Source organism: Intrasporangium sp. (genome assembly GCF_035280925.1).
Taxonomy (GTDB): domain Bacteria; phylum Actinomycetota; class Actinomycetes; order Actinomycetales; family Dermatophilaceae; genus Intrasporangium.
Map to the genome: position 1 here is coordinate 1 of NZ_DATEEY010000080.1, position 42,297 is coordinate 42,297.

Here is a 42,297-nt window from a genome sequence, read left to right on the forward strand (position 1 = left end):
GTCGTCACACTCGGGACGGGCACCCTGCTCATCGGGCTGGCTCAGATGGTGTCCGGGTCCAACATCGTGTCCGTCAACAGCCCGGCCCTGAGCAAGATCGCCACGCAGGAGGTGCTCGGCATGCCGGTCTCGTTCTACTACGGGATCCTGCTGGCCGTCGCCATCGCGTACATCCTTGGCTGGACGCCCCTCGGGCGCAGCATGATCTTCGTCGGAGCCAACCCGGAGGTCGCCCGCCTCGCCGGCATCCGCGTCCAGCGGATCCGGGCGGGCGCCTATCTCGCCGGGTCCCTCCTCGCGGGCCTGGCCGGAGTCATCATGGTCGCCACCGTCGGGGGCTTCGACTCCTCGACCTCCGCGACGTACTTGCTCCCCGCGCTCGCCGCCGTGTTCCTCGGAACCGCCGTGGTCCAGCCCGGCATGTTCAACCCGATCGGCACGATCATCGCCATCTACTTCCTGACGACCGGCATCTTCGGGCTGCAGCTGCTGGGCTTCTCCGGCTGGATCCAGAACGTCTTCTACGGGGCCGGTCTCGTCGTCGCCGTGACGCTCGCGAAGGTCGTCCGCGACCGGTCCAAGACCGACTGAGCACTCAACCACCAACCACGCACGAGAGGGGGCGACCTCACCATGCACGAGGCGACCCGATACGTCCTCGACCACGCCGACGAGCTGGGCGCCGAGGCGGCTCCCAGCGACGAGCTCGGCCGGATCACCGACCGCACCGTCGAGATCCTGCGTGCCTCGGGCGGCATGAAGCTGCTCCAGGCCAAGGACTCCGGCGGCCACGAGGCGCACCCCAACGACTTCATGGACTGGGTCATGGCCGTGGGCATGAACCACCCCTCCGCTGGGTGGATCGCCGGCGTCGTCGGGATCCACCCCTGGGAGATCGCGATCGCCGATCCACGCCTGCAGAAAGAGGTGTACGGCACCGATCCCGAGACGTGGATCGCCTCGCCCTACGCTCCGTTCGGTCGGGCCAAGCCGGTCGACGGCGGCGGTTACCTCTTCACCGGTCAGTGGCCGTACTCGACCGGGACGGACCACTCCGAGTGGGTCATCCTCGGCGGGATGGTGACGGACGCCGACGGCAAGCCCGTCATGCCGCCAGACGTGCGGCACTTCATCCTGCCCCGGGCGGACTACGAGATCGTCGGGGACAGCTGGAACGTCATGGGCCTGGCCGGCACCGGGTCCAAGGACGTGCGGATGACCGATGCCTTCGTCCCGGACTACCGGGTGCTCGACGGCATCCTCGTGCGCGACAACACCTACAGCGACCGGTGGCGTCCGGGGGCCCCGCTCTACGCGATGCGCTTCGGCGTGATGTTCCCGTTCGCCATCTCCGCCGGGACGTTCGGGATCGCGCGTGGCGCGGTCCGGGCAGCCAGGGACCACATCGAGGCCCGGGTCTCCTCACAGGGGAGCGTCTCTAAGGCGGACCCGTTCGTCCTCGCCGCACTGGCGCGCGCGGAGGCCGACGTGGAGGCGAGCATCACCCACGTCCAGTCGATCATCGCCCGCTTCTATGACACGGTCTCGGCCGGCGGTGACATCACGGTCAAGGACCGGCTGCGGTTCCGGGTCGACCAGGTGCGGGCCACGGACCGCGCCATCGAGGCGGTCAACGAGCTCTACCGCCTCATGGGATCCTCGTCCATCCAGAAGGGGTCGCCGCTCGAGCGGTACTGGCGGGACCTTCAAGTCGCCTCGACCCACGTCTGCAACAGCCGCGAGCCCGCCTACGTGGCCTGGGGGCAGGAGGCGTTCGGCGGCGAGATCCCGCCGACCGCCCAGTACTGATCAGCACCCGTCAGCCAGCGGCCCATCCTCTCGAGTGTGCGCTCCGCGCCGGACGCGAAGTGCACACTCGACGCGGACCCAGCCCAGCGGCATACGGCCTGGGGAGAAGTGACGGGACCACGCCGTTGTCCCCGACCGGGGGCCCGCACGCGACGGACGGCTCGTCCCGTCACTCGTCCCACCCGACCAGTCGAGTGGGCACTCCGCGCCGGACGCCAAGTGCACACTCGACGCAGACCCAGCACAGCGGCGCCCGGGCGCCAAGTGCACACTCGACGCGGACTCAGCCCAGCGGCTCTCGATGGCTCTGAATCCTGCGCTCCATGGAGCGTCCGGAACACAATCTGGGACGACCCCCTTGTGTGATTGCGCTCTGGCACGTACATTCTATGTAGCGATTACTACAGACAGCGGTTGAACCAACGAGGATCGATCGCCCGCTCAGGAGAGGCAGCAATGGCGCTGACGTTCGAGGAGACCAGCCGTACCGTCGACACGGGCACGTGGACGATCCACTACAACGAGGCGGGTGACCCCGCATCCCCGGCAGTCGTCCTGCTGCACGGGTCTGGCCCGGGCGCGGCCGGCTGGAGCAACTTCAAGACCAACATCGAGACCTTGGCGCAGCACTTCCGGGTCATCGCGCCGGACATGCCCGGTTGGGGCCGGTCGGACGCCGTCACACGGGGCGAGATGGACCACGCCAAGGCGGCCGTCCAGCTCCTGGACGCGCTCGGGATCGAGAAGGCTGCCTTCGTCGGCAACTCGATGGGCGGTATCACGACGTTGCGTCTGGCCACCGAGTACCCCGAACGGGTCAGCCACGTCATCACCATGGGGCCGGGGTCCGGCCCGCAGCCCAAGCTCTTCAGCCCGGCCGGAGGTCTTTCCGAAGGAATGAAGACGCTTGTGGCCGCCTACCGCGAGCCGTCGGTCGAGTCGATGACGCGACTGACCGAGGTGATGACCTACGACAGCACTCGCTTCGCCACACCGGAGCTCGCTGCCGAGCGGGCCGAGAACGCCAAGGCGCACCCGCAGCACCTCGCGAACTACCTCGACGGCTTCGCCAAGGGTGGACCGATCGCCAAGTGGTTCCGGCTCGAGGACCTGCCCAACGTGGAGATCCCCACGCTGCTCATCCACGGTCGTGACGACCGCGTCGTCCACTTCGAGAGCACGCTGCTGCTCCTCGCCCACATTCCCAACTCACGCGCCGTGTTGCTCAACCGCTGTGGTCACTGGGCCCAGGTCGAGCATGCCGACGAGTTCAACCGGCTCGTCATCGACTTCGTCTCGAACAACTGACACCCACCAAAAGACCTCGGCGGGAAAGGACCCACCATGACCGACGTGCTCGGAAACCTCAGGGACAACGTCTCCGTCCTCAAGGACGAGGCGAAGCCCAGCGACGACCTCGGGAAGCTCACGGAGCGCACCGTCCAGGTCATGCGGGACAGCGGAGTGATCCGTATGTACCAGCCGACGGAGTGGAGCGGCTTCGAGGCCCACCCCGTCGAGTTCATGGAGGCCGCCATGACCGTGGGGGCCGCCTCCCCGTCGGCGGGCTGGGTCACCGGCGTCGTCGGCGTGCACCCTTGGGAGATCGCCATGATGGACCCGCGGCTCCAGGAGGAGATCTGGGGCGAGGACCCGGACACCTGGACGGCGTCTCCGTACGCGCCGTTCGGTCGCGCGAAGCGGGTCGATGGAGGCTTCCTGTTCACCGGACAGTGGCCGTACTCGACCGGGACGGACCACTCCGACTGGGTCATCCTCGGCGGCATGGTCGTCGGCGACGACGGTCAGCCGACGATGCCGCCGGACGTCCGTCACTTCGTCATCCCGCGCAAGGACTACGAGATCGTCGAGGACTCATGGAACGTCCTCGGGCTCAAGGGAACCGGGTCAAAGGACGTCCGCATGACGGATGTGTTCGTGCCCGAGTACCGGGTCGTCGAGGCGATGCGGATGAGCAATGGCGGGTATGAGGACCGCCAGCCCGGCAAGGCGCTCTACCAGCTGAAGTTCCCGGTCGTGTTCTCGGCAGCGATCAACTCCGGCACCTTGGGCATCGCGCAGGGCGCCCTCGACACCTACCGCTCCTACATGGAGCAGCGGGTGTCGGCAGATGGTCGAGTGGCCAAGAACGACCCGATCCAGCTCAACGTCTACGCCGAGGCGGCCGCCGATGTGGCGGCCTCGCGGACGGTGCTGCTCAACGACATGAAGGAGCTCTACGACCACGTCGCCAAGGGTGGCGACGTGTCGTGGACGCAGCGGCTGACGAACCGCCGCAACGGCGTTCGCGCCGTGCACCGGGCGGTCGACGCGGTCGACCGGCTCTACAAGCTGAGCGGTGCCCAGGGCATCCACGAGCGGTACCCGAACGAGCGGTACTGGCGTGACATGCAGTCCGGCCTGAGCCACATCTGCAACGTCTCCGAGGCGATCGCCGTCGAGTGGGCCATCAACGACCTCGGTGGCGAGGCGTCCATTCCCCCCGTCTTCGCCTGAGTCCCCAGACCAACGACTCCACCATCAACGACAAGGAAGTTCAGCGATGATCACGTCACTTGCCTACCTCGGCATCACCTCCCCGAACAAGGACGAGTGGCCCGAGATGGCCACGAAGTTCTGGGGCGCCATGGTGACCGACCCCGGCCCGGACGGCTCGGTCCGGCTCAAGTTCGACGACGCCCAGTGGCGGCTCCAGGTCCATCCCGGGGAGCAGGACGAGACCGCCTACATCGGCTGGGGCGTCGACTACGAGGAGGACCTCGACCAGGTTGAGAAGGCGCTCGCGGACCTCGGGGTGAGCAGCGAGCGCGGCGACGCCGAGCTCGCGGAGGCGCGGGCCGTGAACCGGATCCTCGTCTTCACCGACCCCTGGGGCTTCCGCCACGAGGTGACGTGGGGCCAGAGCCACGTCCGATCCTCCTTCGTGCCGGGACGTGCCATCTCCGGTTTCGTCACCGGTCAGCAGGGACTGGGCCATGTGCTCCTGCTCATGCCGGACATCGAGGCGGGCCATGAGTTCTTCACCAAGCTCGGCTTCCGCCTCTCGGACAAGATCATCGTCCCGGGCCGGCTCAACGCTCGCTTCTACCACTGCAACGCGCGCCACCACACCTTGGCTCTCGGGCAGTGCCCGCCCGGAGTGGCGGGTCTGAACCATCTGATGATCCAGGTGAACTCGATCGATGACGTCGGGACCGGCTACGAGATCGCCCAGGAGCTGGGCGTGCCGATCACGCTGACCATCGGCCGGCACTCGAACGACCAGCAGTTCAGCTTCTACCACTCGACGCCCAGCTCGTTCCACGTGGAGTATGGCTACGGCGGCCTCGAGGTCGACGAGGAGACGTGGATCCCGCGGGTCTACGACCGGACGGCAGTCTGGGGTCATCAGCCGCACCCGGACGGACAGGGCCGCCCGCCCGGAATCATGCACCCGCTCGCGGACCCGACACTGCCCCCCGCCGAGGAGGCCTGAGCACATCGTGTCCGGTGTCCCGGCGCCCTTTGAGGCGGCCGAGGCGCTGGTGGGGGTCGGCCCGGGGCCGACCCCCACCGAGCGTCGCGAGCGCCTGCGATCCCTGCTCTCCGACGGCACCTTGGTCCTGCCGGGTGCCACGGACGCCCTCGGCCTGCGGCTCATCGAGAGCGCCGGATTCGACGCGGCCTACGCCACGGGCGCGGGACTGGCCAATGCCCAGTACGGCGTCCCCGACATCGGCCTGATCTCGCTCGGGGAGGTGTCCGACCACGTCGACCGGATGGCGTCGGCGACGACACTGCCACTCGTCGTCGATGCCGACACGGGCTTCGGCGGCCCCGTCATGGCGATGCGGACAGCGCGTCGTCTGGAGCGGTCGGGCGCCGCCGCCCTCCAGCTCGAGGACCAGGAGATGCCCAAGCGCTGCGGTCACTTCGACGAGCACGCGCTGATCCCCTGTGAGCACATGCAGGCGAAGCTCGTCGCGGTGCGGCAGGCACTGGAGGACCCGGCAACCGTCGTCATCGCGAGGACCGACGCTCGCAGCGTCCACGACATCGACGAGGCGATCCGTCGGGGCCACGCCTACGTCGAGGCCGGGGCGGATGTCATCTTCGTCGAGGCGCCACGCACGGTGGAGGAGCTCGAACGAGTCGGGCGGGAGCTGAGTGGCGTTCCGCTGGTGGTCAACGTCGTCGAGGGCGGCAAGACTCCCCAGCTCGGTCTCGAGGAGTACCGCGACCTCGGCTTCGGCGTCGTCCTCTTCGCCAACTTCCTCATGCGGGCCGTGATCCGAGCCGGGGCGGAGGCGCTGGGCCATCTCCGGGCCACCGGTGAGACGGCCTCCTACTCCGACCGCATCGCGACGTGGCACGAGCGTCAGTCACTGTTCAACCTGCCGGAGTTCTCCGCCGCCGAGGCCCATTTCGACGTCCCCGGAGAGCGGTCATGACGGAGGAGCCCGGCATCCCACCGGCTGGACTGCCGGTGGACGCCGACCTGCCGGATCGGGTCGGCGTCGTCGTTCTCGGTGGTGGACTCGCGGGCGCCGCCGCACTGCTCGCCGCCGCGGAAGCCGGCCAGTACGCGGTCCTCCTCGAGAAGACGGAGGCGTTCGGCGGGTCCACGGTGCGCTCTGCCGGGCTGTCGGCGTTCGTGGGCACCGATGAGCAGCACGAACAGGGCATCGCCGACTCCGTCGAGCTGCTGCGCAAGGACCTCATTGAGACGGGCGGCCACGTCAATGACGAGGCCCTGGTCGACCTCTACTGCGAGCGACAGCTGGACACCTATCGCTGGCTCAAGGGCCACGGGGTCCGCTACGGGCACATCCACGCGGCCTCGGGACAGTCCGCGCCGCGGTCGCACCCGACCGACACGACGGCGATGCTGCGCGCGCTCTTCGCGGCCGCAGGGCGCCTCGGCGCGCGCCTCGTCGTCGGCGCCGATGTCAGGCGGATCCTCCACGACGGCGCGCGCGTGACAGGCGTGCTCGTCGACCATGACGGCGAGACCAGAGAGGTGCTCGCGGATGCCGTGGTCCTCGCGACCGGCGGCTTCTCCCGGGACCGGGCGATGCTCGAGCGGTTCGCTCCTCAGATGGCCCAGGCCCTCCTGGCCGGTGGCGAGGGGAACCACGGCGATGGCCTGCTGATGGCGATGAAGCTCGGGGCCGGCCTGCGGGATCTGCCCTACGTCAAGGGCACCTACGGCATCTTCCACGAGCCGCATCCCGTCGAGGACGGCACCGGCATCCTCGCCGTCTACAAGGGTGCGATCGCGGTCAACCGGCACGGTCGCCGGTTCGTGGACGAGTCCATCCCCTACAAGGCGCTGGGCGACGCCAGCCTGGCGCAGCCGACCGCGCGCACGTGGCAGGTCTTCGACGCCCGGGTCATGGCGGCCTCGAACGACGAGGTCCCGATCTACGACTTCGGTGGCCGGGAGCGAGCCGGCATGCTCGAGAGGGCGGACAGCATCGAGGAGCTCGCCACACGGCTCGGCACGGACCCCGGTGTGCTCGAGGCCACCGTCACCCACTACAACGCCCGCATCGCCGCGGGTGAGCCGGACCCCTTGGGCCGCGTGCATCTCGTGGGCGCAGTCGGCGAGCGTGCGCCGATCGACTCGCCGCCCTTCTACGCCCAGCTCTCCGGGACCGTGGTCCTCGCGACGTACTGCGGCGTCACGGTCGACACGTCGATGCGCGTGCTCGACGTCTACGGCGACCCGATCCCGAGGCTGTACGCCGCGGGTGAGCTCGTAGGCGGGTTCCACGGCGTCGGCTACATGACCGGCACGTCGATCGGCAAGTCCGCCATCTTCGGACGCGTCGCAGGCACCCGGGCCGCAGCGGAGGAGAGTGAGCTCGAGTGGTGACCGGACTCTTCGATCTGACCGGCCGGGTGGCCGTGGTCATCGGGGCCGCCGCCGGCGGCCTCGGCGAGCGAGCCGCCACGGCCCTTGCCGCGCAGGGCGCCACCGTCGCGGTCGCGGACCTCGACTCCCAGGCGGACAAGGTCGCCGAGACCGCCGCCCGGTGTGGCGACCCGGCATCGACCCACGCCGTCGACGTGACGAGCGAGGACTCCGTTCGGGCCCTTGCCGACGGCGTTGTGGCTCGGCACGGCCGAGTCGACGTCGTGGTCAACGCGGCCGGGATCATGCTGCGGCGCGAGGTGGAGCAGACCTCGCTCGAGGAGTTCGAGCGCGTCATGCGCGTCAACGTGTCGGGGTGCTGGCTGGTCGGGCGCGAGTTCGGCCCGCGCCTCGCGGCGTCCGGCTGGGGCCGCATCGTCAACGTCACCACGGTCTACGCCGAACGGGTCGGCCCCATCCCGGAGAGCGCCTACTACGCGTCCAAGGCCGCCGTCGTCAATGTCACCCGGTCGCTCGCGAGCGAGCTCGGCCGCACCGGCGTCACGGTCAACGCATTGGCGCCCGCAGTGTTCTACCCGACCGCCATGACGGCACCGCTGGGCGACGACCCCGAGCGTCTGGAGTGGTTCGCCGACCGGACGATGCTCGGCCGCCTCGGCGACCCGGAGACCGATCTCGCCGGCCCGCTCATCCTGCTCGCCTCACCCGCCTCGTCCTACATGACCGGCCAGGTCGTCTACGTCGACGGCGGCTGGTCCGCCTGGTGAACCCCGCAAACCCGTTGTCTGTCAAGGAGATGAACCCGATGTCCACGAATACCGCGCTGCTCATGCTCGACTACCAGGTGGCCCTGGCCCAGGAGGGCGAGCTGTGCCTGGCCCCGCCGCTGGCGGCCCAGGTCCGGGAGCGCGACGTGCTCTCCACGGCCAAGCGGGTCCTCGAGGCGGCCCGCGCTGCCGGCGTCAAGGTCTTCCACGTCCGGCTCGCGTTCGACCCGACCTACGGCCTGCGCACGAACCGGCTCGCGCGGTTCGACGGCTACCCGGCGAACCAGAAGATGAAGCGGGGCAACCCGGAGGCCGAGTTCGTCGCGGACCTGGCACCGCTCGAGCACGAGCCGGTCATCGACAAGGGCGCGGTCAACGCCTTCATCGGCACCCCGTTGCGAGACGTGCTGGCCGCCGAGGACGTCTCGCACGTGGTCCTCGGGGGCATCGCCACCCACCTGGTCGTGGAGTCCACGGCCCGGCACGCGTCGGACAGCGGCCTGCAGGTGAGCATCGTCGAGGACCTGTGCGCCGCACCGGACCCGGCCGTCCACGAGTACGCCTTCGCCAATACGCTGCCGCTCTTCGGCACCGTCACCACGGCCGATGAGGTCATCGGGAGCTGGTCATGACCACGATCGAGGACGCCACCACCGCCGCGGCCGGCCGGGTCGTCGACGACTACGACGTGGTCGTGGTCGGCGGCGGCATCGCCGGGCTGTCCGCGGCACTGTCGGCCACCGAGAACGGCGCCCGCGTCGCCCTGCTCGACCGAGCGATCGAGCAGGAGACGGGCGGCAACACCCGATACACCGAGGCGTACCTGCGGATGAAGACGCTCGACGAGCCGTCCGATGGCCTGGCCGACACCCTGGTCGATGACTTCATGGGCCATCCGGACCCGGGCATCACCGCGGACTCCGGCCTCGACTGGGGCCGGCGCAACCCGTTGCTGCGCGCCCACCAGGTCGTCGACCTCGACTACGTCGCGGCGTTCGAGGACAACGCCGGGCCGACGCTGCGCTGGCTCGAGGGCCACGGGATCGGCTTCGGGCAGCTGCCGACCCTGTTCCTCACCGTCTCGACGACGCGGATGGCTCCGGTGGGCGGTGGCCTGGCACTGGTCGAGACCCTCGGCGCCAAGGCACGCTCCCTCGGCGTCGACTTCCACTTCCAGACCACGGCCCGCTCGCTCGTCGTGGACGACTCGGGAGCGGTGACCGGCGTCGAGACCGCCGACGCCCAAGGGGCGCGCCGCACCTTCACCGGCACGGTGGTCCTCGCCAGCGGCGGCTACCAGGGCAACGCCGAGCTGATGGCGCGCTACCACGGGCCCCTCGGCATGCTCGCCCGCCCCGTCGCACGCGGCGGCAACTACAACAAGGGCGAGGGCATCGAGATGGCGATGGCCGTCGGAGCCGCCACCGCCGGCAACTTCGCCCTCTTCCACGCCGAGCCCGTGGATCCCCGCTCACCGGACCCCGAGGCGGCGATCATGGCGTTCACCTACGGCATCCTCGTCAACGTCGACGGCGAGCGCTTCGTCGACGAGGCCCGCGGTCCGATCGACGCCTGGTACGAACGGACCACACGGGACATCCAGGCCCAGCCGCGCGGCATCGCGTGGATGATCCTCGACGCCGAGGGCCAGGCGATCCCCAACCTCAAGACGGCGATCCGCACGGAGGAGTCCCCCGTCCGCGCCGACACGATCGCCGAGCTGGCCGCCAGGATCGAGGTCGACCCGGACACGCTCGAGGCCACGGTCACCGCCTACAACGCGGCCTGCCCCGATGGGGAGTGGGACCCGACGCGACCCGACGGGCTCGCGACCGATGGCGTCACGCCACCGAAGTCCAACTGGGCCAAGCCGGTCCGGACCGGCCCGTTCGTCGCCTACCCGGTCATGTGCGCGAACGTGTTCACCTTCGGCGGACTCAAGGTCGACGCGACGTCCCGGGTCATCGACCGCGACGGACGCGCCATCCCCGGCCTCTACGCGGCGGGTGAGATGACCGGCCTCTACTACTCGAACTACACGGGCTCGACCTCGGTGCTGCGCGGCGCCACCTTCGGGCGGATCGCCGGCGCGGACGCCGCCGTCCTGGCCACCAAGGAGCGCGCGTGAGGATCTGGCACCAGAGCTTCACCGTCCTCGACGACGTCCCGCACTACCGGGACGCGCTCCAGCGCCACCTGAACAAGGTGGCCGCCCCGGACACCGAGATCCACCTGCACGGGATGAAGCCCGGCACCTACCCGAGCGACTACCCGGGCACCCACATCAAGTACGCCTACCTGTCCGGGCTGCACAAGGAGCAGTTCGTCCACGCCGCCCTGCGCGCGCAGGACGAGGGGTATGACGCCTTCCTCATCGCAACCATCCCCGACACCGCCTACGAGGAGTGCCGTTCCGTCGTCGACATCCCGGTCCTGGCCTTCGGGCACACCTCGGTGCTCATGGCGGCCACGCTGGGTTCCACGGTCGGCATCGTCAACTTCATCGGCGCCCTCGAGCCGCAGCTGCGACGCAACCTGCGCATCTACGGGCTCGACCAGCTGGTCGGGCCGATCCGGCAGGTGGCTGCCGAGTTCACCGACGTCATGCGCGCCTACGCCAAACCCGAGGGACTGCTCGAGGCATTCCGCGCCGCGGCGCGCGAGACCATCAGCGCCGGTGCGACGGTCATCGTCCCGGGCGAGGGACCGCTCAACGTCTTCCTCGCCGACCACGGGATCACCCGGGTCGATGACGTCCCCGTCGTCGACTCGCTCGGCACACTCCTCCAGGTCGCCGAGCTGCGCGGCCGACAGTACCGCTCCTCCGGCCTCATCCCCTCCCGACGCGGCTTCCACCACGAGCAGCCCCCGCGCGAGCTGCTCGACCGGGCTCGCGACTTCTACGGCATCACCGCCGCGCTAGACCACTGAGACCCCGACCACGCCCAAGGAGCTGAAACAGTGCGAGAGGACATCGAGGTCGACGTCGTCGTCGCCGGAGCCGGTGCCTGCGGTGTCATGGCCGCACTGCGTGCGTCAGAGAACCCCGACGTCGTCGTCGCGGTCCTGGAGAAGAGCATGACCGAGGGGTGCAACGCCGGCGTGTCCAGCGGCAGCCTCGCGGCGGGAGGGACCCGCTTCCAGGCCGCAGCAGGCATCGAGGACTCAGCCCAGCGGCATACGGCAGACATCCTGGCCAACTCAGGGGACGAGCGGCACCGCGACCTCGTCACGGCGCTCTGCACGGTCGCCCCCGACTACGTGCACTGGATCGCCGACGACCTCGGCTACCCGATGCAGGTCGGCGTCGACATGGCCCGCAAGGGCATGTCGGTGCCGCGCCTGCACGCGGACCCCGCCCGCGCCGGCGGCGGTCCGCTCATGACGCACCTGCGCAAGTTCCTCGCTGACCGACCCAACGTCGCGCTGCTCGACGAGGCCCCCGTCACCGGGCTGCGCGTCGAGGACGGCACCGTCGTCGGCGTCACCGCGAGCCAGGGCAGCCACGACCTCGTCGTGCAGGCGGGCGTCACGGTCGTGGCCACCGACGGCTTCGCCGGCAACCGCGCCCTCATGCAGGAGCACTGCGCCGAGCTCGGCGACCCCTTCCACGGCGGGGTGAGCACGGCCACCGGCGACTCCATCGGCTGGCTCAGCCCATTGGGCGCCGAGTTCCGCAACATGAGCGCGTGCCTGCGCCACGGACAGGTCACCCTGCGCGGCACGCGGGTCAACCCGGCCCTCCCCTGGCTCGGCGCCGTCCTGGTCAACCGGCGCGGAGAGCGCTTCGTCGACGAGCAGGCCCACGGCTACTCCGGCCTCGCCGGCGTCATCCAGGCCCAGCCCGACGAGCGTGCCGTGATGATCTGGGACGCCGAGGCGCAGCAGACGGCCCGGCACTCCGAGATGATGCGCGAGTCGGAGCAGGCCGGCGCCCTCCTCGAGGCCCCCGACGTCGCCGGCCTCGCCGAAGCCCTCCGGCTCGACCCCTTGGCGCTCGCGTTGGCGCTCAAGCCGCTGCCCGGCCGACGGGCCCTCGTCGGCCCCTTCCACTACGCGTGGCTGACCCACGGCGTCCTGACCACGCAGGGCGGCGCGGCCATCGACACGACCGGTCGGGTGCTGCGCACCGATGGCACCACCATCCCCGGGCTGCGTGCCGGAGGTGGCGCTGCCGTGGGCCTGGCCGGCACGCACTCAGCCGGGTACAGCTCGGGCAACGGGCTGCTGTCGGCCTTCGGGATGGGGTGGATCGTCGGCGACGAGATCGCTGCCGGTGTCGACCTGCGCGTGCCGACACACCGCTGACCCGCCGCCCACGTGCGGCGCTGGCAGAGCCAGAAGATGGTCGTATGCCGCTGTGCTCGCTCCCATCACGGCCGCGGTACCACCCCTACCGCAGCCGCATTCCGACCTCACATCATGAAGTCGCCGGGCATCGCGTGCAGATAGGCGGCGTACTCGTCACTGCCCTCAGAACGGAGCCGTCGGGACACTGCGGCCGCCGCATCCTGGAGGGTCGCCACCCACTCGCGCACGGTGGGTGCGTCCAGGCCGCGTGGAAGCTGGCTCGCCCTGAGGCACAACGCGACTCGTCCGCTCTCCTCGAGCACCGGGACGACGATCGCCCCGAGGTCGTAGGTCTCCCCGTCCTCGATGTCGAATGACTCGAAGAACGTCGACGACTCCGCGATCACGCTGCGGACGGCGCGCTCACGCGCCGGGGTGAGCTCCCCGGCCGCATACTCCCGCATGGCGTCCTTGAGGTCGGCGTAGCTGGGCTCCGTGTCGTCCCGTTGCCGGGACACGGCGAACCCACCCTCCTTGACGGCTGCGAGACGGCGTCGGTACTTGTCGAGGACCTCAGGATCCTGGCTCGAAGCGCGGGCGAGCCAAGCCTCGATGACCGGCTCGTCACACCACCCAACGTACGCCTCACCGAGCGGTGGCATGAGCGGGACGCGCGAGCCGAGCGGCTCGAGCACCTGCGCGTTGCAACCGTAGGCGCTGACCGCGGTCGTGAGCTCATGGTCGTTCGCGGCCACCAGCACGGTGGCCTCGCACCCGAGCTTGCGCGCGACCTGTTCGACCTGTGGGCGCGCCACGTCGGCAAGCCGGACCGCCTCGATGAGCTCGGCGTCGCCCGTGGCGCTCATGCCCCGGGTGTTGAAGCCGCCGTAGCCGCCCTGGAAGAAGAGCAGCGGCGTGGCAGGGCGGTTCACCGCCATCGCCTGCACCTCGCACAGCACGATGTAGTGGTCGCCCGCCGTGATCACGTCGTGTGGACGGCAGTGGATGTGCGCCACCGCGTTCTCGAGCACGGGCGCCCCGTACGGCGATGGTGCCCACGGGACGTCGTCGAACTTCCCCGGCCGGGGCACCGCCATGAGGCGGCACAGGTCGAGCTGGTCATGGGCCAGGACGTTGATGCAGTATGCCGCTGAGTCCCTCATCAGCCCGTACGTCCCGGACGTCGTCGTGGGCAGGAAGGCCACGAGCGGCGGGTCGAGCGAGACCGCCGTGAAGGTTCCGACGACCATGCCGATCGGTTGGCCGTCGGTGGACATGCCCGTCACGACCGTGACTCCGGTCGGGTAGTGACCCATGACCTCCCGGTACTGTGCCGGGTCCAGGGCCTGGTGTTCGCCAGTCGATGCGTCCGCAGCCACGGTCTCACCTTCGCTCTCTGCTGCTACTGCTCTGTAGCATGCACTACAGTGACGGTAGGCCAAGATGAGCTGATCGGCAAGATTATCGGTCGCAGTACGAGATTCTGACCTGGTCGCTGCAGCAACGGCGGGCCACCCGGCGGCTATGGTTGCGCTACAGAGAGCGGTGTTTGTGAACGACGCGCAGGGGTGGCATGCGGCCCGTCGGAGGGGCGAGTCGGAGGAGCGAGGAAATGGCACGGAAGACGGACCGCCGGCATCGGCAGGGGGACGAGTCGCGACACGCGATTCTCGAGGCGACCCTCGCCATCGCTGCAGAGCGCGGCTATGACGGCACGACCGTCGCCCTCGTCCAGGAGGCGACGGGGCTGCCGGCCAGCTCGATCTACTGGCACTTCGGGAGCAAGGACCAGCTGCTCGCCGCGACGCTGGAGCACTCCTACCGTTCCTGGCGTGCGACCGCGCCGACGTGGGTACCGGCCGCCGAGCCCGACGACTTCTCCGAGCGGATCGAGAAGCGGTTCCAACGCGCCGCCCAGGTCCTGACGACGTCGCCGCAGTTCTGGTCGCTCGGGCTGCTCCTGACGCTCCAGCAGCGGGTCAAGGAGCCGGCGGCGCGGCGCCTCTACGCGGAGGTGCGCACGGACACCGAGGTGGCGGTCCGCGACTGGTGGGCCACGGTGCTCGCGCCAGAGGCGATCGAGGCCGATCCCGAGCTGACCACTCGTCTGGCCCGCTACTACATGATGCTCATGGACGGACTGTTCCTCCAGGTCCGCTCGTCGACGAGCAAGGACATCAAGCGACTCGTCTCCCTCATGTCCCGGGGGCTGGGCCGGCACCTCGAGTCGATGGGAGTCGCGTCATGACGACCCAGCAGACGGAATCCACACGGACGAGCCGCAAGGCCACGGCGGGGGTGCCTGAGCGGTCTCGGGACCGCATCATGGCCGCGGCGTCGGAGCTGGCGAAGGAGCGTGGGATCGCCGGTGCCACGATCGCCCGGGTCTGTCAACGGTCGGGGCTGCCGGTGAGCTCGGTGTACTGGTACTTCGAGGACAAGGACCACCTCTTCGCCGAGGTCATCCGCTCCAGCTTCGCCACGTGGCTCGTGTCCGTGCCGCGATGGGACGTCAGTGCCGACACGACCATCGCCGAGGGCCTGCGTCGAATCCTCGGCCAAGCGACGACCACCTTTGCAGAGATGCCTGCGTTCCTGCGCATCGGCATGCAGGTGGTGCTGGAGACGGGTGAGCAGAACGCCAAGACGCGCGAGGCGTACATCGACGTCCGGGACCAGTCCCGCCTGATGATCTCCGCGTGGCTCACGGCGTTCCTGCCGGACGACGTCGGTGCCGACCTGGCCGAGGACCTCGCCAGCCTCGTCGTGGCCCTGTCCGACGGCATGATCGTCGGCTCGCAGGTCTATCCCGACTGGGAGCCAGACCAGTACGTCGACCTCCTCGCCGGCACGCTTGGAGCCATCGCCGACTCGGCGCGCTGACACCGGCTGGCTCCCGGTCGAGTGTGCACGTGATGCCGCGGCTGAGTCCCAGTCGAGTGTGCACGTGATGCCGGCGCGAACTGCACATTCGACGGCGAGCACCGCGATGGTCGAACCCTCACGTCCAACCGCTCGCATCCTGCTCCGCCAGGCGGAGCAGGATGCGAGTCCTTCCCGCGTCAGGGGCCGCGCACACCGGCGGTGCCCGCCTGGCGGCTGGCCTCGAGCTCAGCGATGAGGGTCTGCCCGTCGTACGGCCCGACGTGGCGGCGGTCGCCGACGAAGAACGTTGGCGTTCCCCGCGCGCCGCTGGCCTCCGCGCTCTTGACGTCCTCGCGGATCCGCTCGGCGTACACGTCCTCGTCGAGGTCGCGCAGGAAGCGTTCGACGTCGAGCCCGAGGTCGCCCGCATAGCCCGCGAGGTCCTCCGTCTCGAGCTCGTCCTGGTGCTCGAAGAGCAGGTCGTGCATCTCCCAGAACTGCCCTTGCGCCCCCGCCGCCTCTGCTGCTGCTGCGGCCAGCTCGGCGTGGGGATGCACATCGGGCAGGGGCAGGTGACGCACGACGTAACGCAGCTCATCGCCGAAGTGGGCACGAACCTCGGCGACGACTCCGGTTGCGCGTCCACAGAAGGGGCACTCGAAGTCTGAGTACTCGAGAAGCGTGAGCGGCGCGGTCGTCGAGCCGCGGATGTGGTCGCGGGCGGGATCCACCGTCCGGTCGAGGACCATGGGCAGACCCGCCGATGTCTCCCCGTGGAAGACGGCAGCCAGCTTGAAGACCAGCCATCCCAGCAGCGTGGCGAGGACGAGCGACAGGAGCACCCCGACGGTCGCCTCATCCTGCGCCTCCGGACCGAAGGCCAGGCCGAGGATGAGCAGGGACACCGTGAAGCCGATCCCGGACAGCGCTGCGCCGCCGAGGATCTGGCCCGGCCCGACGCCCTGCGGGAGTGCGCCCACGCCGAGCCGGGCACCGAACAGTGCCACTGCCCCGATTCCCACGAACTTGCCGACGACGAGACCGAGGACGATGCCCCACGTCACCGGTGAGCGCAGCGCCTCCCCGAGAACGCCACCGCGCAGGTCCACTCCGGCGTTCGCGAGCGCGAAGACCGGCACGATGACGTAGCTGGTCCAGGGATGCAGCACGAGCTGCATCCGCTCGTTGACCGGCACCGCCCGCACGAGCGCCGCCTGGGCCGACCGCCCCACATCGGCAAGCGGTGACTGCCGGAACGCGTGGAACCGACGGGCCGCGTGCTCGACGGCCTGCCGGTGTGGTGTGTAGGAGGGCACGAGGAGGCCGGCCACCATGCCGGCGACGGAGGCGTGCAGCCCCGAGTCGACGGTCGCGAGCCAGAGCACGAGGATGGTGAGGGCATAGGGCCAGATTCGCCACACCTTCGATCGCCCCAGCCCGACGAGCACGGCCACGGCCCCGAGCGCGACAGCGAGGGCGGCACCGTTGAGGCTGTCCGAGTACACGAGGCCGATGACGGATACCGCGACGATGTCATCGACCACGGTCAACGTCAGCAGGAACACGCGCAGCTGGGTTGACGTCGTCGGCCCGACGAGCGCGAGCGTGCCGAGGAGGAAGGCGGTGTCCGTGCCGATGACGATGCCCCAGCCGTTGGCCGCCTCCCCCGACGGGTTGACGAGCAGGTAGAGGAGCGCAGGCACCACCATGCCGCCAACGCCCGCGAGGAGCGGCAGCCGCAGCTTGCGCCGGTCGGTCAGCTCGCCGACAGACAGGTCACGGCGCACCTCGAGGCCGATGACGAGGAAGAACACCGCCATGAGGCCGTCGTTGATCCAGTGACCGAGGTCCATCCGGAGCGTCCAGTCGGCGAGCTGCACGGCGAACTCGGTCGCCCAGAGCCGCGAGTAGGCCTCCGACCAAGGCGAGTTCGCCCACACCAGGGCGACCGATGTGGCGATGACGAGCAGGGCGGCGCCACCCGACTCCGTGGCGAGATAACGCCGGAGCGGCGCGGACAGCTGGCCGGCAAGCTGGTACCGGCGCGTCGCTGCGGTCGTCGTGCTCACGCACTGATCCTGCCCTGCCGGACGCCCAACGGCGCCCAAAGCGATCCAGCAGGCCGTATGCCGCTGTGCTCGCCGGGTGCCCAAGAAGCCTTCCGTGGTCATGTCGAAAGTGCGAAGACGGCTTCGTCGTAGCAGGTGTCCGGCACCGACCAGGGGTGCCACCACACCGAGAGGCATGACGATGAGCACCGAGACCCCGAACCAGAACGGCCCCACCGAGGAGGTCACCTTCGACTTTCCCCCGACGCCCGACCCGTCGCCGGAGCTGCGCGCCCTGGACCGCCTCGTCGGCACGTGGGCCGTCACCGGCGGCGCCGAGGGAACCGTCACGTACGAGTGGATGGAGGGGGGCTACTTCCTCCTCCAGCGCGTCCACCTCGATCAGTTCGGCCAACAGATCGAGGGGCTCGAGCTGATCGGCAACCTGCGCCCCTTCGGTGCGGAGCCGAGCGCCGAGGTCCACTCCCGCTTCTACGACACGACGGGCAACACGCTCGACTACGTCTACGAGCTCGACGGCGACACCCTGCGCATCTGGGCCGGTGAGAAGGGATCACCCGCCTGCTACACCGGCACGTTCGGCGAGGGCGACCACGCGGTAGCCGGCTCGTGGGTGTACCCAGGGGGAGGGGGCTACGAATCCACCATGACCCGCGTCGACGACTGACTGACTACACTTCCAGCAGAAGGGGGCCGGCATGAAGTACATGTTGCTGGGCTACACGAACGCGCAGACCTGGGACGAGCAGACGGTCACGGCCGAGGACATCCAACGGATCTGCGACTTCTACGAGCGCTTCGAGCAGGAGCTGCGCTCCTCCGGCGAATGGGTCGGTTCGGAGGGCCTGGCCGACCCATCGCACACGACCACGGTTCAGCAGGTCGACGGGGTACCCATCGCCACCGACGGGCCGTACGCGGAGCTGAAGGAGACGCTCGTGAGCTTCTCGATCGTCGATGTCGTCTCGCACGACCGGGCGGTCGAGATCGCCGCCCGAGTCGTCGAGGTCACCGGTGAGCCGATCGAGGTCCGGCCGATCATGGACGGGCCCAGTCCTGACGGCTGACTCCAGTGCAGATCGACACGCGCACCGAGGACCTGCTGCGACGGGAGGCGCCGCAGGTCCTCGGTGCGCTCGTGCGTCGCTACGGCCACTTCGACCTGGCGGAGGACGCCGTCCAGGAAGCCCTGCTGCGGGCGGCAGACCAGTGGCAGCACGAGGGCCTCCCCGATCGCCCGAGGGCCTGGCTCATCCGGGTGGCCTCCCGAGTGCTGACCGACCTGCTCCGCCGGGAGATGGCTCGACAGAGCCGGGAGGAGCGACTGGCCCGGGCCGTCCCCGTGGATGGTCACACGACGCCCGCCCCCGGAGTGGAGCGCCCGTCCGAGGGCGACGACAGCCTCGTCCTGTTCTTCCTCTGCTGCCATCCCGCCATCTCGCCGCCTTCACAGGTCGCGCTGATGCTTCGGGCCGTCGGCGGCCTCACGACCGAGGAGATCGCACGGGCGTACCTCGTCCCGTCGGCCACGATGGGCCAGCGCATCAGCCGGGCGAAGTCGGCCATCGCGGCGGCGGGGGCTCGCTTCCTCTTGCCAACGCCGTCGGAGCGTGACGAGCGGCTGCCTGCGGTCCTCCATGCCCTCTACCTCGTCTTCAACGAGGGTTACACCGCAACATCGGGCGAGCAGCTGGTCCGAGTCGACCTCAGCTCCGAGGCCATCCGGCTGACCCGGATGCTCCGCACTGCGCTGCCCTCCGAACCCGGCGTCGCCGGACTGCTCGCCCTCATGCTGCTGACGGAGGCGCGGCGCCCGGCCCGGATCGACGACAGGGGTGACGCCGTCCCCCTTCCAGCGCAGGACCGGTCCCTCTGGAATCGGGAGCTGATCGATGAAGGGACAGCCTTGGTGACCGAGGCGATGTCCCTTGGCCCCTTGGGCCCCTACCAGTTGCAGGCCGCGATCGCCGCCCTGCACGACGAGGCCACCACGGACGAGGCGACCGACTGGCCCCAGATCCTCGCGCTCTACACGCTGCTCCAGCGATATGACGACAGTCCGGTCGTCGCGCTGAGCCGCCTCGTCGCCGTCGCGGAGGTCCAGGGCGCGGCGACGGCGCTGCGGGAGCTCGCGACCATCGCGGACGAGCCACGGCTGCGCGGCAACCTCCGGGTCCAGGCAGTCCACGCCCACCTCCTCGAGCGGGCCGGAGACGCCGACGGGGCGCGCCGAGCCTACGAGAGGGCTGCGGCGCTGACAGCGTCGGAGCCAGAGCGGCGCTACCTCACCCGGCAGGGCGCTCGCCTCGGCGGTCGAGAGTGATGGCCGCGACCACGAGTGCGACCAGGACGATGACGAGGATGGGCATCCCCTGCGAGGGGTTGCCGTTGTCGCCGAGGTAGGACCAGTCGGAAAGGGGCTGGGCCAGTGCGGCCAGGGCCCAGCCGGCGAGGAAGGACCGGGCAAGAGCCGGAGGGCGGGCGCTCACTGCAACCGCGCCGACAGCCAGCCAGGTCACCGCCCAGGCCATCGCGATCGCGCCGTACGGCTTGCTGCCCTCTGCATCCCCCAGGTAGACGGCATAGACGACGAGGACTCCGCAGCCGATGACGACGAGCGCGAGGATCGCCAGGCGCTCGCGGCCGGGACGGGTCGGCCACTCCAGTGCGAGAGCACCCGCGCGCATGACGGAGACAAGAGACGCCAGCCCGGCAGCGACGATGAGCACTTGGCCTACGACGTTGAGCACCCAACCGAGCCGCAGCTCCACCGCTCCCACGTCCGCCATGATCCCGAACGCCGTGAGGATCGCGTTCGCCGCCACGACCGAGACGCCCAGGATGAACCCGGCCGCTACCTGGCCCTTCTGGTCCACGACGACGGCGATTCCAGCGACGATCGCCGCGATTCCGACGATGAAGATGCCAACGACAAAGCCGGGCCACCACGGTTGGACCATGTACTCACCCGTCCACGGGGCCGCATAGCTGGCGAGGACGAGCAGACCGCCGAGGGCAGACGTGACGGAGACGAACCCGCGGCTCCGTCCAGAGAGCGGCGCGACGGGACCTGGCGAAGGTGCGGTCGACCGCTCCTCGGCATTCGACTGCTGCGAGGGGTGTGCGATCGGTACCTGCTGCGCCGATGGTGTGATGCGGCGCTCAACGAGCTCACGCTCGACTGCCACCGGTGCCGCCTCGTCGCTTGGGACGTGCGCCGTGACGGGCACGACGAGGGATCCGACGGGGCTGGTGATGGTGACCTGCCCCTCGAACGACTCGCGAACCGGCAACAGCGTCACGGTGACCCGGCCGTCCTCCTCGACGACCGCCTCGAGCGGCGCCTCCGCCTGGACCGTGACGGCACGCGCCAGCGCTGGTCCCTGGACCTCGACCGTCCGGCTCTGCGGCCCCGCACCGACAGCCACCTCGCCGAAGTCGAACGACGAGGGAACCACCGCCATGGTCGCCGAGGCAATCGCGGCCTCGGCATCGTCGGCCACGGACTTCGTGTCGGTGCGCACCACCTCGCGCAGCGCCTCCAGCGCCCCGAGTGCCGCGCCCGGGTCCTCGTGCCGGAGCCGGTCGCGCAGCTCGCTGATGGCTCCACGTCGGAAGGTCGGGTTTGTCTCCGTCAGCGCCGCGGCGATCGCATCGGGGATCGGTTGTGGCCGCAGGCGGCGCCGACGGCTGTGCGCGAGGTAGACATCGCCCGACATCTCGACGTCGCGCCCGGGCGTCTGCTTCGGGTTCTCGGCACGCACCCGGTCGAAGACGTAGTCATACAGCTCGTCCAGCGACACCAGGCCGTCCTCGTCACGGTCGGCTGCCCCGGTTCGCAGGCCCTCGACGACCGCCGACGTGAAGACCGATGGCTTGGCCCGCTCGTCGGCGGCCAGCGCGGTCCCCTCGAAGGCGTACTCGATCGCGCTGGACGCGCTGATGACGGCTCTGCCTCGCCCACCGCCGAGTCGGCCCGCCGGGAAGCTGTCCATGACATTGACCGGGCCCGCGGCGCGGACCGCGACGCCCTGGCCGAAGGCTCCGCCGTAGCAGCAGTCGAGGAAGAGCACGATGCTGCGCGCTCGGGAGGTCTTCATGCACCGCTGGATGAAGTCCGCCGACACGGCAGTCGACGCGAGCCGGTCCGGCCGGGTGTTGCGCGCGGCCACGAAGAGCTCGCCGGTGTCGCTCTTGACGCCGTGCCCGGAGAAGTGGAGCAGCAGGAGGTCGTCAGGTCGGCTGTCGGCGAACACGTCCTCGATCCGGGTCTGCACGTCGTAGGACGGCTCGTTGTGCACGACCGCGACGGTGAAGCCGCCGATCTCAGGGTCACCGAGCACGCCGGCCAACGCCGCCGCATCCGCAGCCGGCGCTCGCAGCTGCGCGAAGCTGGCGTGGTCGTAGGTGTCGTTCGCGACGATGAGCGCTCGACGGGTGCCGGTCATGCCGGCTCCTCGATGCCGTGGCGGCCGAGGAAGGTCCGCAGCAGCTCGCTCCGCTCCGCTGCGTCGGCGTCCTCGAGGACGATGACGTCACCGTCGATCTCGAGGCGGACCGTCCGCGGTGCCACGTGCCCACGGCGCAGCCAGTCACGCAGCGACGCGAGCAGCGCCGTCAGCCCGCCGGATCCGAGGATTGCCACCGAGAGGGCGCTGATCTCGGCGGGACCGAGCCCCCGCGTGCCGTCAGGCGCCGGCGTTGACCCGGTTGGACTTGCCAGGGAGGCCACGTCCAGGTGGTCGACCTGACGCAGCTCCTCTCGGACCTGCCGGTGCAGCACCTCCAGGCGTGCGGGATCGGCATCCCGCTCCCCCAGCGACACCGTCACCTTCGTGTCCATCGGCCCACCTCGAGGTGGTGCAAGACCCCTGCACCGAAAATGCTACTCGCCGATACGAACCCTCCTGTGCCCTTCCAGATACCGCGACCTCGGCCCAGCGGCATGGGACGAGCGTGCGCCGTATGCCGCTGGGCCAGCGTGCCCAAGAAATCCACAGCAACTTCCGGTGGCGCCTGCTCCCCCGCCGGTGCCAGACTGGGCGAAGCCCTCCAGCGTCCGGCCGACCTGCCAGATGGCAGCGTCGCTCGGGAAAGGACGTGATTGCAGGCACACTCTGGTAGAACTTTCCACGAGCCGCTCGCCAGAACGTCCAGTACGTGGTTACACTGGATGCAGCGAAGGGTTGGGCCCGCACGAACCGCGCCCAGCCCTTCTGCATGTGCTGGCTCGCGCTGTCCCCCTGTCTGTGCGAGCCAGCTCAAGCGGAGACGGACCCGGTGCCCAGGCACCGGGTCCGTCTGCTTGTCGGTGTGCTTGTCGGTGTGCTTGTCGGGGTCAGGCCTTCGGCCGCTTCGGCTTGACGGACTCGCTCGGCAGTGTGCCCGCCGACGCGTCAATGGCATCGGAACCGAGCGTTGCGTCGATGGCCGTCACCTGACCGGTGGGCTCGCCGAGCGCTTCGTCGGCGCGGGCGGAGGCGGAGGCCATCTCGCCCTCCGTCACGCCGTCCTTGCGGTCGGCCATCACGGTCTGGCCCTTGGCCGCCAGGTCGGTCGCCTTCTCCTTCGCCTTGGTGGCGGCGTCGGTCACTGCTTCCTTCGCGTGCCCAACCTTCTCGGCCGCCTTGTCCCTCAGCGAGCCGCTCGTGTCCAAGCCGGTCGTTCCAGCCGTGCTCCCCATCGAGCTGTCCACGGGCGTGGCCCACGGGTCATTGTTGGCCTGCTGCTTGCGATACGCCACGACGGCCGCAACGGACGCGGCGCCGAGCCCGATGAAGATGAGCCACTTCTTGCGGCCGCGCTTCACCGGCTTGGCGACGGCCTCGCCGCTCAGGACGTAGTAGGCGTCGCGCAGCCGATCACTGCTCACCCGAGCGAAGTCGCCAGCGGACGCGCGAGCGTGCTGGACCTGCGGCTCGTAGTCGCGCACCAGGTCCTTGGCCTCGTGGGCGCCCTGAGCGACAGCCGCCGACGCGACACCGAGGGCGGCTCCCACCTTGGGCAGGACCGAGTCCACGAGCGTCGACTCGGCCGCCTCGATCCTCGGTCGGGCACGATCGGCGAGGTCGGACGCCACGGGAGCCGCGCGCACCCGCGCTTCCTCGTAAGCCTCCTTGAGGCGTTCCGCTGCGGCGCTGGCCATCGGCGCCGCCTGGTCACGCACCTCGACGACCTGCGCCTTGAGCTTCTCGGTCTGGGTCGGTTTCGTTCGGAACATGCACTCCTCCTAGGTCGTCTTGGTCCTTACCCACACTCCTCGGTTGGGTCACCAGCCTTCCGAGCTCGGGGCGCCGGGCACGTCAGGTGCGTCCGGTTCGAGGGGCAGGTCGTCGATCGGCTCACCTGACTCGTCGTAGGCGCGCTGAGGGCGCCCGCCCGCCAACTCAACTGCTGCCTCAGGGGGAGCGTCGAGGGGCGCCTCCGGATCGAGGTCGGTCGACAGGACCTCTTCGGCGACCTCCTCCTCATCGATGAGCGGATCGTAGCCGCCTGTCGCCTCCGCGCCGGCAGCCGTTCCAGCGGCGGCCCCGCCGGGTGCTGTCGCGCCGCCCCACTGCGTGCCGGATCCGCCGGCCGAGGCGGGCCCGGTGCGCGTCGTCCGGGAACTGCGCTCGGCGATCTTGTCGACGCCCTTGGTCACCTGTTCCTTGGCCTTGGCGATCTTGTCGGCGTACTTGCCGTCGGTCTTCTCGTCGATCTTGGCGCCGGCCTTGTCGAGCGCACCTTCGACCCGTTCGCGGTTCTCGACCGCGAGGTCTCCGGCCTTCTCCTTGGCCTGCCCGGCCACCTTCTTCGCTTCTTCCACCATGTGGGAGGCCTTCTCACTGAGACCCAGCTCGTCCGCCTGGTGCTTGAGCTTGTCGATGAATGACACGGCTGCTGCTCCTTCGGTCTGGGGTTCCTGTCTCGATCCTTCACCCGACGGGCCGCCGGGTCCACCCTCCTCATACCCAGACCTGCGTCGGCCGAGGGGAGGCGGACTCGCGAAGCCAGCCCAGCGGCATACGGCCTCGGAAGCAAGGCGGCCGCCGCGCCGTGCGAGGATTGGGCGCATGAAGGCAACCCTGCACACCAACTTCGGGGACATCGTCGCAGAGCTGTTCCCCCATCACGCGCCCAAGACCGTGGAGAACTTCGTCGGTCTGGCCAAAGGCGAGAAGGAGTACACCGACGACGCGGGTCGCACGAGCCCGACCCCGTTCTACAACGGCCTGACCATCCACCGGGTCATCCCGAGCTTCATGATCCAGGGTGGCTGCCCTCAGGGCACCGGCATGGGTGGGCCGGGCTACACGTTCGACGACGAGATCCACCCGGAGAAGAACTTCAACCAGCCCTACATGCTCGCGATGGCGAATGCGGGCAAGCGGATGGGCAAGGGGACCAACGGGTCCCAGTTCTTCATCACCACGGGGGCGACGTCGTGGCTGCAGGGCAAGCACACGATCTTCGGCGAGGTCGTCGATGGCCCGTCCCGCGAGGTGGTCGACCGGATCGGCAGCGTCTCCACTGGCGCCAACGACAAGCCTCGCGAGGACGTCGTCATCAACTCGGTCACCATCGAGGACTGAGGCACGTTGTCCGACAGCGGATTCGGTCCCCAGCCCCCGGTTGAGCCGGGGGCTGGGCAACAGCCGGCCGGGCCCTCGGTGTGCCCTCGGCACCCCGACCGCGAGGCCTACGTCAGGTGCCAGCGGTGTGGCCGGCCGGCCTGCCCGGAGTGCCAACGTCCCGCTCCTGTCGGCATCCAGTGCGTCGACTGCGTCCGCGAGGCAGCGCAGGCAGCGCCCCGTGCCCGGACCATCCTCGGTGGCCGGGCCACGGATGGCCGACCGATCGTCACCTACTCGATCATGGGACTGTGCGCCGCCGTCTTCCTCATCCAGTGGGTCTCGATCGAAGCGACCAGGGACTACGCGTTCGTGCCCATTCTGGGCTGGACGGAGCCGTGGCGGTTCGTCACCGCGATGTTCCTGCATGCGCCGCAGTCGCTGCTGCACATCGGGTTCAACATGTACGCGCTCTACATCCTCGGCACCTACCTCGAGCCGCTACTCGGGCGTGCCCGGTTCCTCGCTCTGTACCTGATCAGCGGGATCGGCGGCCAGGTGGCGGTTCTCCTGTTCGCCGGCAACCCGACGATCGAGGGTCTCATCACCGGTGCGGACAGGGCCTGGATCACGCCGGTCGTCGGAGCCTCGGGCGCGATCTTCGGCCTCTTCGGCGCCATGATCGTGCTGAACCGGCATCTGAACCGGTCTGTCGCGGGCATCTACACCGTCCTGGTCATCAACGCCGTCCTCGGGTTCGTCGTGGCCGGCATCTCGTGGCAGGCGCACCTCGGCGGGTTCCTCACCGGCCTCGCCAGTGCAGGGGCCATCGTGCTTTTCCGGCGCCAACGGGTCCGACACCTGACGTGGGTCGCGCTCGGGGCCGTGCTCGCGGTCCTCGTCCTCGTCACCGTGGGCAAGTACCTCACCGTGCCGGTCGACATCAGGGAGCTCAACCTCCCGGTGCGTCGCTGAGGACCAAGGTTGTCCACATCTGTGGGCAACCTTGTGGAGTAGTTACACCCATGTCATTTGTCCCCAGCTGGGGACAACCTGTGGACAGTGGCGGACAGCCGGATCAGCGCCACCGCATGGTCATGATGAATCCGGACATGAGCAGGACGAAGCCAATGGCGAGGTTCCACACGCCGATCGCCTCGATCGGATACTTGTACTCGGTCATGTAGTAGATGACGATCCACAGGAGGCCCAGGATGAGCAAGGTGACGAAGACGGGTGCCCACCACGTGGGGTTGGGCTCTCTGGCCGTGGACTTGGGCGGTGGCGTGTAAGCCGCGGCCTTGCGGTCACGTCCTTTGGACTCGGGCACTGCTGGCTCCTCCGGGTCAGAGCGTGGGTCAGAATAGGTCTGGAACAGCCTAGTTGAGAGGAAGCCTGGAATGCTCGGCGACGTAGACCCGGAGCGTGACCGCGATGGTTCGCGCGCGCCGGAGGACCTCGCCGCCGCAGCGCCCGATCCGGAGCCCGCGACACGACTGCGGCTGGGCTGGCGATTCGTCGTCCCACTCGTCACAGCGGGCGCGGGCATCATGTTCGCGATGAGCTTCCAGGCGGCGCAGGGCGACGACCTGCGCGCGGACCGGGACCTGCCGTCCCTCATCGTCGAGGGCGACTCCCGCAACGAGGCGAAGGCGAAGGAGCTCGACGCCCTCCTCCAGGAGGTCGAGGCACTCACCACGGCCAACGGTCCGAAGGACACCAGGCTGGAGGCCCTGAACGGCCAGGCCGAGCGCGTTGCGGCTACTGCTGCGGCGACCAAGGTCGAGGGTCCCGTCGTCGAGGTTGTCCTCGACGACTCCGACCGCCGGCTCGACTCACTTCCGGACCGGTTCACGCCCGACGACATCGTGGTCCACCAGCAGGACGTCCAGGCGGTGGTCAACGCACTCTGGGCATCCGGGGCCGAGGCGATGATGATCCAGGACCAGCGCGTCATCTCGACCAGCGCCGTCCGGTGTGTCGGCAACACGCTCATCCTCCAGGGCAGGGTCTATGCGCCGCCGTATCGGATCCAGGCCATCGGCCCGGTCGACTCCATGCTGCGGGGCCTGGACGCCGACCCGACGATCCAGACCTATCTCGACTACGTCCAGGCGGTTGGACTGGGCTGGCAGGTCAACACCAACCCGTCGGTCGAGTTCCCGGCCTACTCGGGATCGGTCGACCTTGCCCACGCCACGCCGATCCGCTGACCAACACTGACCAACACTGACCGGCACTGACCAAACACCGACCAACACCGACCAGAGAGCCCCGATGCCTCGCCTGACCACCCCACGTCTGCTCGTTGTCGACAACTACGACAGCTTCGTCTACACCATCGTCGGGTACCTCGAGCAGCTCGGCGCCGAGTGCCGGGTGGTGCGCAATGACGCAGTCGAGGCTTCGGCGGCGCCGACCTACGACGGCGTGCTCGTCTCTCCCGGGCCCGGCACTCCCGAGGAGGCTGGCGTCTCGATGGCGATCATCGAGGAGTGCGCCCGGACCCGGACCCCGATGTTCGGCGTGTGCCTCGGTCACCAGGCACTCGGTGTCGTCTTCGGCGCCACCGTCGACCGGGCGCCGGAGCTGCTCCATGGCAAGACCTCGCTCGTCCACCATGACGGCACCGGGGTGCTCCAGGGGCTGCCGACCCCCTTCACCGCCACCCGCTACCACTCGCTGACGATCGACCCAGCGACGTTGACCGATGAGCTGATCTCAACGGGACGTACCGACACCGGAGTCATCATGGCGGTCCGCCACCGGGAACTACCCCTGCACGGCGTCCAGTTCCACCCGGAGAGCGTGCTGACCGAGGGCGGGCACCGGATGCTGGCGAACTTCCTCGCAGAGTGCGGTGACGCCGGCGCCGTCGAGCGCTCGGCTGGCCTGAGCCCTCTGGTCACCGCCGCGGTCTGACCGGTTCGAGGTATCCATCGACTCCTGGTCGTCGCTGGATACCTCGAACCCGGCCTGCGTGCGGCTCAGTCCCCGTCGCCCCCATCGCCCGGCGGTTCGGTCGTCGTCGTCGTCGCGGTCGTCGTCGGCTGCTGGATGACGGTCGTCGTCTCGATGACGGTCGTCGTCGTCGGTTCCGGCGCGGGCGCCGTGGCGACCTCGACCTCGATCTCGCTGCCCACGTCGACCCGCTTGCCCTCCTTCTCCACGGAGATGACGGTCCCTGAGGGCTCCTCCGACTCGACGTCCACGCGCTTCGGGTTGAGTCCCGCCCGGGCGAGCTCGTTGGACACGAGGGACCAGTCCCGTCCGACCTGACCCTCTGGCACCTGGACCTTCCCGCTGGCCACGACGACGGTGATCCTCGTATCGGGGGCGTGCGCGGTTCCGATCGCCGGGTCCGTCTCGATGACCTTGTCCTTGCCCGTCTCCGGGTCGTCGCGCTCCTCGAACGCGATGTTGGCGAAGCCCGCCTGCTTCAGGCGCTCCTCGGCATCCTTCCGGTCGAAGTTGCGGATGTCCGGGATGGCGACGCTGCCGGGACCGGTCGAGACCGTGTAGCGCACGACCGACCCCTCATTGACCTCGAGGCCCGGTTCCGGGCTCTGCTCGAAGACCTTGCCGGACTCCATCTCGTTGGGCGCCTCGCTGCGCTCCCCCTGGAGCTTGTACGTCTGGAGGGCGCGCGCGACAGCGGCTTCGTCCATGCCGCGCAGGTCGGGCACGGACGTCTTCACCACGGGTGGGTCCTGGTTGCTGAACAACGTCACCGCGCCCCACCCGGCGAGACCGAGCAGGGCCAGCACGAGAAGGGAGATGAGCACGGCCCGCCCGGCTCCGCCACGCTTCTCGTCCTCGACGTCCAAGTCGTGTCCGACCGCTGGGAGCCCGGCAGTGTTCTCGTAGCGCTCGCGGCGCGAGGTGATGACCGGCTGGACCGCCGTCGGCGTGCCCGCAGCGGAGTAGGGCGTCGGCATGGTCTGGGTGGCCGCGGCACCCACCGCGATCCCGGCCCCGAGCGCAGCAGCGCTGATCGGACGGCCGAGACGGACGTTCTCGAGATCCTCGCCGAAGGACTCCGCGTCCTGGTAGCGGGCGTTCCGGTCCTTCGCCAGCGCGTGCAGGGTCACTGCGTCGAGGTCGCCGCCGACCGCGGGGTTGTAGACGCTGGGTGGCTGGGGTGTCTCGCCGACGTGCTGGTAGGCGATCGCGACGGGTGAGTCGCCCTGGAAGGGAGGCCGACCGGCCAGCAGCTCGAAGAGCAGGCACCCGGTCGAGTAGAGGTCGCTGCGCGCGTCGACCGTCTGGCCCTGGGCCTGCTCGGGCGAGAGGTACTGCGCGGTGCCCACGACGGACTGGGTCTGCGTCATCGTCGCCGCCGTGTCCGCGATGGCCCGGGCGATGCCGAAGTCCATGACCTTGACGTGACCGTTCGAGGTGATCATGACGTTGGCCGGCTTGATGTCGCGGTGGACGATGCCCATCCGGTGGCTGTAGGCGAGCGCGTCGAGGATGCCCTCGGTGATCCAGATTGCCTCGGATGGCTCCAGCTGCTCGTGCGCTGCCAGCTTCTGGCGCAGGGTCTGCCCGTCGACGTACTCCATGACGATGTAGGGCAGGGTCGTGTGGGTGCCGCCCGGCCCCTCGACGACGCTGTCGTCCTCCCCGGAGTCGAAGATCGCAACGATGGCCGGATGGTTCAGCCCGGCGGCCGACTGCGCCTCGCGCCGGAAGCGCATGAGGAAGTTGGCGTCACGTGCGAGGTCGGATCGCAGCATCTTGATCGCCACCTGTCGCCCGAGCCGGGTGTCGTGGCCCAGGTGGACGTCGGCCATGCCGCCCCGTCCGATGAGCTCACCGACCTCGTAGCGTCCCCCCAGGACGCGGGGTGTGGTCGTCACGGCTTCTGCCTCTCGTTCGTGCCCTGCTTCGTCATTTGTTGTTGCCCTTCCCCCTGCCGAGTCCCTTGCCGGGAAGGGTCCGTGTCTCGGTCGGGGTCGCCGTCGTCGATGGCTCCGACTCCGCCGTCACGGCGACCGCATCCGTCTCAGCGGGTCTCGACCCAGTGGGCTTCGACGCACCAGCTGTCGACGCATCGGTCGTGGGCGTGGCGTTCGGTGTCGCGGGCTGCGTGGCCGTGCCGACGTGAACGGGGGTGGTGAGTTGCGGCTGGGTCGTGGCCGCGGTCGGCTCCTCACTGCCAAGGAGCGAGCCGAGGGCGAAGGCGCCCCACAGGAGCAGCGCGACGAGCGGCACGGCGAGCCACCCGACCGAAGGCCTGCGGCGCGAGTCCGTATGCCGCTGAGCTCGCTTCCGCAGGTCTGCCCGCGTCATGCTCGGGGCTGGGTCCACCGCGGCAGACGCAGCACTGTCGGCGGCTGGGTCGGTGCCGGCCGCGGGGTCGGGGCCGGACGCCGGAACGGGCGGGAGTGACCGAGTGGGGGACGGCTGGGAGGAGACCGGCGCCGGGAGCGAGCTCAGCGGCATACCTCCAAGTGGTTCGAGGAGCGCGTCGGCGAGGGCTCGCGCGTCGGCGGGGCGCTCGTCGGGGGACTTCGCCAGGCACGCCTCGACGACGGACTTCAGGTCGTCCGGCACGGTGGGCGGCAACGGTGGCGGCTCCTCGCTGACCTGGGCCACCGCGGTGGCGACCGGCGTGCCGGCGTCGAACGGCTTGGACCCGGTGAGCATCTCATGCGCGATGACCCCGAGCGCGTAGAGGTCGCTCGCCTCGGTCGCGGTCTCCCCGAGGGCCTGCTCCGGGCTGAGGTACTCCGGGGTGCCGAGCACCTCGCCGGTGAGCGTGTGGCCCTTGCCGTGCGCCGGACGCGCGATGCCGAAGTCGGTCAGCTTCGCCTGGCCGTCCGGTGTGACGATGATGTTGGCCGGCTTGACGTCCCGGTGGACCACCCCGGACTCGTGCGCGGCAGCGAGGGCCAGCGCTGCCTGACCCGCGATGGAGCGGACCACGTCCGGCTCGAGGCCGTCGCCGCCGTTCGTCTCGATGAGGGTCGAGAGCGGCTCGCCGGGCACGAGCTCCATGACGAGGTAGGGGGCGTCGTGGTTGTCGCCGTAGTCGAAGACCGCCGCGATGTTGGGGTGGTGCAGGGCGGCGCTGTGCCGGGCCTCGTCGCGGAACCGGTCTCGGTAACCGTCGTCGGACGACGCGCGGATGAGCTTGACCGCGACGTCGCGTCCGAGGACATCGTCCGTCGCCGCCCAGACCTCGCCCATCCCGCCGGAGGCAATGGGCGAGACGAGTCGGTAGCGGGCGCCGAGGACCTGACCGCTGCGGTAGGTCAGCAGGGCCGTGCTCATCGGCTGCTCATCGGCTGCTCATCGGCTGCTCATCGGTTGATCACCGCTTCCATGACGTCCTTCGCGATCGGGGCTGCGACCCGTGCGCCACCCACCTCGTTGCCCGTCACGCCGCTCTCCTCGACGATGACGGCCACGGCGACCTGCGGGTCGTCGGCCGGGGCGAAGCTGATGAACCACGCGTGCGGGTTCTTCTCGAGATCGTGCTGGGCCGTGCCGGTCTTGCCGCCCACCGCGACCCCGTCGATCTGGGCGCGACGCCCGCTGCCGTTGTCGACGACGGAGACCATCATCTGCTTGAGGATGTCGGCCGTCCGGGGTGAGACCGCCTGCGAGAGCTCCTCGGGGTCGGGCGCGGACTCGATGACGTCGAGGTCAGCGGTGCGGACCGACTGGATCAGGTAGGGAGTCATGACGCGGCCCTGGTTCGCGATGCCCCCGGCGATCATGGCCATCTGGAGCGGTGTCGTGCGCACCTCGTACTGGCCGATGGCCGACTGGGCCGACTGGGGCGCGTTGATCTCGGCGGGCATGGTGCTCGGCGAGACGCGCATGGGGATCTGGAGCGAGTCCCCGAAGCCGAACTTGGCGGCCTGCGCGCGCAGCTGCTCGCCGCCCAGCTCGAGGCCGAGCGAGCCGAAGGCGGTGTTGCACGAGATCTCGAGGGCGTGGATGAGCGTCGTCCTGTCGTCCGGACCGCAGGCCCGGCCATCCTCGTTGGGCAGGTTGGTCTTGGTCAACGGCAGGTCCAGCTCCGCTGGTCCGGGCACCTCGGAGTTCTCGTCCTCGAGCAGGCCCTGCTCGAGGGCAGCCGCGGCCGTGACGACCTTGAAGACGGAGCCCGGCGGGTAGAGGTCACCGGTGATGCCGCGGTTGACGAAGGGCTTGGCCTTGTCGTTCGACAGCTTCTTCCAGGCCGCCTCGGACTTCGCCAGGTCGTGGCTCGAGAGCGGGTTGGGGTCGTACTGCGGGTGGCTCACCATGGCGAGGATGGCTCCGGTGCGGGGATCGAGGGCGACGACCGCCCCACGGTTCTTGCCGAGTCCGTCCGAGGCCGCCTGCTGGGCCTTGGCGTTCAGGGTCAGCTCGATGGTCGCACCGACCGTGTCGCGCCCGGTGAGCAGGTCGGTGACCCGGCGGACGAAGAGCCGGTCGGCCTTGCCGGACAGCAGGTCGTCGGCGGCGTTCTCGAGGCCGAAGGGGTTGCCGATGGAGTAGGCGTAGAAGCCGGTGATCTGGGAGTAGAGCCGGCCCTGCGGATAGGTGCGCAACCAGGCGAACTGGTCGTCGACCGGCACCGACTTGGCGATGGCCTGACCCTCGACGAGGATCGAGCCCCGCTCGCGGGAGTAGTTGTCGAGCAGGGTGCGCTTGTTGGCGGCCATGACGTTCAGCGTCTGCGCCTGGGCGAACTGGATGATGGTCGAGGCGACGAGCAGCGCGCCGAAGAGGGCGGCGATGAGCACCGAGAGCCGGCGGATCGGGGTGTTCACAGCTTCACCACCTGGGTGGCCTCGGCGGCAGCCGGGTCGGGATCGACACCGACGGGCAGCGCCGGCACGGGCCGTCTGGCCTGGTCGGAGATGCGCAGGAGCAGGGACATGATGATCCAGTTGGCGAGGAGGGACGACCCGCCGAGCGACAGGAAGGGGGTGGTGAGGCCGGTGAGCGGGATGACCCGGGTGACGCCACCGATGACGATGAACAGCTGGAACGCCACCGAGAAGGTCAGGCCGATCGCGAGCAGCTTGCCGAAGCCGTCCCGGACCCCGAGCGCGGTGCGGATGCCGCGCTGGACGAAGACCAGGTAGAGCAGCAGGATGGCGACCGAGCCGAACAGGCCCAGCTCCTCGGCGAGGCTGCTGAAGATGAAGTCGCTCTCGGCGAAGGACGTGAGCCAGGGCCGGCCCCCGCCGAGGCCGGTGCCGGTCAGACCTCCGGCCGCCATGCCCCAGAGGCCGTTGGCGAGCTGGTTCGAGCGCTCGAGGTTGTCCGGGGAGAAGGGCTCGAGCCAGAGGTCGACGCGCTTCTGGAAGTGGGCGAACGCGGACAGGGCGAACGCGACGGCGACGCCGAAGAGGAGCAGCCCGATGGCGATCCAGGAGACCCGTTCCGTCGCGACGTAGAGCATCGCGACGAAGACCCCGAAGAACAGCAGCGCCGACCCGAGGTCCTTCTCGAAGACGAGGATGAGCAGCGCGAGCACCCACGCGACGAGGATGGGACCGAGGTCGCGGCCGCGCGGAAAGGTGAAGCCGAGGATTCGCTTGCCCGCGAGGCTGAGGACGTCCCGGGTCTGGACGAGATAGCCCGCGAAGAAGATGGCGAGGGCGATCTTGGCGAACTCGCCCGGCTGGAAGCTGTACGGCCCGACGGCGATCCAGATCCGGGAGCCGTTGACCTCGCGGCCGATGCCCGGCATGAGGGGGAGCAGCAGCAGGATGAAGCCCACGGCAAGCGACACGTAGGTGTAGCGACGGAGCAGCCGGTGGTCGGGGAGCGCCCAGATGACCGCCACGGTGAGCGCGACGGCCAGGGTCGTCCAGATGATCTGCTGGTTCGCGCTGCCGTCGGCGCCGAGACGACCGGCGGCGAGGTCGAGGCGGTGGATCATGACGAGCCCGAGTCCGTTGAGGGCCGTGGTGATCGGCAGGAGCACCGGGTCCGCGTAGGGCGCTTTCCACCGCAGCACCAGGTGGACGATCACCGCGAGGACGACGAGACCACCGGCCACGGGGATGATGTTCGCGGGAACGGTGCCGTTGCGGTTGAGGTCGACGGTCACCCAGGCGAGCAGGACGATCGCGATCGCGACGACGAGCAGGACGAGCTCGACCCCGCGCCGGGTCCGTGGGGTGAGTGGCTCGACCGTGGTCCTCATCGCGCCACCCCCGTCGCCGCCGGGCCGGGAGCCGTGGCCGGAACGGTGGTCGGTGCCGTGGCGGGCGCGGTGGCGGGCGCGGTGGCGGGCGGGGTGCTGGTGGGGGCCGTGGGAATGGTGGGCGGGGTCGTGGGCGTCGCGACGGGCGTGCTGCCACACGGCACTCCGGAGGCGGCAAGGGCGCGGCATCTGACCGCCTCGGCACGGAGGCGGTCCACCTTGGCACGCGCGTCGGCAAGGTCAGCCGCCGGGATGGTCCGCGAGACCGACCCCTGGACGTCGACGGGGAGCTCGGACACGGTGACGTCGCTTCGTGCCTCGAGTCCCGACAGGCCGACAGGGCCGATGTCACTGGCGACGCCGCGGAAGATCGCCACGTGCCCCTCATCTGCCGCGACGAAGAACTGCTGCTGCGACCACGACCACGCCGCGTACCCGCCGCCGACGAGGATGACGAGCACGACGAGACCGAGGACGCCACGACGCAGGCGCTTCGAGCGGAGCGAGCGTCTGGGGTCGTCGGCGAGCTCCGGGATCTCGTCCCGCTTGTCCTTGTCGCGCCCGCGGCCCGTCGCCTCACGGGACAGGGCCGCCGCCTTCTCGGCCGGCGTCGTCGGGATCGCCCTGGTCTTGTCCCGCAGGCTTCGTGCCGCCGCACCCACCACCTGGGGCACCGTGGTGGGCAGGTCGCCGCCATCCGGGTCGACGACGTCGGCGACGATGACCGTCACGTTGTCCCGAGTGTGCGCCTTGAGCGCGACCTCGACGCACCGGTCCGCCGCCTCCTCGGGCGTCGCGGCCGCGACGAGGATCTCCTCGATGACGTCGGCGCCGACGAAGTCGGACAGACCATCGGAGCAGAGCAGGAACCGGTCCCCGACCCTGGCTTCGCGCAGTGACGTATCGGGATCGTCGTCGGGCTGGCCGGTCATGACCCTGGTCACCACCGAGCGCTGCGGGTGGCTGCCCGCCTCCTCCTTCGAGATGCGGCCCTCGTCGACGAGCTGCTGGACGAAGGAGTGGTCCTTGGTGATCTGGCTGAAGGTGCCGTCCCGGAGCATGAAGGCCCGGGAGTCCCCGATGTGGGCCATGGCGATCTTGGTGCCCGTGCGCAGCATGACGATCGTCGTCGACCCCATGCCGGCCAGGTCGGAGTTCTCGCGCATGGCCTTGGTCATCTTCGTGTTGGCCGAACGGAGTGCGCGCTCGAGCAGCGGGATCGCCTGGTCGGCGCCGACGTCCTCGTCGTCGAGCGGGGCAAGCTCCCCCACGATCATCGAGCTCGCCACGTCACCTGCGGCGTGACCACCCATGCCATCCGCGAGGACGAGCAGGTTCGGGCCGGCGTATCCGGAGTCCTCGTTGCGGGACTTGGGGCCGAGTCCCAGGTCGGAGCGCGCGGCATAGCGCAGTGCGATGGCCATGGCTCAGACCCGGAACTCGAGGACGGTCTTGCCGATGCGCAGGGTGGTGCCCACCTCGACCGGCTGTGGCGAGGTGAGCTTCTCCCGCCCGATGAAGGTGCCGTTGGTCGAACCGAGATCCTCGACGAGCCAACCCTCCGGCCCAGACGTGTCCTGGTAGATCCGGCAGTGACGTCCGGATGCATAGTCGTCATCGAGGACCAGCGCGCACTCCGGGTTGCGGCCGATGAGGATCGCCTGCCCCCGCAGCGGCAGGGACGTGCCAGTCAAGGGGCCCTCCGTCACGACGAGCACGTGAGGCACCCGCTTCGAACGCCCTCGCCCGAACCGCGCGCGAGCCGGCGCCGGCACGGGCGCCGGGGCAGGAGCGCGCTTGTCCTCCTTGGCGGCGCGGCGCTGCTGCCGCTCCTGCTCGCGCACGGCCTTGCGCTGGGATCGGCGCGACACCGACGTCCCGTACAGATCGGTCCGAAGTACACCGACGACGCTGAAGATGAAGATCCACAGCAGCGCAAGGAGCCCCAGCCGCAGCAGGGTCAGGGTCAGTTCGCTCATCCGGCTCCAGTCATCGCGAGCAGCGCCTCATCGGCGGCCCGCCCGAAACGTCGCCGACGTCCGGCCGAGCGTGAGCCGGTCGCCGTCCTCGAGACGCTGGCTGGTGATGCGCTCGCCGTTGACGAAGGTCCCGTTCGTCGAGTTCAAGTCGCGGATCGACGTGACGAGGTGCGGCCCGTCAGTCGTCACCCGGATCTCGCTGTGGCGACGGGAGACGCCGGGGTCGTCGACGACGATGTCGACGGACTCGTCCCTGCCGAGGGTCGTCAGGCTGCCCAGGAGCGGATACCGGTCGCCGTTGATGTCCAGCCACGGCCGGGCAGAGGGGTTGACGCGCCCCGGCCGGGCCGGGGGCTGCTCGTCGACCGCGGTGCCGTCAGGCGTCTGGTGACGGTATGCGGCGTGCTGCGGTGGAGCCTCTGAGCCGGCCGAGCCGGCCCGCTTCGCCGTCGCCGGCCGGACGCGGAACACGCCCGTCTCCAGGCCCTCGCCCTCGATGAGCACGACCTCGAGGGGGCCGCCGGGCTGGTAGCCCTGGGAGTCGGCGTGTTCCTGTGCTGCCGCGACGAGGTCGTCGGAGAGCTCGTCCTCGTAGTCGCCGAGCCGCTCGAAGTCCGTCGAGCTGAGCTCGATCGTGTACAGGTTGGGCACCATGGCTCTCCCGTGCCCGAGGAGTGCGGCCCGGTCGTCCATCGCCCTCCGGATGGCCGAGGCGATCTCCACGGGCTGGACCTCGGACTTGAAGGCCCTGGCGAAGGCGCCGTGGACAGCCCTGGCGAGCCCGTGCTCCACCCGGTTGATGATTCCCACGCCGTCTCCTTCTCTTCCCGCCTGCGCTCTCCGGGCGTCTCATCGTAACCGGCAAGCACGGACGACGCCCCATCCGGAGATCGCTCCCAGTCCTCCATGGCAGGCGGGCGGGAGGTCGCGCTCCGGTGCTCGTCTGGTAACGATTGGGTTTGCCGTGGCGCCGAAGCATGGGACTATCGACGCGCGTGTCTGCACGGGCACGTGCATGTGCTAGGCCAGCTAGGAGTGCTCGATGAGCAACGAAGACGGCGGCAAGGTCGAGGATCAGGGGATCCCCGGCTACTCCGCAAACAACACCATTCCGGGTGGGTTCACCCTGCCACTCCCCACGGCAACCAACTCGATCGACCCCGAGCCGGAGGTCGAGGAGACCGCTGACCCCTGGTCGTCGACGTGGGACGACACGTCCTGGCAGCTGCCCGACTCGGACTCGAGCGAGAGTCTGTACTCCTCCCAGGAGCTGTCGCAGTACGCGAGTGGCGGTAGCGCATCCGGCTCCGACTGGAGCGACTCCTATGACCACGGTGGGGCGCCGGCTGGCGAGACCGGTGGTGTGGAGACACGCACCGGCTGGGACGCCTGGGAGCCGTCGGGGGCGATGGGCTACGACCCCGACACCGGCCACTGGTCCGACCTCCAGCACAACGCCGAGACCGACGCCCGGTCGACCGAGGAGTACTCCGGCTGGGTCCCCGCCGGTTCTGACCGAACGAACGGCGCGCACTACACGGGTGACCACTCGGCCGCCGAGCGCGCGTACGCGGCGAGGCCGCCGGTCGACCCCGACGTGGCGGCAGCGGCAGCCGAGCGGGGGCTGGATCCCAGCTCGGCGGCATACGGCGCTCCTGTTGCGCATTCCGGCTCCGACCGGCCGAGCGCCGACGACCTCATCACGGTCCGTTCCAAGGGGGAGCGGCAGAAGCTCAAGGCGAACTCCGGGCTGCGGCGCGCGTTCGGGATGGGGCCGGGGCTCAAGGAGCTGCTCGAGCGGGAGCGCATCGACCGGATCGCACGGCCGCTGTCGGGTCGCAAGACGATCATGGTCATCAACACCAAGGGCGGTGGCGGCAAGACCCTCGTCACCCTCATGCTCGCCAGCTACCTCGGGCGGTACCGGTCGGGGTCGGTGCTGGCCTGGGACAACAACGAGACCGAGGGCACGCTCGGCATGCGAGCGCCGTCGCAGAGCCACCACCGCACCGTCATCGACCTGCTGGGTGCGCTGCCCCAGATCGCGGCCGACCCCAACGCCGGCACGTCCGAGCTCGAGCACTGGGTGCGTGAGCAGCGCGGGCTGTCCTTCGACGTGCTCGCATCCGCGGACGACGACGAGGCGATGCGGGTCATCGGCGAGCAGGAGTTCGAGGACCTGCACACGCAGCTGTCGCGGTTCTACCGCATGATCGTCATCGACACCGGCAACAACCGGTTGTCCCCGAACTGGCTGGCGGCCGCGTCGCACGCCGATCTGCTCGTGTTCGCCACGTCACTCAAGGACGACACGTCCGTCGTCGCGGCCAAGAACCTCGACGCGCTCGTGGCCATGGGCCGGGGCGACCTGGTCAAGAACGCCGTCTGCGTCATCTCGCACACCACCGCCAAGGGCAACGACGTCGGTGCCGGTGTCCACACCCGTGAGCACTTCGAGCAATGGGTGCGTGCCGTCGTCGACATCCCCTACGACCCGGCGCTCACGCCCGGCCTGCACCTCGACCCGCTCAAGATCAGCAGGAAGACGCACGACTCCTGCATGGAGATGGCGGCGGTCGTCGTCGACGGTCTCTGACTGAACCCCGGTTCGAGGTGGAAGTTCGCTCTCGAGAGCGAGTAGGGACCTCGACCCACCGTTCACTCCGGCAGCGCAGGGCCGGTTTTGCGATCGGCCGGGACATGCAGCACACTGTCTGCTTGTCACGCGCGAGTGGCGGAACGGCAGACGCGCTGTCTTCAGGTGGCAGTGTCCTTATGGGCGTGGGGGTTCAAATCCCCCCTCGCGCACGCGTGCAGCGAATCCCCGAAACTCCCGGCCAGAGAGATCTGGCGGGGAGTTTCGTCGTTTCGGGCTGACCGGCCCGGTGCGCTGTAGCGTGTCGGTCATGCCTGGCTTCCGGGACCGCACGTGAACAAGCCGCGCATCTTCCTCGGCTCGTCGGGCCAGCAGGCCAAGCTGCTGCAGGCGATCACGCGTGGGCTCGAGGACGTTGCCGACGTCGAGCCCTGGACGACCACGTTCAACCCCGGCCGCTCCACCCTCGACCGCCTGGTGGAGCTGGCTCACGAGGTCGATTTCGCCGCATTCGTCTTCGCGCAGGACGACTGGACGATGACGGAGGCTCACCCGACCGGCCAGGCGTCGCCGCGGGACAACGTGGTGTTCGAGGCGGGGCTCTTCGGGGGTGCGCTCGGGATCCGGCGCACGTTCATCATCCACGCCAACGGGTCGAAGCTGCCGAGCGACCTGCTCGGTCTGACCTCCGTTCGCTACGACCCGGCCACCACCCCGACGGTGGTCCGTGGCATCAACGAGAAGCTGCGCAAGGCCATCGCGAGCGAGGGCCGCCGGGGCCCGGTCGAAGGACTGTGGTGGCAGCTCTCGCTCACCGCGAGGAGCGAAGCCGAGCCGTCGGCAGTGAGCCTCCTGCGCATCTGGCGTGACCGGGATGGTGGTCTGAACGTGACCGGGCGGGCATGGCAGGAGGACGGCACCCTGTCGGCCCGCTACTGGAGCGAGGCCGCGAAGGAGCGGCGGGACCCCGCCGGCATCATCTACTTCTGGAAGGGCGAGCGCCCTCGTCACCCGGATGCACCGCAGCTCGAGGGCACCGGCGAGATCAGGCTGGAGACGGTCGACCGCGCAACCGGCTACTGGACGACGCGGTCGGATCGCGACGCCGGGCTGAACGCCCGAACAGCGGGCATCTACCTGCGAGCGGACCCGGCCGACCTCCAGCTGCTCGACGGGGGGAGCGAGGAGGATCGGGCCCGGCTCATCGCGCAGCGTCTGCGCGAGTGGAAGTCCGCCGCGAACTGGTGAGGGCCGTTGCCGCGGGTCGGCTCCCGTTGCGACGCGTGCGGACCCGCTGCTGCTCCAACGGGTCATCCGGGGCCGGCACCGCCATCTTCGGACCAAGGGCCCAGGGAGGACGTCGTGTCCGCATCAGCGGGTGTGCCTCACCGAGCCCGCGGCGGCCTGGCCTGGGACGACAGCGCGTGTTCGTCTGGCCGGACGTCGGGCGCACGACAGCTGCCGGAAAAGGCGGGACAGGACCAGACTCATCGGGGGATAGTTGAGCCGGACACCGCTCCAAGCGCAGCCACCTCGGGCGTGGGACCGGATCCTCCCCAACGTGATGGTCCGCGTCCAACGGTGATCACTGCGGACGGTGCCGACACGACCGGCGGCCGCCTCGGCTCCCTCCATGCCGAGCCAGCTCCCACCAGGTCGCCGGTTGCGTTGGACGGGCTCACGATCCGCGGGAACAAGGATCGTGAGCCCGTTCCACACCGCAGGCGGTGCAGCGATCCACGCCGCTAGGCGTGGCTGGCCTGATGCGCAGGTAGCAGGCCTGCGTGATCGGTCAGCTCGAGCACCAGGACGACGGCGATCGAGCCCATGAAGACCGCCAGGAGCACCTCAGCGAACGCCGTCTCGGCCAACACGACGGCGAGGATGCCCAAGGCCATCGCCACGAGGGCAACGACGTTCTCCCACAGGCCGACCCGGTCATGGGCGTTGCCGCTCCTGAAGATCAGGTAGGCGGCGGCGCCGAGGACCAGGCCGATTGCCGCCATGCCGCGTGGGTCCTGCACGAAGGGCATCTCCCCGTTGATGAGGTAGCCGATGTATGGCACCGCAATCGCAACGACAAGGAGAGTTGCCAGCAGGTCTCGGAGTCTCAGTTTCATCTTCTCCCCTCCTCTCCATTGCCACGGTCCGCTTTGTGGATGGGTCGCAAAAGGGCCGAACGTCCCGATCTCGACCCGGTGGGCTGGGCCCCCACGTGCCCCGGGGTCCCGGCTCAGCGGCATACGGCATGGTCGTATGCCGCTGAGCTCCCTCCCCGTCACGGGCACGTCCGCGCGCGGCGCGGTCGCCGGCCCCCCGGCCGCACACCAGGCCTAGGCTGGAGGCGTGGCTTCCCTGCCGCTCTTCCCCCTCGGCACCGTGCTCCTGCCCGGCGCACGCCTGCCCTTGCAGGTGTTCGAGCCCCGATATGTGGCGCTCCTGCGCGACCTCATCGAAGCGCAGGAGGAGCGCCCTCCCGTCTTCGGCATCATCGCGATCCGTGAGGGTAACGAGGTGGGTGACGGCGCGGTCCGAGCGCTCCATCCTGTCGGCTGCGCTGCGCTGCTGACACATGTGGCGGTCCTGGGCGGTCAGCGGTTCTTCGTCATCGTGCAGGGGACCAACCGGTTCCGCGTCGGCGAGATCGACCCACGTGCGGGGACGCCCTATGCAACCGCGCACGTGCACTGGCTCGACGAGCATGATGGGGATGCGGCGGCCATCGAGCCCTTGGCCGAGCGGGTCCGAGCGGAGCTCAAGGCGTGCCAAGAGGTCACGGGGGATGACGAGCAGGAGATACCCGGCGGCGCCCGGGCCCTGTCCTACGCCGTGCCACTCGTCGTCTCGCTCGATCTTGCTGACCGCCAGCGCCTTCTCGAATCGCCGGACACGGAGTCGAGGCTGCGGCTGGGCCTCGAGCTGGCCCACCGCGAACGAGAGCTCGCGACGGCACTCGGCAGCGCGCTGGAGGCCCCAGGCTCGCCGTTCGACCTCAACTAGGAGAACCAGCGCCTCACCCGCGCGGGTTCTTCGGTTCGTGTCGCCCACCTCGCTGCGAGATACCGGGCGATGAGGTCGGGGACGATATCGTGACCGCTCCTCGGCGTCGTCTGTGCGAACTCACTGGAGGGCGGAGAGAACCTCGGTCGCCACGACCCAGGTGGCTGCGGCGCAGACGATGGCAAAGCTGAGGTTCCACACGACGCGCGGCACGTGGGTGAGTGACGCCAGGACTCCGGGGTCGCTCGATCGGTCGGAAGTCCGCGCCACGGCAGCCACGTGCCGCCAGGCGCCGATCACGAGAACGATTCCCGTGCCGGCGAGCACCTGC

At 69.6% G+C, this 42,297-nt stretch carries 40 protein-coding genes and 1 tRNA gene; 25 read left to right on the plus strand and 16 right to left on the minus strand.

Features of this window, described 5'->3' with window-relative positions; genetic code table 11:
- The 12 genes from VJN29_RS08570 to VJN29_RS08625 all read left to right on the plus strand — a co-directional run.
- The coding region (locus VJN29_RS08570; protein WP_324143208.1) for an ABC transporter permease at positions 1-591 on the plus strand (591 nt) is incomplete at its 5' end.
- A 42-nt stretch (positions 592-633) separates the two neighbouring features.
- A complete protein-coding gene (locus VJN29_RS08575; protein WP_324143209.1) occupies positions 634-1,809 on the plus strand; it encodes an acyl-CoA dehydrogenase family protein in 1,176 nt (391 codons plus the stop codon).
- 456 nt (positions 1,810-2,265) lie between these two features.
- Entirely contained in the window at positions 2,266-3,117 is an 852-nt protein-coding gene (locus VJN29_RS08580) for an alpha/beta hydrolase (RefSeq protein WP_324143210.1), read from the plus strand.
- A 36-nt stretch (positions 3,118-3,153) separates the two neighbouring features.
- Positions 3,154-4,326: an acyl-CoA dehydrogenase family protein gene (locus tag VJN29_RS08585; RefSeq protein ID WP_324143211.1), complete on the plus strand. Its 1,173-nt coding sequence runs from the start codon at positions 3,154-3,156 to the stop codon at positions 4,324-4,326.
- 46 nt (positions 4,327-4,372) lie between these two features.
- Positions 4,373-5,305: a VOC family protein gene (locus VJN29_RS08590; protein ID WP_324143212.1), complete on the plus strand. Its 933-nt coding sequence runs from the start codon at positions 4,373-4,375 to the stop codon at positions 5,303-5,305.
- Between the two features lie 7 nt (positions 5,306-5,312).
- The gene (locus VJN29_RS08595) at positions 5,313-6,260 is read left to right on the plus strand and encodes an isocitrate lyase/PEP mutase family protein (RefSeq protein WP_324143213.1); all 948 of its coding nucleotides are present in this window, start codon (positions 5,313-5,315) and stop codon (positions 6,258-6,260) included.
- Complete coding sequence (locus VJN29_RS08600) at positions 6,257-7,687, plus strand: FAD-dependent oxidoreductase (RefSeq protein WP_324143214.1); 1,431 nt, start codon at positions 6,257-6,259, stop codon at positions 7,685-7,687. Before VJN29_RS08595 ends, VJN29_RS08600 begins: the two co-directional genes overlap by 4 nt.
- Positions 7,684-8,454: an SDR family NAD(P)-dependent oxidoreductase gene (locus tag VJN29_RS08605; protein WP_324143215.1), complete on the plus strand. Its 771-nt coding sequence runs from the start codon at positions 7,684-7,686 to the stop codon at positions 8,452-8,454. Before VJN29_RS08600 ends, VJN29_RS08605 begins: the two co-directional genes overlap by 4 nt.
- Positions 8,455-8,492: 38 nt before the next feature.
- A complete protein-coding gene (locus VJN29_RS08610) occupies positions 8,493-9,086 on the plus strand; it encodes an isochorismatase family cysteine hydrolase (protein ID WP_324143216.1) in 594 nt (197 codons plus the stop codon).
- Positions 9,083-10,582 (plus strand): FAD-dependent tricarballylate dehydrogenase TcuA, encoded by a 1,500-nt coding sequence (gene tcuA, locus VJN29_RS08615; RefSeq protein ID WP_324143217.1) that lies wholly within the window; start codon positions 9,083-9,085, stop codon positions 10,580-10,582. Before VJN29_RS08610 ends, tcuA begins: the two co-directional genes overlap by 4 nt.
- The gene (locus VJN29_RS08620; RefSeq protein WP_324143218.1) at positions 10,579-11,385 is read left to right on the plus strand and encodes an aspartate/glutamate racemase family protein; all 807 of its coding nucleotides are present in this window, start codon (positions 10,579-10,581) and stop codon (positions 11,383-11,385) included. Before tcuA ends, VJN29_RS08620 begins: the two co-directional genes overlap by 4 nt.
- 30 nt (positions 11,386-11,415) lie before the next feature.
- Complete coding sequence (locus VJN29_RS08625; RefSeq protein WP_324143219.1) at positions 11,416-12,762, plus strand: FAD-dependent oxidoreductase; 1,347 nt, start codon at positions 11,416-11,418, stop codon at positions 12,760-12,762.
- A gap of 107 nt (positions 12,763-12,869) precedes the next feature.
- Here the strand turns inward: VJN29_RS08625 and VJN29_RS08630 are convergent, their stop codons facing one another.
- Positions 12,870-14,123, minus strand: coding sequence for a flavin reductase (locus VJN29_RS08630; RefSeq protein ID WP_324143220.1), 1,254 nt, complete (start codon positions 14,121-14,123; stop codon positions 12,870-12,872).
- Between the two features lie 233 nt (positions 14,124-14,356).
- On the opposite strand from VJN29_RS08630, the gene VJN29_RS08635 reads away from it, so the two are divergent.
- Entirely contained in the window at positions 14,357-14,992 is a 636-nt protein-coding gene (locus VJN29_RS08635) for a TetR/AcrR family transcriptional regulator (RefSeq protein WP_324143221.1), read from the plus strand.
- The gene (locus tag VJN29_RS08640) at positions 14,989-15,627 is read left to right on the plus strand and encodes a TetR/AcrR family transcriptional regulator (RefSeq protein WP_324143222.1); all 639 of its coding nucleotides are present in this window, start codon (positions 14,989-14,991) and stop codon (positions 15,625-15,627) included. Before VJN29_RS08635 ends, VJN29_RS08640 begins: the two co-directional genes overlap by 4 nt.
- A 179-nt stretch (positions 15,628-15,806) precedes the next feature.
- Here the strand turns inward: VJN29_RS08640 and nhaA are convergent, their stop codons facing one another.
- A complete protein-coding gene (nhaA, locus tag VJN29_RS08645; RefSeq protein ID WP_324143223.1) occupies positions 15,807-17,678 on the minus strand; it encodes a Na+/H+ antiporter NhaA in 1,872 nt (623 codons plus the stop codon).
- A 181-nt stretch (positions 17,679-17,859) separates the two neighbouring features.
- Here nhaA and VJN29_RS08650 point away from each other — a divergent pair, with 181 nt between their 5' ends.
- Genes VJN29_RS08650 through VJN29_RS08660 form a run of 3 tightly spaced genes read left to right on the plus strand, consistent with a single transcriptional unit; the run spans position 17,860 to position 20,001 of the window.
- Positions 17,860-18,345, plus strand: coding sequence for a hypothetical protein (locus VJN29_RS08650; RefSeq protein ID WP_324143224.1), 486 nt, complete (start codon positions 17,860-17,862; stop codon positions 18,343-18,345).
- A 31-nt stretch (positions 18,346-18,376) separates the two neighbouring features.
- Positions 18,377-18,745, plus strand: a complete 369-nt coding sequence (locus VJN29_RS08655; protein WP_324143225.1) for a YciI family protein — start codon at positions 18,377-18,379, stop codon at positions 18,743-18,745.
- 5 nt (positions 18,746-18,750) lie between these two features.
- Positions 18,751-20,001 carry an RNA polymerase sigma factor gene (locus VJN29_RS08660; protein ID WP_324143226.1) on the plus strand — a complete coding sequence of 417 codons (1,251 nt, stop codon included), beginning with the start codon at positions 18,751-18,753 and terminating at the stop codon, positions 19,999-20,001.
- Here the strand turns inward: VJN29_RS08660 and VJN29_RS08665 are convergent.
- From VJN29_RS08665 to VJN29_RS08680, 4 genes are all read right to left on the minus strand, one after another.
- The gene (locus VJN29_RS08665; RefSeq protein ID WP_324143227.1) at positions 19,964-22,126 is read right to left on the minus strand and encodes a caspase family protein; all 2,163 of its coding nucleotides are present in this window, start codon (positions 22,124-22,126) and stop codon (positions 19,964-19,966) included. The two genes, VJN29_RS08660 and VJN29_RS08665, sit on opposite strands and share 38 nt — an antisense overlap.
- A complete protein-coding gene (locus VJN29_RS08670; RefSeq protein ID WP_324143228.1) occupies positions 22,123-22,521 on the minus strand; it encodes an effector-associated constant component EACC1 in 399 nt (132 codons plus the stop codon). The genes VJN29_RS08665 and VJN29_RS08670 overlap by 4 nt, the downstream gene beginning before the upstream one ends.
- A 495-nt stretch (positions 22,522-23,016) precedes the next feature.
- Positions 23,017-23,898, minus strand: a complete 882-nt coding sequence (locus VJN29_RS08675; RefSeq protein ID WP_324143229.1) for a hypothetical protein — start codon at positions 23,896-23,898, stop codon at positions 23,017-23,019.
- 48 nt (positions 23,899-23,946) lie between these two features.
- Complete coding sequence (locus VJN29_RS08680) at positions 23,947-24,555, minus strand: antitoxin (RefSeq protein WP_324143230.1); 609 nt, start codon at positions 24,553-24,555, stop codon at positions 23,947-23,949.
- A gap of 178 nt (positions 24,556-24,733) precedes the next feature.
- Here VJN29_RS08680 and VJN29_RS08685 point away from each other — a divergent pair, with 178 nt between their 5' ends.
- The gene (locus VJN29_RS08685; RefSeq protein ID WP_324143231.1) at positions 24,734-25,252 is read left to right on the plus strand and encodes a peptidylprolyl isomerase; all 519 of its coding nucleotides are present in this window, start codon (positions 24,734-24,736) and stop codon (positions 25,250-25,252) included.
- 6 nt (positions 25,253-25,258) lie between these two features.
- Positions 25,259-26,206: a rhomboid family intramembrane serine protease gene (locus tag VJN29_RS08690; RefSeq protein WP_324143232.1), complete on the plus strand. Its 948-nt coding sequence runs from the start codon at positions 25,259-25,261 to the stop codon at positions 26,204-26,206.
- Positions 26,207-26,309: 103 nt separating this feature from the next.
- Here the strand turns inward: VJN29_RS08690 and VJN29_RS08695 are convergent, their stop codons facing one another.
- Complete coding sequence (locus VJN29_RS08695; protein WP_324143233.1) at positions 26,310-26,561, minus strand: cell division protein CrgA; 252 nt, start codon at positions 26,559-26,561, stop codon at positions 26,310-26,312.
- Between the two features lie 70 nt (positions 26,562-26,631).
- Between VJN29_RS08695 and VJN29_RS08700 the strand changes: the two genes are divergently transcribed.
- Complete coding sequence (locus VJN29_RS08700; protein WP_324143234.1) at positions 26,632-27,444, plus strand: DUF881 domain-containing protein; 813 nt, start codon at positions 26,632-26,634, stop codon at positions 27,442-27,444.
- 64 nt (positions 27,445-27,508) lie between these two features.
- Positions 27,509-28,153, plus strand: coding sequence for an aminodeoxychorismate/anthranilate synthase component II (locus tag VJN29_RS08705; protein ID WP_324143235.1), 645 nt, complete (start codon positions 27,509-27,511; stop codon positions 28,151-28,153).
- 65 nt (positions 28,154-28,218) lie between these two features.
- Here the strand turns inward: VJN29_RS08705 and pknB are convergent, their stop codons facing one another.
- From pknB to VJN29_RS08740, 7 genes are read right to left on the minus strand one after another with little or no spacing between them, the layout of a single operon-like run.
- Positions 28,219-30,093, minus strand: a complete 1,875-nt coding sequence (gene pknB / locus VJN29_RS08710) for a Stk1 family PASTA domain-containing Ser/Thr kinase (RefSeq protein WP_324143236.1) — start codon at positions 30,091-30,093, stop codon at positions 28,219-28,221.
- 31 nt (positions 30,094-30,124) lie between these two features.
- Positions 30,125-31,510, minus strand: a complete 1,386-nt coding sequence (locus tag VJN29_RS08715) for a serine/threonine-protein kinase (protein WP_324143237.1) — start codon at positions 31,508-31,510, stop codon at positions 30,125-30,127.
- Positions 31,511-31,539: 29 nt separating this feature from the next.
- On the minus strand, positions 31,540-33,003 hold the full coding sequence (locus tag VJN29_RS08720; protein ID WP_324143238.1) for a peptidoglycan D,D-transpeptidase FtsI family protein: 1,464 nt from the start codon (positions 33,001-33,003) through the stop codon (positions 31,540-31,542).
- Positions 33,000-34,391 carry an FtsW/RodA/SpoVE family cell cycle protein gene (locus VJN29_RS08725; RefSeq protein WP_324143239.1) on the minus strand — a complete coding sequence of 464 codons (1,392 nt, stop codon included), beginning with the start codon at positions 34,389-34,391 and terminating at the stop codon, positions 33,000-33,002. Before VJN29_RS08725 ends, VJN29_RS08720 begins: the two co-directional genes overlap by 4 nt.
- Complete coding sequence (locus VJN29_RS08730; RefSeq protein ID WP_324143240.1) at positions 34,388-35,815, minus strand: PP2C family protein-serine/threonine phosphatase; 1,428 nt, start codon at positions 35,813-35,815, stop codon at positions 34,388-34,390. The genes VJN29_RS08725 and VJN29_RS08730 overlap by 4 nt, the downstream gene beginning before the upstream one ends.
- A gap of 3 nt (positions 35,816-35,818) precedes the next feature.
- The gene (locus VJN29_RS08735) at positions 35,819-36,370 is read right to left on the minus strand and encodes an FHA domain-containing protein FhaB/FipA (RefSeq protein ID WP_324143241.1); all 552 of its coding nucleotides are present in this window, start codon (positions 36,368-36,370) and stop codon (positions 35,819-35,821) included.
- 27 nt (positions 36,371-36,397) lie between these two features.
- Positions 36,398-37,180, minus strand: coding sequence for a DUF3662 and FHA domain-containing protein (locus tag VJN29_RS08740; protein ID WP_324143242.1), 783 nt, complete (start codon positions 37,178-37,180; stop codon positions 36,398-36,400).
- 232 nt (positions 37,181-37,412) lie between these two features.
- On the opposite strand from VJN29_RS08740, the gene VJN29_RS08745 reads away from it, so the two are divergent.
- From VJN29_RS08745 to VJN29_RS08755, 3 genes are all read left to right on the plus strand, one after another.
- Entirely contained in the window at positions 37,413-38,966 is a 1,554-nt protein-coding gene (locus VJN29_RS08745; protein WP_324143243.1) for a hypothetical protein, read from the plus strand.
- 129 nt (positions 38,967-39,095) lie between these two features.
- Positions 39,096-39,178, plus strand: a tRNA-Leu gene (locus VJN29_RS08750).
- A gap of 121 nt (positions 39,179-39,299) precedes the next feature.
- Positions 39,300-40,214 (plus strand): nucleotide-binding protein, encoded by a 915-nt coding sequence (locus VJN29_RS08755; RefSeq protein ID WP_324143244.1) that lies wholly within the window; start codon positions 39,300-39,302, stop codon positions 40,212-40,214.
- 497 nt (positions 40,215-40,711) lie between these two features.
- Here VJN29_RS08755 and VJN29_RS08760 read toward each other — a convergent pair whose 3' ends face one another.
- Entirely contained in the window at positions 40,712-41,086 is a 375-nt protein-coding gene (locus VJN29_RS08760) for a hypothetical protein (RefSeq protein WP_324143245.1), read from the minus strand.
- A 226-nt stretch (positions 41,087-41,312) separates the two neighbouring features.
- On the opposite strand from VJN29_RS08760, the gene VJN29_RS08765 reads away from it, so the two are divergent.
- The gene (locus tag VJN29_RS08765) at positions 41,313-41,966 is read left to right on the plus strand and encodes an LON peptidase substrate-binding domain-containing protein (protein ID WP_324143246.1); all 654 of its coding nucleotides are present in this window, start codon (positions 41,313-41,315) and stop codon (positions 41,964-41,966) included.
- A 120-nt stretch (positions 41,967-42,086) separates the two neighbouring features.
- On the opposite strand, the gene VJN29_RS08770 is transcribed toward VJN29_RS08765, so the two are convergent.
- The coding region (locus VJN29_RS08770; RefSeq protein ID WP_324143247.1) for a M50 family metallopeptidase at positions 42,087-42,297 on the minus strand (211 nt) is incomplete at its 5' end.

Bases quoted from the DNA above. Each gene is read 5' to 3' on its own strand.
- VJN29_RS08575 (WP_324143209.1), top strand. From the start codon at position 634: ATGCACGAGGCGACCCGATACGTCCTCGACCACGCCGACGAGCTGGGC.
- VJN29_RS08580 (WP_324143210.1), top strand. From the start codon at position 2,266: ATGGCGCTGACGTTCGAGGAGACCAGCCGTACCGTCGACACGGGCACG.
- VJN29_RS08585 (WP_324143211.1), top strand. From the start codon at position 3,154: ATGACCGACGTGCTCGGAAACCTCAGGGACAACGTCTCCGTCCTCAAG.
- VJN29_RS08590 (WP_324143212.1), top strand. From the start codon at position 4,373: ATGATCACGTCACTTGCCTACCTCGGCATCACCTCCCCGAACAAGGAC.
- VJN29_RS08600 (WP_324143214.1), top strand. From the start codon at position 6,257: ATGACGGAGGAGCCCGGCATCCCACCGGCTGGACTGCCGGTGGACGCC.
- VJN29_RS08610 (WP_324143216.1), top strand. From the start codon at position 8,493: ATGTCCACGAATACCGCGCTGCTCATGCTCGACTACCAGGTGGCCCTG.
- tcuA (WP_324143217.1), top strand. From the start codon at position 9,083: ATGACCACGATCGAGGACGCCACCACCGCCGCGGCCGGCCGGGTCGTC.
- VJN29_RS08635 (WP_324143221.1), top strand. From the start codon at position 14,357: ATGGCACGGAAGACGGACCGCCGGCATCGGCAGGGGGACGAGTCGCGA.
- VJN29_RS08640 (WP_324143222.1), top strand. From the start codon at position 14,989: ATGACGACCCAGCAGACGGAATCCACACGGACGAGCCGCAAGGCCACG.
- VJN29_RS08650 (WP_324143224.1), top strand. From the start codon at position 17,860: ATGAGCACCGAGACCCCGAACCAGAACGGCCCCACCGAGGAGGTCACC.
- VJN29_RS08655 (WP_324143225.1), top strand. From the start codon at position 18,377: ATGAAGTACATGTTGCTGGGCTACACGAACGCGCAGACCTGGGACGAG.
- VJN29_RS08665 (WP_324143227.1), bottom strand. From the start codon at position 22,126: ATGACCGGCACCCGTCGAGCGCTCATCGTCGCGAACGACACCTACGAC.
- VJN29_RS08670 (WP_324143228.1), bottom strand. From the start codon at position 22,521: ATGGACACGAAGGTGACGGTGTCGCTGGGGGAGCGGGATGCCGATCCC.
- VJN29_RS08675 (WP_324143229.1), bottom strand. From the start codon at position 23,898: ATGTTCCGAACGAAACCGACCCAGACCGAGAAGCTCAAGGCGCAGGTC.
- VJN29_RS08685 (WP_324143231.1), top strand. From the start codon at position 24,734: ATGAAGGCAACCCTGCACACCAACTTCGGGGACATCGTCGCAGAGCTG.
- VJN29_RS08700 (WP_324143234.1), top strand. From the start codon at position 26,632: ATGCTCGGCGACGTAGACCCGGAGCGTGACCGCGATGGTTCGCGCGCG.
- VJN29_RS08705 (WP_324143235.1), top strand. From the start codon at position 27,509: ATGCCTCGCCTGACCACCCCACGTCTGCTCGTTGTCGACAACTACGAC.
- VJN29_RS08715 (WP_324143237.1), bottom strand. From the start codon at position 31,510: ATGAGCACGGCCCTGCTGACCTACCGCAGCGGTCAGGTCCTCGGCGCC.
- VJN29_RS08725 (WP_324143239.1), bottom strand. From the start codon at position 34,391: ATGAGGACCACGGTCGAGCCACTCACCCCACGGACCCGGCGCGGGGTC.
- VJN29_RS08730 (WP_324143240.1), bottom strand. From the start codon at position 35,815: ATGGCCATCGCACTGCGCTATGCCGCGCGCTCCGACCTGGGACTCGGC.
- VJN29_RS08735 (WP_324143241.1), bottom strand. From the start codon at position 36,370: ATGAGCGAACTGACCCTGACCCTGCTGCGGCTGGGGCTCCTTGCGCTG.
- VJN29_RS08745 (WP_324143243.1), top strand. From the start codon at position 37,413: ATGAGCAACGAAGACGGCGGCAAGGTCGAGGATCAGGGGATCCCCGGC.
- VJN29_RS08760 (WP_324143245.1), bottom strand. From the start codon at position 41,086: ATGAAACTGAGACTCCGAGACCTGCTGGCAACTCTCCTTGTCGTTGCG.